Consider the following 56,162-nt stretch of genomic DNA (forward strand, 5'->3'; position numbering starts at 1 on the left):
CGGCCTGCGCCGCACGATCACCGAGCAGCGCGACCGCGTGGCCCGTGCCCTACGCAACCGCGAGGTCGACGCCAACTAGGTGCCTAGTTCTTGCGGAGATTCAGTTCAATGCGCGGGCGCACCTGGATCTCCGTGAGCTGGGTCGTGGGCCCAGCCTCCACGACGGTGCGGATGGCGCGCGCCACCTCTACGGGTGCAATAACCTCGTTCGGGTTGTAGTCCTGCAGGCCCTCCAGCATCGGGGTATCGGTGGGGCCTGGCGCCACGGAGGAGACGCGGATGCCGGGCTCGGAGATACGCAGGGCATCGGCAAGCGCATACAGCGCGTGCTTCGTTGCTGCATAGACCACGTTATCGCCGTAGCTCTTGCGCCCCGCCCCCGAGTTGATGAAGACGGCGGTGCCCTCTGCCTTGCGCAGCTGCGGCAAGAGCGCGCGGGTGACCTCCGCCGGCGCGTGGACGTTGAGGTCCATGTGTGCGCGCCAATCTTGCGGGGTAGCCTCTTCCACCGAGAACTTCTTGGCGCGCGCCGTGCCGTGCACGAGGACATCGACCCGCTCTAGCTCGGGCAGCTGCATGCCCTCGTCTAAGCCGGCGACCAAGTCGCTGGCAACCGGCGTGATATTCGCGGCCTCTGGCAGCTCATCGGCGCTGCGGCCCAGCGCATATACGTGGTAGTCACGGGCGAGGTCCTTGATGATCTCGCGCCCCATGCCACCGGTGGCACCGGTAACGACGGCGATTTTCTCTGGCACATTCGTGGTATCAGTCATGCCACCCCATCATAGGCAAAATGCTGCATCCCCGACGCGACACCGCAGTGTCCTCTACCTACCGATAACGCTCCGGAACATTGGCCTGGCCCAAGGTGAGCATAAGGCGATTAGCCCAGTTGAAAAAGGAGGATGCATAAATGATATCCACGATGGACTGATCGTCGAATCCGGAATCGCGCAGCTCAGCGCAGAGTTTAGCGTCAAAGCTTATCGGCGATGACGTCAGCGCCAGAGCAGCGCGGCGAATAAGATCCCATTCTAGAGAACCGAGATCCGCCGTGATGCCCTCTGCAAGTAGGCGATCCACGATTTCCCTCTCCCCGCCTTCTTTCACGCACCGCGCCTGGTGCACGGATGCGCAGTAAACGCACCCATTGAAACGCGAAACAACGGTAGCGGCTAGTTCCCTATCCGCGCGTGATAGTCCTCCCTCAGTGTTGTAGAAAATATCCAAGTCCGTCAGGGTACGCGCCTTCAGGGCGGCGGGATCTCGGGCGAGAACGCGGAAGTACTCGGAGTCAATGCGCTCGGGCTTAATGAGCGCATCCATATGCGCCGGGGTGAAGTCCTCTTTGGGAAGTGGCGCCACCCACGGCAGCCAACCGAGTGAGTGATTAACAAAATGATCTGGGATAACCCCGTCGGGCTGAAGAGTATTCTCGGTCGCCTCCCAGTCAGGCTGGACTCCGCCGGTAGCACGGCGCGCTTCCGAGACAGTGGGAACCTGCCCCGAAAGCACGCTCAACCCGTGAGCTACGCGGAGTTGAAATGCGAGGAAAGAAACGAGCTGGGAAAGGCTCACGATATCGGTGGCAGACCACCCAGCGGCATCGAGATGACCAAGTGCCTGCGGGGACGCGTCCTTGGGGTGGAAAGTCAAGAGATGCGCCCATTCACATGCAGCGGATAAGCGCTTCCCTAATGCTCCTTCGGAGTCTTGGGCTTCCCCAGCAGCGTTTTCGCCGAAGACGAGAAAATCCGCGTCTTGGTACGGCCCTGTCGATGCCCCGCGTCGGGCCGCGGCGCGAACTGCGGCTACAAGGGGCTCGCTTGCTTCATCGCTGAGTAGGTCGAAATAGAATTCCGCCGCGGGCGCATGAGTGATGGCCGCGGTAAAGGCAGCAATCGCGTAGCGTTCGGCATAAGAAAAGGTGCCAGGGTCTTCCGGTTCGAGCAACGCAGTAAAACTTAACTGGGCATTGTCTTGGGCTTGCGGGCGTGCTGTGCGCAGGCGCTGTACTTCTTGGGAAGCACCGGAGAGTTCGTTGATAATATCTACCATCGGTGTCACCTTTCTATCGATATGATTAAAGCGAATGGAGGGGCTTAGTTGGACTTGGACTACAGCCCTAAGTTTAGGTCGCCCGCGCGGTAGCGTGAGCCGGGAATGGCCGCGATAAGTTCACGGGTATAGGCCGTTTCCGGATGCGCAAAGACCTCTGCGGTGCGGCCCGATTCCACCTGCTGCCCATGGGACAAGACAGATACCGTATCCGAAATCTGATTGACCACGGCCAAATCGTGCGAAATAAAGATATACGTCAAATCTAGTTCTTGTTGCAGTTCATCCAGCAGACGAAGGATCTGCGCTTGCACGGTAACGTCAAGCGCCGAGACGGCCTCATCGAGCACTACCAGCTCCGGCTCGACGATCATCGCACGGGCGATAGCTACGCGTTGTCGCTGCCCGCCGGATAGTTCCTTCGGCTTGCGGCCTGCCATCGCCGAATCAAGAGCAACCAAATCCAAGAACTTCTGTGCCTTTTTATTAGCATCGCGCCGCGAAGCTCGCGTGAAGTTCCGGACCGGCTCAGCGATCGTTTCCCCAATACTCAGACGCGGATCGAGCGAACTAAATGGGTTTTGGTACACCAGTTGAATCTTTTGCCGCAGTTCCCGCAGGCGCTTTCCCTTCACATCCGTCAATTCCTCACCCGAGAGCCGAATGGTTCCTTCGGTGGGCCGAGAAAAAAGGGAAATGGCACGACCGGTGGTGGTTTTACCTGAACCTGACTCGCCTACAAGGGCGTGGGTAGTGCCTCGCGCAACCGTAAAACTTATATCGCGCACGGCATTAAAATCCCCGAACCGTTTGCTCACCCCTTCCACTTCCAATAAAGGCGTGGCCCCTTCGGTTGCGGTGCGGCGAGTAAGGGTGGGAGTGGACAATGAGGGGGCATCGGCAAGCAGGCGCTTTGAGTACTCATGCTGGGGCGCGGTTAACACATTGGCGGCCACTCCAGACTCGCGCACATGGCCCTTTTCCATCACCACGATGGAGTTAGCGCGATCCCCGGCCACGGCAAGATCGTGGGTAATAAACAATATGCCCATAGTTAGTTCATCGCGCATATCATCTAGCAAATCCAGAATGATCTTCTGCACGGTGACATCGAGCGCCGAGGTGGGCTCGTCTGCAATGATAAGTTCCGGTTCCAATGCTACGGCCGCGGCAATCAACGCGCGCTGCTTCATGCCTCCGGAAAGTTCATGGGGGTACTGGCCGTAGCGGCGCTCAGGATCATCAATGCCGACGCGTTCCAAGAGCTCCGCCGCGCGCTGCCGGCGAGAGTGCTTAGAGCCCTGCGAACGCACGGCCATGCCTTCTTCCACCGCGGCACCGATGGTTTTTAGGGGATTCAGGGAATTATTGGGATCCTGCGGGATCAAAGCGATGCGTCGACCACGCAATTCACGCCATTGTTTCTGCGAATATTGCGTGACATCGCGGCCATCGAAAGAAATAGAACCGGATACGATGGAGGCATTTTCCGGCAACAGACCGATGGCTGCCATTGCGGAGGTGGACTTACCGGAACCAGATTCACCGACAATGGCGGTCATTTCACCAGCGTTTACTTCAAGGTTAATGCCGCTAGCGGCCTGAAACTCGCCTTTGTCTGTGCGATAGGTAATGGACAGATCTTTTACGCTTAGAAGAGACATTAGGCAGCCTTTCGCAGTGTCTGGCTTAAGTGATTAGCCGCAAGTACAACGGCGACGATGACGGCGCCGGGGGCTAGGGTTAGCCAGCCGGCAGTGGCGATATAGTCACGCGATTCCGAAATCAATAGTCCCCATTCCGGCGTAGGTGGCGGAGTGCCATAACCCAAAAATCCCAGGGTGGCCAACTGCAAAATGGCCAGGCCAAATTGCAATGCAGCGACAGCAAAAACTGCGGTCAAGGAGTTAGGCAAAATATGGCGAGTAAGCACTTGAAAAGGCGTGCCACCCGAGCCATAGGCCGCCTCCACAAAGTCTGATTCGGCAACGCTTAATACCTGCGAGCGGGCCAAGCGGGCAAAAGTGGCAACAGAAGTAATACCGACAGCAATCGCGGCGTTAAAGGTGCCATGCCCCAAGACAATGATGACAGATAGTGATAGCAGCAGGCCCGGAATGGATAGGAGCACATCCACAACGCGCATAATGACCGCATCCACCCAGCCTTTCTGTACGCCGGCGATAATGCCAAGCACCGTGCCTACGGTAAGACCGAAGAGCACCGCGATGAGGGCACCGAGCAAGGATTGGCGTGCGCCGTAGATGACGCGAGTATAGAGATCGCGTCCTACGGCATCCGTCCCAAACCAGTGCTGCGAGCTGGGAGCTAATAATGCCTGTGTATCACCGCCCTGGTTAGGATCTTGGGAGGCAAAAAGGTGCGGGAATAGCGCGCATACCACGGCGAAAGCCAATACCACCACGGAAATTACGGAGCCGGGAGAGGTCAGGAGTTTCTTCGTCTTCAGATTCATGCTTGAGCCTTCTTTTCATCCGCTTTACGGGCCGCGTGTTGCACCCCGACGTGGTGAGTGGCATGCGACGTTGCGACGGAAGTGGCACTACCCTTATCCCGGTCACGCAGGCGAACGTCGAGAACTGGGTAAAGCAAGTCCACTACAAGGTTGATGAGGACAAATATGGCAGCCGCCAGTACCACAATGGCGAGTAGCACCGAGGTATCGCGGTTTGCTACGGCATCCACGGTCAGCGCACCGATACCGTGGCGCGCGAAGACGGCCTCCGTCACCACAGAACCGCCCACTAGCTCGCCGAAGGTTAGACCAGCCATGGTAAGCGCCGGCAGGATGGCGTTGCGCAGGACGTTGCGCCACAACAGCCAGGCTTCGCTGGCCCCCTTTGCGCGTACTACCTGTACAAAGGACATATCCATCACCTCATCGATAGAGCGCATGAGCACTTGGGCCAACGGCGCGGAGACGAAAAGCCCCAAGGTAATAACCGGTAAGACAAGTCCCTGCGCTGTAGAAGCACCGATGACTGGAACCCACCCCAGCGCGAAGGAAAATACTTGGATCAAGATGATGCCCACCCAAAACGTTGGGGCCGAAACCAGTACGGAAGGCAGGCCACGAAAGAAACCGCGCAACCACACGAGCGGACCAAAGGTAGCGGCAATGGCGATGACAAAGGCCAGAACCACCCCAAATAGGAAGGCAAGCAGCGCGAGGGCGAGGGTAGACGGCAGGGCATCAGCAAGCATGTCTGCCACTGGCGTACCAGTGGCCACGGAAAAGCCGAAGTCACCGGTGATAAACCCGCCTAGAGCATTCATATAACGGTTAACTAGCGGCTCATCGGCCCCATACACCTCTCGAATGGTGGCTAGCTGCTCAGGTGTAAGCCCCAAGTTGGGGTTGTCGTAGCGAGAGGCAACGGCATCTCCAGGAAGTGCTGTAAGCAGGATAAATGCCACCGTAAACGTGGCCCAGATGACCACAATGGCTTGGCCTATTCGCAGCACAATCGATGTTGGACTCATGTTTTATTCCTGCCCTTCTTCCTCGTTTATCTCGACCGCATAAAAGGAAGGACGACCGATGGCTTCGGTGGTAAAGCCCTCCACATAGGGCTGGAAGCCATAAACTTGTGGTTCCTCAAAGAGCGGCAGAATATAGGCCTGCTCCGAAAGGTAATCCTGCATCCGGCCGCTCATTTCGAGGCGTTCTTTTTCGCTCTTTAAGGAGAAATACTCCTCCACCATGTCCTGCAGCTTGGGGTCACCGAAGGAATCGGTTGCTTCGTCATAATTGAGGAAGGAGTTGCGACCTTTGCCATTGATCCAGGTGGCCAAGGTATCCACGTTGGCGCGCCCAACCATGGAATGGCGCACCTGTACGGAATCCTGGTCCTTCATGGCTTTATCCTGTGCAGTCCGGTCTCCCGGATAGAGGTTTGCTTCAACCCCGATGTTTTTCAGCATCTCTTGGACCTTGGTAAACATCTCACGCGAACGAGGCTGCGGAACGGATTCATTAAACGTCAGAGAAAGCCGCTCGCCATCTTTCACGCGAATGCCATCCTCGCCTGGAATCCAGCCGGCTTCATCGAGTAGGCGTCGGGATTTATCCGGGTCAAAGGCATAATTTTCGGATTGATCCTTAAAGCCTACGGCGGTGCGAGCGAGGATGGACGAACCCTTCGAATAAGAATCCGAATACAAAGTGCTCAGGATATTATCACGATCGATGGCGTGAATCAGTGCTTGGCGTACGCGCTTATCAGCAAGCAGCGGGTGCCGGAAGTGGAAGTGGTAGCTATTATTCACACCCCGGGTTGGGGCAGCCAGGACCTGAAGGTTCTTATCTTTCAAGTGCTTCTCATCGGGGGCTTCGATCTGACGGGCGATATCGGATTGATGAGCCACGAGGGACCCCACGCGCACGGAATCTTCGGCCGCCAGCACCACATTGATGCCCTCAATTTCCGCAGGGCCTGGTGGTCTTTCCGGGCGGGAGGCGCCCAGTCATAGTCCTTGCGCGCCTTTAGCACCAGCTTGGTGCCCATATCCTCTTCCTCAATAACAAAGGGCCCCGAACCAGAAATATCGGTTGCGTGGCCAGGTGAAAAGCCCGTGTCATCCAAGTCCAAGGTGTCATTAGACAACAGGGCCTGGTTCATTACGGACGTGGATTGCGGGAAACCTGGGGACGGCTCGCTGAAGTAAAACTTCACCGTGTAGTCATCAATGACCTCGGATTTCACGTAATTAGGAAGCTGCTCCGACGGGGTCAGCATGCGGGAATCATCACCCCTGGCATACAGGTCATAATTCTTTTTCACGTTTGCTGCATCCAGCATGGAACCATCGGAATAGGTCACGCCTTTGCGAATGTGGAACGTAAATTCCGTGTCATCCGCATTGGTATCAGGCAGGTCCTCCGCAATCCATGGGTGAAGCTCCAAGGTTTCTGGGTCCTGCCAGAGGAGGCGGTCCGCGATGTTATTGAGCACGCCGCCGTTGGGATAATAGCCGCCCGCCGGTGGATAGAGGTTATTGAACATATTCGGCTCGGCATAGGTCACCATGCCATTTTCGGCCGCGTGGGTAGTATTCGCGCACGAACTTAGCGTTAGAACGAGCGCGGTACTAGCAACCACCGCGGCGAGAGGCTTTAAAAGCCGATGTAGAGACTTCATAAGGGAGGTCAATTCCTTAAAGGTTGAAGTTGGACCAGCCAATTAGAACACACCGTCGCCACAAACACAAGACCGCATGGTCTACCCTCTATCCAGCACTCATTGTGGTTTACTAATTTTACGACAGACATCTTGGTCTATTCATCTAAAACAAGGGAGTCCAATAAAACTGTCCAGGAGGGCGGTGTGGCACGATAGGAGTTATGGCTACTCCTGCAATCGCGATCGTCGGCATGGGCCCGCGTGGCATCTCCATCTTGGAACGCCTCACCGCCCGCATGGATGATTCCAGCTCCCCCGTCACCGTTCACCTCATCGACGAGGCCCAGCACGGCGCCGGCCGCGTCTGGGAAACTGACCAAACCAAGACCCTGTGCATGAATACGCGCGCGGGCGCCGTCACGCTTTTTACCGAGCCCGGCGCGACGGTGAACGCCCCGGTGCTCGAGGGGCCGACGCAATACGAGTGGATCCAGCTGCTGCGCGGCGAGGGTAATAAGGTAGCTCCTGCCAAGCGCGAGCTTTTTGCCCAGCACCCTCCGGCCCCGCATGTTGCCACTGAGTACCGCGCGGAGCTGGCCGCTACCCGCCCGGAGTCCAACCCCACGCGCGCTTTATACGGCGAGTACCTGCGCTGGGCCTATGACGTGGTGGTAGCCCGCTTGCCCGAGAGTATTTCTACGGTGAGCCACCACCACCGCGTGGAGACCATCACCACGGATGGCTCAGCCGATATCCTGCACCTAGACGATGGCTCGCAGGTGCACGCCGATGCCACGGTCCTAGCCTATGGCTGGATGGCGCCGCGCTTTAATGATGAGGAGCAGCGCTTGGCGGAATCCGGGCTGCGCTGGATCGCACCGGGCAACCCCGTGGAACAAGACTATGGCGCCATTCCCGCCGGTGAAGACGTGTTGGTGCGGGGGCTGGGCATGGGCTTTTATGACATCATGGCGCTAACCACCATCGAACGCGGTGGCAAATTCGTCGAGGATGCCACCACTCGCTCTGGCCTGCGCTACGAAGCGAGCGGGAAGGAACCACACTTCATCGTCGCCTCCGGCCGCGGTTATCCCTTCCACCCCAAGTCCGAGTACAACGAGCTGCCGCCCACGATGCCGCGGCGGCGGTTGCATGGGGTCATCGGGAAGCTCCAGGGCGCCGAGGACATCGACTTTGACGCCCAGGTTTGGCCCGCCATCGCACGCGATAGCTACGAGGCGTATATAACCGCGCTGGAACGGGTGGATCCGGCGGCGCTGCTTCGCCCGCGGGAAGAGATCCTCGCGGTCATCGATGCCACCGCGCCGGATGACCTCGGCGCCGCCCTTGCTCCACTGGTCACCCAGCCGTGGGATATGACCGAGCTGTTGTACCAAGTTGCTGGTTTTACCGGCGATATTTCGGCGCTCACCGTCCACATTGCGGATTCCCTGGCGGACGACATCCAGGAGGCTGCAGCCGGCCACGATTCACCCATGAAGGCCGCGCTGTGGTCGCTGTCCCAGTCGCGCAAGCCCGCCTCCATACTCGGCGCGGAAGGCCGCTATACCCGCGAGTCCCGCACGGGGCGCTACGCGCAGTTCATGTCCTTTGGGCAGATGGTGGGCTCGGGCCCTCCGCTTTTCCGCGTGCGCCAATTGCTTGCGCTTGTCGATGCCCACCTGGTCCACTTCCTCGGCGATCACCCCACCCTCGCGATCGAGTCAGACCATTTCACCCTGACTTCTGGCCCGCGTTCGGCATCGGCGCCCACGCTTGTCGATGCCTTTATGCACAAGCCCGATATCCGCGTAGCCGGCGATCCGCTCACCCGCGGATTGGCCGAGAATGGGCGGGTGCGCCCGTTTGCCGATCACGGGCAGGACACCGGTTCCCCCGAAACCGATGGTGCAACTCGGCGCACCGTACATCCTGACGGCGGCCTAGATGAACACCTGCATATCGTGGGGATTCCCACCTATGCGCAGTGGCCGGATACAACAATTTCCCCCATGCCGGGAACGGATCCGCTCATGCTGCAGGAAACCGATAAGACCGCTGGTTCCCTCTTAAAGGTTGCCGGCGGCCAGTAAGTTCGCGGTTGCGCTGTGAGCGCGATTTAGAGAGCGTCGAGCGCCTGCTGTAGATCTGCCAGCAGGTCATCGATGTCCTCGATGCCGATGGAGATGCGCACCATGTCTTCCGGCGGCACCAGTTCCGATCCTTCGGCCGAAACGTGGGTCATGTTCTGCGGGTGCTCGATAAGCGATTCCACCCCACCCAGCGATTCCGCCAGGCAGATAAGGCGCGTATTCAAACAAATCTGCTTGGCGTGCTCTGGGTCATGGAAGCGCACGGACATCATGCCGCCGAACCCGCGCATCTGCTGCGCCGCCAGTTCGTGGCCAGGGTGCTCTGCCAATCCCGGGTAGCGCACCTGTTTGACCTCTGGGCGGGCCTGTAAGAATTCCGCCACCTTTTGCGCATTGGCGCAGTGGCGGTCCATGCGCACGCCGAGGGTCTTAATACCACGCGCGGTCAGGTAGGCATCGAAGGGCGAGGCGACCGCGCCCACGTTGCCCTGGAAGTACAGCAGCTGCTCATCCACCTCGGGGTCATTGGTAACTACGGCGCCACCGAGGACATCGGAATGCCCACCCAAGTACTTCGTAGTGGAGTGCAGAACGTGGTCCGCGCCGAGTGCGAGCGGGTTCTGCAGGTACGGCGTGGCGAAGGTATTATCCACCAGCACCTGCGCATTGCCCTTGACCTTGGCCACCGCCGCAATATCGGTGATATTCAGCGCCGGATTGGTCGGGGTTTCCAGCCAGATGAGCTTGGTATTGTCCTTTACCGCAGCGGCGACGGCATCGACATCGCAGGTATTGATAATGGACATCTCCACGCCCCACTCCGTGAAATCATTAAGCAGGCGGTAGGAACCGCCGTAGGAGTCATTGCCCAAGATGACGTGGTCACCGGGGCGCACCAAGATGCGCACCATCGTATCGGCGGCTGCCATACCAGTGGCAAAGACGCGCGCGTAATCCGCGCCCTCCAGCGCGGCCAAGGTCTTTTCGAGGGAGCGAACCGTCGGGTTGGCCACGCGCCCGTATTCGAAGCCGCCGCGCAGCTGCGCGAGGCCATCCTGGGCGAACGTAGTCGAGGCGTAGATCGGCACGTTGATGGATCCCATGTGCGGATCCGGGTGATATCCAGCGTGAATGGATCGGGATGAAAATCCTTTTGCCAAGTTATGCGCGCTGTGTTCAGTCATGCCTCCCAATCGTAGACTAAGCGGTTCATCCACACCGGCCATTCGGCAATTTATATTCGGTTCCACGCGCGCTGCGAATTCTGCGCTGTCAGTGAGATTTCAGGATTCTTCTCTAGAATGGGTGCGGTTAGCTTGTGTCCACGATCAAGAAAGAATGATGAGTACGAACTTATTTACCATGGCTCAGGGCGCTGCAGAGAAAAAAGACGATGCAGTCGAGTCCGTATCGAGCTTCTGGAACGACGAGAACGTTCAGCTTTGGCTTATCGAACGGCCTATTCGCATCGGCCTCATTATCATTTTGGCCTTCATTGCGCACTGGGCGCTGCGCCACCTCATCAACCGGCTGGCGAAAAACAGCATTAAGGCTTCCACCCTCAAAAAGCCCAGCCGCAGCCGCAGCAGGTCTGGACAGGACGGTCAACCGGATGACACCCTGCGAGAAACCAGGGAGGCGCGCCGCGCCTCGCGCATTAAGACCCTCGCCGGCGTAGGGCGCTCGGCGGTCGCCATCGTGGTCTGGGTTTCTGCCGGCATTGCCATCCTGGACGAGTTGGAAGTCAACGTCGCCCCGCTGATCGCCTCAGCCGGTGTTATCGGTGTCGCCCTCGGCTTCGGTGCACAGGAACTGGTCCGAGACTTCCTCTCCGGTATTTTCATGCTCATTGAGGATCAATACGGCATTGGCGATGTCATTGACCTGGGCAACGGCGTCTTCGGTGACGTCGAGTCCATTTCCCTGCGCATTACCACCGTCCGCGATATCGACGGTGCCCTGTGGTACGTCCGCAACGGCGAAATCCTGCAGGTGGCTAACCACTCCGATGAGTACTCCGTTGCCCGCATCCAAATCCCTGTCGGGCTATCCAATGACCCAGAGGTTGCCGGCGAGGTCATCGACAAGGCCGTCAAGGATGCCGTCAAGGACGAAAAGATCCGCAAGATGGTGCTCAGCACCCCGCGCATCGACGGCATGTCCAAGTTCGAGCCGGACTATGTCTCCTTCCGCGTGTCCACCAAGACGCTGCCGGGCCGCCAGTGGGACGTCCAGCGCTTTGTCCAGTCCCGCGTCCTCAATGTCATGCACGCAGAGGGCATTACCACCCCGTATCCACACGGCATCGGCATTGCCAATCCGCACAAGGGAGACGATGCCTAAATGAATTCCGTCTATGAAGCCATCGGTGGCACCCCTACCTTTGAACGCCTCGTACATGGCTTTTATGACCAAGTCAAAGAAGACGACGTAATTGGCCCCATGTACCCGGATCAGGATTGGGAAGGCGCGGAACAGCGCCTTACCTGGTTCCTGATTCAGTACTGGGGCGGTCCCCAACACTTCTCCGAAAACCGCGGCCACCCGCGCCTGCGCATGCGGCACGCAACCTTCCCCATCGATATGGAAGCCCACGATCGCTGGCTCGAGCTGATGGGAAAATCCCTCGATAGCATCGAGGAAGACACCATCCCGCCGGCATATCGCACCATGATTTGGGACCACATGCAGCGCGTCGCCGCCATGCTCATCAATAGAGCTCCTTAACTTTTCAACTTTTTGTAGCGCTGCCTGTGCAAGGCGTTACAAGCTGCACGAAGAGGCCCGCGCACTTCCACATTAGGTAAGTGCGCGGGCCTCTTTTACTGTGCGCTAGCGCCGGGTTAGTACTGCCGGATGCTTAGTCTTTCCAGTCGAAAGCCTGGCGTACCGGCTCAGATACCAGCTTGCCCCCGCGGGTCATCACGCCGGAGCGAAAACCTGGGAAGCGCTCGATCGCGGCATCCAGGTTGTCGTTGGCCACCGCGCGGACATACGGCAGCGTCGCCGAGGCCAAGGCGCGGGCCGAAGTATTGGCCACCGCACCGGGCATATTGGCCACGCAGTAGAAGAGGGTGTCGTGCACCTTGAAGGTCGGTTCGTCATGGGAGGTCTTGCGCGAGTTCTCGAAGCAGCCGCCCTGGTCGATGGCGACATCGACAAGCACCGCACCCTCCTTCATCTTCTTCACGGTCTCCTCGCGCACCAGCTTCGGTGCCGCAGCGCCTGGAATCAGGACGGCGCCAATGACGAGATCGGCCTCCTCCAGCTCCTTATCCAGAGTGGATGGGTCAGAGATCAGGGTACGCACGCCGCCGGCGTACTGGTCATCAAAGCGCTGCAGGACGTGTGGATCCACGTCCAGGACCGAGACTTCTGCGCGCAGACCGTGCGCCATGGCCACGGCGGACGCACCTACCTGGCCGCCGCCGATGACCACCACGCGCGCAGGCTGGGTGCCCGGGATGCCAGAAACCAAGAGGCCGCGGCCGCCCTGGGTGGACAAAAGGTGGTGCGAGCCCTCGATGACGGCCAAGCGCCCGGCAACCTGGGACATGGGGGTCAAAAGCGGCAGGGTGCCGCGGCGGTCCGTAACGGTTTCATAGGCAATCGAGGTCGTCTTCGATTCCGTCAGCGCCTCCATCAGCGGGCGATCCGCTGCCAAGTGCAGGTAAGTAAAGACGGTGAGATCCGAGCGCAGGTACTGGTACTCGGACTCGAGCGGCTCCTTTACCTTCAGCAGTAGCTCGGCCTTCGCCCACGTCTCGTCCGCAGAATCGACGATGGTGGCCCCTGCCTCTACGTACTCCTCATCGGGGAAGGACGCGCCTACGCCTGCGCCCGATTCGATGAAAAGCTCGTGCCCATCAGTAACCAAGGTCCGCACCTCGGTTGGGGTGAGGGCAACGCGGCTTTCATTATTCATGATTTCTTTGGGTACAGAAATGCGCACGGAGGTTCTCCTTCATGTGTTGGTTACAGAGGCGAAAATTTACTTCTCGCTGTCAGGTTAACGCAGAATGAGAAGGAGAATATAAGTTTGTGCGTATTTCACGAACGGGGGTGGCAGCTAAGATCCCGCTTTCCCAGATACCGCAGTGTATAGGGTTAAAAAGGCGCACAGCGGGAATTCCCACCACCCCCGACTATTGGGTTATAGGTATTACAACCTGTTTGTTTTAGGCGGTGAGATCCCAGATTCGGGGAGTAATTACAGCACGGATAGCCGCGTGGAACGGTAAATGCTGCCGAACGGTGCATCAAGGCGCACCCACCGGCCAAGGCTCGATACTCGCAGGTGTCGCGGAATATCCATGGAGGCAGAAAACCCCGGGATTAGGCCCAGGTTGGTGCAGGCGAAGATCATCCGCATCGGAATTTCCACCGTTTGGCCGTTGCCCTCAACCGTGACCACGGTCTGATTAAGCAAGCTAGGTGGCGGGCCCATGGGCCCAGAAAACTCCCGGGCCAGCTTCTGCCCTTGGTCCGAGAGTTCGCGAACTACCGTCACCGGCAGGGTATCCACCACGCTGAAGCCGGTCGCCGGGGGCAATGCGCCCGGCCACGACGCATCGCGGGATGGGCCGAGTTCCATAACGCCGGTGCCATCGTTTTTCGCGAGCTGTTGCTCCAGCGTCTCGGCGGACACCACTGCCCCATCGCGAGAGACTATCCCCTGAACGCGACGGGAGGCGACGACCTCGAAGGGGGTGGTGACGAAGGCGTCAACGACGTCATCGGCAAGCTGGCGCAGACGCACCGACGCATTCGCGTCTACCCCAACTGCGCGCGCAAGAAGGGCCCGTAAGCCAGGTCCTCCGCTGCGAACTTCAAGCGACTCGGTGACCATGGCTAACGGGCCCTACCTTTCTTCATGTGCCTAACGCGCCACTTAGGAGGCGCTCATCTGCAGAATATCCTTTTCCTCATCCGTCAGCGGGCGCGGGGTGTGCTTCTTCTTATCAATGACAACCTGCACACAGTTCACCGTGGCCGCTACCTCCCCAGCAGCGGTCTTGACCTGCTGGGACGTGGTAAAGGATGACGAACCAATCTGGGAAACGGAGGTTTCCACGATGACGTGGGCATTGCCCTCAAAGGGAATCGGCCGCATATAGTCCACGTCGAGATGACGCACCAAGGCCATGAAATCGATGCCCTTGGCATAGATATTCTCCTTGGCAAAGGCCAAGCGCGCCTCCTGGGCAACCTCAATATAATTGGCGTTCATCATGTGGCCGTACATATCGAAATCGCCCCAACGGGTGGGCACTTGGTGGGTATGCGCGTTATCGGTCGCCATCATTCTCCTCAGGGATTATCGGGTGAGCTTGCGGTGAGTTACGCGAGAAGGACGGGCGGCGTCTTCTCCCAGACGCTCCACCTTGTTCTTCTCATAGTCACCAAAGTTACCCTCAAACCAGAACCATTGCCCCTCGGCAACGTTGCCTTCCCACGCCAGAATGTGGGTACAGGTGCGGTCCAAGAACCAGCGGTCGTGGGAAATAACAACGGCACAGCCAGGGAACTTCTCCAAGGCGTTTTCTAGCGAACCCAGGGTTTCGACGTCCAAGTCGTTGGTTGGCTCGTCAAGAAGGATAAGGTTGCCGCCCTCTTTCAAGGTCAGCGCCAAGTTCAGGCGGTTGCGCTCACCACCGGAGAGCACCTTCGACGGCTTTTGCTGATCCGGGCCCTTGAATCCGAACGCGGACAGGTATGCGCGCGATGGCATCTCGTTTTGGCCAACGTGAATATAATCCAGCCCGCCGGAGACGACCTCCCACACGGTAGCTTCTGGGTCGATATTCTCGCGGTTCTGGTCCACGTAGGACAGCTTGACGGTCTCGCCGACCTCAACGGAGCCATCATCCGGCTCTTCCAAACCAACGATGGTCTTAAACAGCGTGGTCTTACCCACACCGTTCGGACCAATGACGCCGACGATGCCGTTGCGCGGCAGGGTGAAAGACAAGTCCTTGATCAGGGTGCGATCGTCGAAGCCCTTGACTAGGTTCTTTGCCTCGACGACTTTGTTGCCCAAGCGCGGCGGCGTTGGAATCTGGATTTCCTCGAAGTCCAGCTTCTTGTACTTCTCCGCCTCGGCAGCCATCTCTTCGTAGCGCTCCAAACGCGCCTTGTTCTTGGCCTGGCGAGCCTTGGCACCGGAGCGCACCCATTCCAGCTCGTCCTTCAAGCGCTTGCGCAGCTTGGCGTCCTTCTTGCCTGCTACCTGGAGGCGCTCTTGCTTCTTGTCCAGGTAGGTGGAGTAGTTACCCTCGTACGGGTACAGCTTGCCGCGGTCCACCTCGCAGATCCAACCCGCGACGTGGTCCAGGAAGTAGCGGTCGTGGGTGACGGCTAGGACGGCACCTGGGTAATCTGCCAAGTGCTTTTCCAGCCACTCCACGGACTCGGCGTCCAAGTGGTTGGTGGGCTCGTCCAAAAGCAGCAGGTCCGGCTCCGTCAACAGGAGTTTGGCCAAGGCCACGCGGCGGCGCTCACCACCGGAGAGGTTGGTCACCGGGGCATCGGAAGGCGGGCAGCGCAATGCCTCCATCGCCTGCTCGATCTTAGAATCAACCTCCCATGCATCGGCTGCATCCAAGTCTTCTTGCAGCTTGCCCATTTCTGCCATGAGCTCATCGCTGTAATTGGTCGCCATTTCTTCGGCGATTTCCTCGAAGCGCTGCTTCTTTTCGAAAATATCGCCGAGGCCCTCCTCGACGTTGCCGCGCACGGTCTTTTCTTCATTCAGCGGCGGCTCCTGCTGCAGGATGCCCACGGTAGCGCCCGGGTCGAGGAATGCCTCACCATTGGAGGGCTGATCCAAGCCGGCCATGATCTTCAGAATGGAGGACTTACCGGCACCATTGGGGCCGACCACACCAATCTTGGCGCCCGGGTAGAACGCCATCGTGACATCATCAAGGATGACCTTATCGCCAATTGCCTTGCGCACGTTTTTCATCGTGTAGATGAATTCGCCCACTTTTACCCCTTTGCAAAAATTTGGGAGACGTATTGATCTACACAAACACTACATCAGAATGCGTGCCTAGGTGCCTCGGGTCGGGCGAACCCGAGGCGGATGGCTGGCGCTATGCATGCACGGTTTCGGCGGTCTCCTCCTCTTGCGTTGTCACTTCCTCGCCCTCTGGGGCTGCCACACTATTTCCCGCTTGGATGCGGTCTGCAGCGGTATCGGCGGAGGTATCGCCCGGCGCGGAGTTATCCACGTCTGGCTCTACCTCATTATCGCCAAGCTCCGGGATGGCGATGTTTTCCTGGTTATACTGCGGTGCCAAGCGTTTTGCGCCGATGACGTGGCGGTTCAGATCTAGGCCCACATACTGTGCCTTGATAAAGGTGCGGTAATGATCCTTGCCCTCATCATCGCGCCACTGATCGGAGACAATCGAACCGCAGACGAGCAGCGGCATGCCCTTGGCCAAGGATTTCTTGACGTTGATGGCAAATTGGTTCCACATTTCCACGTCAATAAAGAGGTGGTCTACATCGCGCCATTGCTGCTGGCCGCGCTGGTTTTCCGCGTCGGTGCCGGTATCGGCGGGGCGGTCAGGAACGCGCCGTGAGGATGCGATGCGCAGTTTGGTTTTATATGCGCCGGTCGAGGTCTTGGTCAAGATCGGGTCTTGGGTAAGGCGGCCGGTGAGCATCACTGGGTATTGAGACATGGTGCTGAGATTCCTTTACTGGGTTGTGAGTTCGCGAGTGGTATGTCCCTCGCTCGCCTTCACATCCTGCTGCCGCAGCGCAACCCACACCATGCTGTAACCACCGGCACTGTGGATAACTCGTTGTCCCCTTCAACAAAGTGGGGCCAAGATGGTCACCTTCGGGTGGGTTATCCACAAGTGGGCGACTATTTAGTGCCCGCGGAACCCGCTTTCATCGCCGTGGCTCATATCCTCCAGCATCGCGTTATAGCGGGCGAGCTCAGCGTCATCGTCCGCCTCCGCCTGCACGTCGTGGCGCCGCGCGGTCGCGCGGTCATCGCGAAGCCAATCCAAGAAGAGCTTGCCAAAGACAATGACCAAGGGGAATTGGCCAAAGCCCCAGGCGATGCCCCCGCCAACGCGCTGATCCTGCAGCAGGTCATGTTCCCAAGGCAGCTCGAGGTATTGATAGAAGTCGAGGCCAAGCACCGTTTGCAGCTGCATCAGGTACACGCCGGCGAAGAGGTGGAAGGGCATCGACAAGAAAAGCATGCCAAGCCGGAAGGGCGTGGAATGGCGCTTGGGCAGGGGATCTGGGCCAATGACCTCCCAGAAATAGAAGTAGCCGGAAATGAGGAACACGTAGTTCATGATGAGGTGGCCGGCGTGCTCCGAAATGGCGAATTCGTACAGGCTCGGGAAAAGATAGAGCACGTAGAGGAAAAAGAGGTATTGCGCCAAGTTCACGAAGGGATTGGTAATGATCCGCACGAACTTGGATTGGGTCAGCGCCAAGGCATAATCGTGCGGGCTGGGCTGGCCCTTCGAGCCTGGCTCGTAGGCCTCCATGACCAAGGTGACGGGCGCGCCTAGCACCATGAGCAGCGGGATGGTCATGGACAAAATCATGTGCACCAGCATGTGGATGGAATACATGGCAGGCATGTACAGGCCGAGGCCCGTGGACATGACGAGCGTCAGCCCTAAGGAGCCGACCATAAACCACGCTGTGCGCCCCTTGTCCCAACTCAACCCACGCTTGTGCACGCGGTAGACCAAGTAGCCATACGCCGCGGCCAACAGCAGGCCAATCGTGCCAAACATGATGTCAAAGCGGAACATCGTCCAGATATTGAATACCGTGGGCGCCTCATGCAGGTTATAACCCATAAGAATCTGCATGGAGCTCAAATTCGGGTCACGCGGTGGCGGTGGCACGGTGCGCCCCAGAGTGATGGCTACGCCAATCGTGCCCGCCATGACTGCGAGCTCCACGATGGCGATGCGGATAAAGAGCCGCGGGTTTTTATCCAGCTGCGGAATGGTGAGTTCGCGGTGGATAAGCCCCATAATGCCCAGCAGGATGGTGAGCACGAACTTGGTGATCAAAATGATGCCGTAGGGCGATTGCGGCAGGTCCGAAATGTCCATCCGGATGAGCGTGTTGATGAGGCCGGATACCGCCAGCACGACGATGGCCATGAACGCGATGGTGGAATAGCGCTTGACCGCAAAGGCGAGGTTCGGGCCCAAGCGCCGCCCGTGCGCGATAAGCGCCATCAAGCCACCTACCCACAGCATCACAAATACCAGGTGCCACAGCAGCGAGTTCGTGCCGTAATCGTGATCGCCGCCGGTCGCTGAGTGGCCCTCAAGGCCGATGGGGACTACTTGCAGGATCGACAGCAAAAGCAGGACCGGCTGCATGGCCCAGGTGCGGCTAAGGCTGCCAATAATTCCCACGGTAAGGGCGATGAGCACCGCAATCCCCCACACGATAGTGGAAGAAATTTCCGTAAAGGCCATTTTCAGAATGGTCAGGTTAAAGACCTTAAAAAACGGCGTGCCGGTCAGGTCCGACATGATCATCGGGATTTCTACCAGCCCCACGGCCGCAACGCCGAAGGCCGACCACGTACCGGTGCGGGCGGCGATATGGCCGTCGACCGATAACGGTGCCCCGATGAGGGAATCGTTCTCCCCGCGCGGGGCGATAAGAAACGACGAGGCCAAAAAGGACCCCACAGAAAGCGCCATCAATAGCCACGCCAGTCCACGAAACAGCGGCAGGCCAAAGGTGGTAATCCGCCCGGGGTCCGGAATGCCCAAGGCAGCCAAGGAATCCGCCAATAAGAACAAGGAAATGAATCCGGCGAGCAAGCCAGCAAAAAGCATTGCTGCAATAAAAATACCCCAGGAAGGACGGGGTTTTTGCGTTCCAGACTGCGTGCCTTTGACCAGCTTATTGACCATAGCTCGCATTCTATAGGGCCACCCTAATACAAAGCGAACGCATATTTTCTCCCTAGATGTGCCATGATAGAACCTATGGACACCCGTCAACTTCTTTATTTCCGTGCCGTTGTAGACAATGGGTCCTTCACCCATGCCGCCGCAGCCCTCGAAATGACACAGCCCTCCCTGAGCCTTTCCATCCGCAAATTGGAAAAGGAACTCAATACCCAGTTGCTGTCCCGGGGGCGTTCGGGCGTAACCACCACGGAGGCGGGTGATTATGTCTATGACACCGCCCTCAAGGTCGATGCCCTGCTTGCCGATGCCCAGCGCCACATCAGCGAAATCACCGGCGATAACGCCAATACCGTCTCCCTGACGTCGTGCCCCATTTTGAACTGGGAATTTACCCCTTCCATCCTCTCCGAGCTCACCGAAATCCACCCCTCAGCTCGCATTAGCCTGGATGATTCCACCGCGGCTACCGCCATCAAGCGGCTCTTAGAGGGCCAGGTGGACCTCGCGCTCTTGCCGACGTCCGACCCCAAAGCCTTCATTCGCCGCTACTCTCCCGAGCTGACTATCCACGACGTCGCCGAGTTCGACTACTCCCTCGCGGTACCAGAGGCCATGGCGGATCTTCCTTCCCCCGTCTCCCTGCAGGACTTGCGCGAGGAAACCTGGCTGGTGCCTCCCCACTGCCGCGAGCTTCCCGGCATGGCGGAGCTTTACGATGAACTGTGGGAGAACCACCCCTCCTACAAACCGAATCACATTCAAGACGTGGCATCGCTGCACGCTGCCATTCCGATGATTTCCAGTGGCTTTGGCATCAGCTTCATGCCGCGGTGCGCCCCCGCGCTGCACCCGCAGGGTATCGCTTCGCTAGCGGTCAAAGAGGAACTTCCGAGCTTCCACGCCATCGTTGCGTACCGCTCCGACCGCGAATTGACCCCAGCCGCCCAAGAATTGGTCGGAATTCTGCGCGCGCACAATTCCGTCCGCCCCCTGGCTTAGAAATCACCGTGGCCGTGGGCTAATATGAGTGTGCTGTCCAGCCCCCATAGCTCAGCGGATTAGAGCAGTGGGTTTCTACCCCATGTGTCGCGGGTTCGAGTCCTGCTGGGGGCACCGTGTGAAGTCTCGAGACATCGTTCCTTTAAGCTACGATGCCTCGAGACTTTTTCACAGCGTGCCGGCTTTTTGTCTACGCTAGGGTCTTTAGCAACTGGCTCCTTCGAAAGGCTCGACAATGTCACTTCCGGCACCATCTCGTACCTCCTACGCCCTGGTTACGGGCGCTAGTCAGGGCATCGGCAAGGCGATGGCCCACGATTTCGCGGCGATGGGCTATAACGTCATCCTCGTTGCCCGGCGCGGCGAAATCCTGAAAGACATCGCCACAGAACTTGAGCGCCGCCACCACATTGAGGCCATTGCCTTGCCCGCGGATTTGGCCACTGATGAGGGGGTCGAGGCGGTCATTGATGCCATCTCCTCCAAGGAAGTCTCCATCCTGGTCAATTCCGCCGGCATCGCCAGCTTCGGGCCCTTCATGGACCAGGACTGGGGCTACGAGACCTCCCAGTTCGCCTTAAACGGCACCGCCGTGCACCGCCTGACCCGTGCCGCGCTGGAACACATGCTCCCGCGGCGCGCGGGCGCCATTTGCAATGTAGGCTCAACGGCCGGCAATATCCCCATCCCCAATAACGCGACCTACGTCTTTACCAAGGCCGGGGTGAATGCGTTTACGGAGGCGCTGCACTATGAGCTCAAGGGCTCTGGGATCAGCTGCACCCTGCTAGCTCCTGGGCCGGTGCGCGAGGCCACCATCGCCGAGGAAGACCAGACCATCGTGGATAAGGTCGTGCCCGATGCGCTGTGGACCACCTACGAGTCCTGCTCCCAAGAGACCATCGCGGCCATGCAAAAAGGCCAACGCCGCGTGGTCCCTGGCCCCTTATCAAAGGCGATGAACGTGGTCAGCAAGGTGTTGCCAACCCCAGTCATCGCGCCGCTTATCGGGCGTTTTTATTCCCAGATGGGTTAACTTTCAGCATTCTTGCCGGCTGCTTGGCTCCCGGCTGCTTGTGCCGCCGCGCGGGCGTTTTTGCGGTCCACCCAGAAGTCCGCATTCTTGATGCCCACCGCTTCTGGGTCGAATTCCGGATCCTTGCCCGCCTTCTTTTGCTTCTCGTAGTCCTTCAGGACCTTAAGCGCCGGAACCTGCAGGAAGAGGATGGCGATGATATTTAGCCATGCGGTGGTACCCACGCCGATATCGCCCAGTGCCCAGGCAGAACCCGGCGTCGTGGTGGCACCCACGATGACCGAAACGATGATGAGGATGCGCAGCGCCCACACCAGGCCGCGGCGAATCGGGCGAGACTTAACCCAACGGTTGAAGTAGGTCAGGTTGACCTCGGACATGTAGTAGTACGCCAGCACGGTGGTAAAGGCGAAGAAGGCAATGGACACGGCGATAAACGTCGGGCCCCAACCGGCAAAGACGCTATCGAGGCCGGATTGGACGAAGCCGGGGCCGACCGCGACGTCGTCGGGAAGCGAACCTTGGTAGACAACCTCGCCATCCTCGGATTCGCCACGGAAGACCGTGTACATATCCGTGGAGATGATCATAAACGCCGTTGCGGAGCAGACGAAGAGGGTGTCGATGTACACGGCGAAGGACTGCACGAAGCCCTGCTTAGCCGGGTGGGAGACTTCCGCGGCGGCAGCGGACTGCGGGCCGGTACCCTGGCCGGCCTCGTTGGAGTAAATACCGCGCTTAACGCCCCACATGATGGCCACACCCAGCATGCCGGAGAACCCAGCCTCGAGGTTGAACGCAGACTTAAAGATAAGGCCGAAGACCTCTGGAATCTGCGAGTAGTTGATGAGCATCACCACGATGGAAATGCCGATGTAAATCACGGCCATAAACGGCACGACAAGGGTGGCGAAGTTAGCGATGCGCTTGACTCCACCGATAATGATGATGGCCAAAATGCCGGCCAGGACAACCGCTGCCCAGGTGGAGTTAACACCCCACGCGGTATCGGCAGCCGCGGCAACCGCATTGGCCTGGATGCCCGGCAGGAAGTAGCTGGTGGCCAAAATCATGGCGATCGCAAAGAGGATGCCATAGACCATCATGAACGGCGCGGCCTTGGTGTGCTTATACGCTTTTTCGATGTAGTAAGCCGGGCCACCGCGGTACTCGCCGGTGTCCTGGTCTTTTTCTTTATAAATCTGCGCCAGGGTGCACTCGATGAAGGAGGTGGACGAGCCCAAAAGCGCCACAGCCCACATCCAGAACACCGCACCAGGGCCACCGAAGGCGATGGCCGTGGACACGCCGGCGATATTACCCACGCCCACGCGGCCGGATAGCGAGACCATCAACGATTGAAAGGAAGAAACACCGTCGTCGGATTTTTCACCCTTGGAAATTTGCCGCAGCATATCCGGTAGGCAGCGGACCTGCAGGCCCCGCGTTACCACGGTGAAATAAACACCCGCACCCAAGCACAAAAACACGAGGGCGGGCGACCAAATTATGGAATTGAGGGCATCGAGAAAGTTTGCCATCGAGAAACTCCTTAGTCATTCGCACCTCCCTTGTGAAGCACGATATAGAAAGTATGCCGTAAATCACTTCCCAGTGTCGGTAAAACGATAGGTAAATTTTTCTTTTCACTTTGTGGGGTGCAGATCGGCCCGCGCGGAGGGCCCCGTCAGTCGGGGTTAGAATGGAACGCATGTCTTCTCCCGAAATCGCCGCAAAATATGATCGCCTCGTGTGGATCGACCTGGAAATGACCGGCCTCGACCCGGAACGCCACGTCATCGTCGAGGTGGCCGCAGTCATCACGGACGGCAACCTCAACATCCTTGGCAAGGGCATCGATCTCGTCGTCCACGCCACCGAAGAGGAACTATCCCAGATGGATTCCTTCGTCACCGAAATGCACGCAAACTCCGGCCTCGATAAGGAAATCCGCCAGTCCACCACGACCATCCACGAGGCCGAGGACGCGGTACTGGCGCTCATCAACGAGCACTGCGAGCACCCGGCTCCCCTAGCCGGCAATTCCATCGCCACCGACCGCACCTTCATCCGCACCTATATGCCGCGGCTAGATGAGGCGCTGCACTACCGCATGATCGATGTCTCAACCATCAAGGAGCTCGCCCGGCGCTGGCACCCGCGGGCCTACTACAACCAGCCCGATAAGGGCATGGCACACCGCGCGCTGCAGGACATCATCGAGTCCATCCGCGAGCTCGATTTCTATCGCCGCAGCGTCTTTCGCACCGATGAGGGCCCAACTTCTACCGAAGCCGAGGAGCTCAAGGCCGAAACCACCGCCGATTACCAGGCGTTTTTGTAATTTACGCGGCGTGAGTTAACCTATATCTCGTTGCTTTCGCGCAACGATGGTGGCTGTAGTTCAGCTGGTAGAGCACCAGGTTGTGATCCTGGTTGTCGCGGGTTCGAGTCCCGTCAGCCACCCCAATCTCCCGAGCCCCGCGCTCGGGATTTTTTATATCTCCACCACCATTTCCTCCGAGCGGGCCCTCCCCGCGAGATCCGGCATGTCTCCGGTAATCAGGAACTCATCGACGCCCAGCTGCTTGCCGATGCCCCTTAGTTCCTCCCCCACTTCCCCCACCGTCCCCCAGACGTCGTGGCCCAGGGACTCGTCGATGCGGCGCTGTTGCTGGCTCGTTAGCCCCTCCAGATCCAATTCGCGGGCTGGGCGCAGCGGCGCGAATTCCCCGGTGGACTGGGCCATGACCTTTGCATAGGACTCCGGCAGCAAAAGGTCCCGCGCTTGGTCCGCGGTATCGGCCACGGCGATATTGAGGGAGGAGATGATAGGTGGGGCATCGGCAAGCGCATGCTCGCGGTAGAGCCGCGCCGCCTTTTCCTGCATTTCTACGGGCCCGCCCAGGATGACACCCAATCCCAGCCGCGCGGCCACCCTGACCGACCGGAAGCCGGCGAGGATATAGATGGGCGTGCCCGCATACTCGGGCCGCACCGTCACCGCCGCCTCTCCGCGCAGGTAGCGCAACAGGGCCTCGACCTCGTTCTCGAACTGCGGCTTGAGCTCCAGCGGATCGCCCTGGCGCAGCGCCTTACGCACCGGCTCCGTAAAGCCCACCGAGGAGCCCAACCCAATATCGATCCTGCCGGGGTACAGCGCCTCCAAGAGGTTAATCTGTTCCGCGACTAGAAACGGCGGGTGGTTGAGCAGCATAATGCCTGCGGTGCCCACGCGAATGCGCTGCGTGCGCGCCGCCACGTGCGAAGCCAACATGCCTGGCTGGCCCGCGGGGATGCCCGGCACCCCGTGGTGCTCGGCGAGGAAAAACCTGTGAAAACCCAGCCGCTCCACATGCTGCGCATGCTCGGCTACCCCATCGAGTCTGCCTGCCGCCCCGCGGTCCAAAATAGAAAAGCGCATGGCCACCACTGTAGCCATGCGCCTAAAAATGTTGCGGATTATTGATTAGCGTCCGCGTTGCCCTTGGACCATTCCTCCCAGGACATATTCCAATCGCCCAAGCCGTCCAAGGGGTTAAGCGTCCCACCATAAGTATTGATTACGTGGACGATATCACCGCGCTTGACGGTGTTCTGGAACCACTGCGCGGCCTCTGGCGTCACGTTGATGCAGCCGTGGGAGGTATTGGAATTACCCTGAGCCCACACGGACCACGGTGCGGAGTGCACGTAGATACCGGAATAAGACATCTGGGTAGCCCAGTCCACCTCGGTGCTGTAGCCGCCCGCATCGTGCGCAAGCCCGAAGGTCTCAGAATCCATCAGCAGCGACTGGTGCTGATCGCCAATGACATAACGCCCATTCGGGGTGTCATATTGATAATCGCGACCGAGCGATACCGGAATGGTGCGCAAGAGCTCCTTGTTCTTATAGACCTTCATGGTCTTGGTGGCATTATCCACCAGCGTCACGGTGCGATCCCCGATGGTGAAATCCGTCCCGGTATTTTCCCCGCCGTAGATGCCGCCACCGAGGTCCTTGCCGTACTGATCGACCTTAACCTCAACCTTGGTGCCCGGCTCCCAATACTCCTTGGGGCGCCAGCGCACCTCTTGGTTATTCACCCAGTAGAACGCGCCTTCCACCTCTGGGTTGGTCTTAACCGTAATCGTGTCCTCTGCCGCCTTGCGGTCGGTGATATAGGTGCCGAAATTGACGCCGATAACCTGGCCCACACCCACCTCAGAGCCGGGGATAGGCGTCATCGCCACCTGGGCGACGCCCGCCGCCTGGGAGGTGGAAAAGCTCAGGTTCTTCTTATTGCCATCCTTGTCAGTGGCCACGATGGAATAAGTGTGGTTATAGCCAAGATCCTCCGCCGTAGTCCACTTCTTACCGTCCTCAGAAAGCTTTTCTTCAACTTCCACGCCCAGCTCATTGGTCATGGTCACGCTCTTGAGCTCGGTGGTGGATTCCACGGTGACAGGCTTGGATGGATCGACATCCTCTGCCCCATCCTTCACGGAGGCGGAAAGCTTGGACTTTTCTTTCTGCTCAGATTGCTCAGCTGAGCTCGAGGTAGATTCCTGGTCCCCCGAGCGGTTTTCAGCGGCGGAATTAACGGAGCACGAGGCTACTACCAGGGAAATGCACGCAATGCTCGCAGCAGCAATGCGGCGGGGTTTAGGGAGGGAAATAATCACTAAGTAGACCTTAGAAATACAGTAGTTCTTTCAAGACCAATCCAGACTATCGCCTTGCCACCCCAAATACCAGAAACAAGCGCACCATTATCCAAACTGTTATATTCCCCCAGAAATGTACTATGAGCTGGCGATTTTACAGTTTTTCAACCGGAGTGCTAAAGTTTCTACTCGTTGCACAGAGAGCCACACGGCAGGACGTCAACACTGCGCCATTAGCTCAATTGGCAGAGCAACTGACTCTTAATCAGTGGGTTCGGGGTTCGATTCCCTGATGGCGCACAACAGCAAAATCGCGAGGCAAGTACCTCGCGATTTTTTCGTTTTCAAAGCTAGCAGTTCAAGGCTAGCAAAAAGGCCGAGCATCTCGCTCGGCCTTTGCTTATTTCACGCGTTGGGGCGCGACGACGGGAACACCGCGGTGCTCCACGATGTCCGCCTCTACCCCATAAACACTTTCCACCAGTTCGCGCGTGAGCACGTCTCCAGGCGTGCCCTGGGCGCGGATACGGCCGGATTTGAGTACCACCAGCTGGTCACACATGCGCGCGGCCAGGTTGATGTCATGGATGGCCACCAGCCCCAGGCTGCCTTCGCGCCTAGCCTTCTCGCGCACCTCCTCGAGGACGAAGAACTGGCGATGCAGGTCGAGCGCGGACGTCGGCTCATCCAAGAGCATCAGGCCGGGATTTCCCACCAGCATCTGCGCCACGGCGACGAGCTGACGCTGGCCGCCAGATAGCTCGTTGAGGTAGCGCGAGGCAATGGCGTCCAGCCCCATCGCGTGCAGCACCTCGCCGGTGCGGGTAATAGGGTCCTCGCACGCTTCCCGACGCGCCGCGATCAGCACCGTTTCAAACGCCCGCAGCGCCGCGGTGCTGGGCAAATCCTGCGGGACGTAGCCAATCAGCTGGCGGCGGCGCTTGCCCCGCGGGCTTTCTCCTTCCACCAGGAAATCCACCTCGCCCTTGTACCCGCGGTGCACGCCGGCAAGGGACTTGATCAGCGTGGTTTTACCGGACGCGTTGGGACCTAAGAGGCCGACCAGTTGACCGCCTTGCAGCGTATCCACGTCTACCGCTTCGAGCACGGTGTGCTTGCCGTAGGCTGCGCTTATACCGCGCAGGGTAAGTTCTACGTCCACAGCGCCCTCCTTCGAGTCATCACGATGGCGATAAAGAACGGCACGCCCAAAAGCGAGGTCACGATGCCAATCGGAATGGCCAGACCCGGCTTAATCATCAGGCTTGCCGCGTGCGCCGCACACATCACGGCCGCGCCGGCGGCCATGGAGGCGGGCACGAAATAGCGCTGGTCCTCGCCCACCAGCATACGAGCGATGTGCGGGCCCACGAGGCCGATAAAGCCGATGATGCCGGCGAAGGCCACCGTCGTTGCCGCCACGAGGGAGACCACGATGAGCACCACCACGCGTAGCCGCGCGGTATTAATGCCCATGGCGGCAGCGCGGGCATCGCCAAGCCGCAAGGCCGTAAGCCGCCACGACAGCGCCCACAAAATGGGCAGGGCGACCAGCAGCACGCCCGCGAGCACGCCATTGGCGGCCCAGTTGGCACGGGTGAGCGAACCCATGGACCAAAAGACGATCTGCTGGAGCGCCTCGGCCGAAGACTGGTACTGGATAAGCGCGAGCATGGCCTGGAAGAAAAAGACCAAACCAATGCCCAGCAGCACCATGGTCTCCGCTTTCGCACCCCGGATAATGGCCGCCACGACGATGATCGCCGTCGCCACCGCCGCAGACAACCACGCCACCAGCGCCAGGTTGAACTGCGGCTGGGTTAGCAGCTGCCACTTGAGCACGATGGAACTAGCGCCGCCGAAGGCCGCCGCGGCGGAAATACCGAGGGTAAACGGCTCCGCCAGCGGGTTATTCAAGATGGTCTGCATCTCCGCGCCGGCCAGCGAGAGGCTGACGCCGATGAGCAGGGCCATAACGGCCATCGGCAAGCGCAGCTTCCACAGCACCGTATGCGTCTGGTCATCCAGGCTCGAGGGATTCACGATGCCCCTGATGACCTCGCCGGGGCTGATGTCGATGGCGCCGACGAAGTTGCTGACCACAAACGCCACCGCCGCAATGAGGCACAGGCCCGCGACGATGCTGATGCGCTGCCAGGTGAGCTTCTTGTGTTGCTGCGTCAGGGCAGCTACCTCCGCGCTCACCATTAATTCGTGCTAAAGAAGGTTCCCTCGCCAGCAACCGGCGAGTACTTTTCTTGCGCTTGCATCCACTGCTTGTCGATGTCCATATCCTCATACGCCTCCGGGTTCATCCATTCCGCGATCTGCAGCAGCGCCAGGTAGTTGAACGGCGAGTTGTAGAACTGGTGCCACATGCTGTGCAGCTTGTGGTCCTTGACCGCGCGCAGGTTCTCAAATCCCGGCTGTGTGCTCGGCAGCTTGGTAACGCTCGCCTCCGCCTCATCTTCACCAATGCCATAGCCCACTGCGGCGTAGCCGACGGGGTTGCCCTCATCGTCCTTCATCTCGGACCAATCGCCGCCGGTGGCAATCACCATGTCTGGGTCAGTCTCGAGGACCTTTTCTGGGGTCAGGGCACCGGATTCGCCCGGGATGATGCCATCGGCTACGTTATCGCCACCGGCGACGTTGACCAGCTGCGAGATATTGGAATCATTCCACGAACCACAGCAGTCCGAGACACCGGCCGCGCGCCAAACGAAGGTTTTGGGCTTGTCCTTTACCTTGTCCGCACGCTCCTTGACCAGGTCCACGGTTTCTTGCCACTCTTTGTTGAATTCCTTGGCGCGCTCTTCTTGGCCGAAGATCTCACCGAAAATATCCATGGACTTGGTGGTATTCTCCAGCGGCTTGGCGCGGAAATCGGTCACGGCGTACTTGAGGCCCGCCTGATCCATCTTGTCGGTCAGTCCGGCTTCCTGCGAGGCGTCGTACTGATCCTTGGACAAAACGATGAGGTCCGGGTCCAGGCTCACCAGGTTTTCCACCGTGACATCGCCCTTGGTGAACCCGCCGATTTCCGGCAGTTCATTGACCTTGGGCAGCTTTTCTTCCAAGACGTTGTAGTAGTCCGGCACGTTCTTCTTCAGGTCGGATCCGATGCCCACGACCTTATCCAGCGGATCCTCGGTATTGAGGATGCCGGTGGCGAAGATGGAGCGGCCCTCGCCCAACAGGACGCGCTCGGGGGCCTTGTCGAGTTCTACGTCGCGGCCCGCGAGGTCGGTGAAGGACAGGGCAGCATCGTCGCTGCCACCGCCGTTGTTGGTAGTTTCTTCGGCGGTGCTGCAGCCTACGAGTGCGGTGGCGGAGGCCGCCACCACGGCCATTACCTTGGGAAATCTATTTGCCATTTTAAGTCCTTGGTCGGTCGGAATCCTCGAACTGAGGATAAGTGCGAACTTATCCTAACCTACCCAAGTAAGGTGACCCAAACCTAAACTGCGTCCTCGGCGATTGCATAATCTTCCGGCTCGCCCTTGGGCACCTCAGTGCCGTCCGCCATGGTGCGGTCCTCCAATTCGCCGTCCGGATCCACGATGGCGATATCGAAGCCAGCCTCGCGGATGCGCCGGAGGCCTTCCTTCAGCATGCGCCGGCCCATCCGGTTGGATCCGGTGATATGGGATAGCTCCAGCACCACCGTGCCCTCACCAAATTCGCATTCGGTGAGCTGATGCAAGATGGTCTCCGCCGCGTTGAAGTTGATAAGCCCCTGCAGGAAGATCACCGTGAGATCGTCCTCGGTCTCCATCCTGCGAACCGGGTGCACGCCGTAGCGCTCATCCGTGGACATCAAGTGCAGCCCCATATCCTTCGAGAGCAAGGTCAAGGCATCCACCCCGCGGACGGAATTGCCCTCCTTATTTAGCCGCGGCGAAAACGTCGCTACCCCCAATTGTCCAGGCAGGGTACCCAGCAGGCCGCCCGAAACGCCGGATTTCGCCGGGATACCAACCTCGGCCATCCAGCGCCCAGCGCCGTCGTACATGCCCGCAGAGCTCATGACAGAAAGCGTCAAGCGGCAGACATCGGCATCCAAGATCTTCTCCCCCGTCACCGGCTGCGTGCCACCATTGGCCAGGGTGGCAGACATCACGGCAAGGTCGCGCACCGTGACCTTAATCGAGCACTGCTCCACGTAGGTCGAGACCGCATCGTGGGCCTCATCCTGAATGATGTCGTAATTGCGCAGCATGTGCGCCAAAGACAGGTTCCTATCGGAGACCTGCAGCTCGGAATCGCGCACCTTTTCATCGAGTTTCAGCTCGCGGCCAGCCAGCCGTGAAAAGTAGGTGCGCAGCTGTTCCACGCGCTCGGCAGGATCCGAATCCACGCCATTAATCAGCTGCGTTACCGCAATCGCGCCCGCGTTAATCATCGGATTCACCGGCCGGTGATCATCGCGGTTGAGCGAAAGCTCATTGAAGGCCTCGCCGGACGGTTCCATGCCAACGATCTCGCGCACCGCATCCAAGCCCAGTTCCTGCAACGCTAAGGCGTATGCAAAAGGCTTCGACACGGACTGCAGGGTGAATTCCACCTCTGCATCGCCGGCGGAATACACATGCCCCGTCGTGGTACAGATGGCCACGCCCAGGTAGTCCGGTTCCGCCTTCGCGAGCTCGGGAATATAGTCCGCCACCGCGCCGCTGCGATTTCCTCGCACCCGAGTCAAAATTTCCTGCAAATAAAAAGGAATTGGAGTTTTCATCGCGACCTAGCATACGAAAAAAGCCCCCACGGCGCGCGTGGGGGTAAGGCGGGGAAAATTAGTGGCGCTCAGACAGCAGGCGCTGCAATTCCTTCAGGTCGCTCTTGCGGCGACGCGAGCGGAACACGGAAAAGGCAATCAGCCCAACGACGGCAGCGCCGACGCCACCGAGTACCAGCTGCACGTTGCGGTCCTGCAACTTTTCGGTGGCGGCATCCTTGGCGTCATCGACGAGGTTTTGCGGCTTGCTGCGATCTGCAATTTCATCCAGGGTGCTAGCCAGCTGGCGCCGGGTGCGTTCGATATCGCGTTGAATATCTTCAATATTGCGTGCCACGGAATTCTCCTCTTAGCTTAAGTTTCGCTCTTAACGAGCTTATCTTACCGTGCAGGGCCTCCACCGCGCAGGCCGGGGAGCACGTAAAGTGGGGTCCATGACTGAAACTCGTTTGAACGTAGGAGATACCGCCCCCGCTTTTTCGCTTGCCGATGCCACCGGCAGCACCGTTTCCCTTTCCGATTACGCAGGCCAGCGCGTGCTGGTGTACTTCTACCCGCGCGCCAATACGCCTGGCTGCACCAAGGAAGCCTGCGATTTTCGCGATTCCCTAGAAGAGCTCAATGAGCTCAATATCGCGGTGGTAGGCATCTCCCCCGATAAGCCCGAGGCGCTGGCGAAGTTCCGCGATGACCACGATCTCAACTTCCCGTTGCTTTCTGATCCAGATAAGTCCGTCATGACCGCATACGGCGCCTTTGGGGAAAAGAAGAACTACGGCAAGGTGGTCCAGGGCGTTATTCGTTCCACCTTCCTCGTAGAGCCGGATGGCACCATCGGGCAGACCCACTACAACGTGAAAGCCACCGGGCACGTCGCGCGCGTGATGAAGGGCCTCGAGTAAGCCGGTGGAGGAGATCCTCGTCCCGCGGCGCCGGCCAGCGCAGGCGCGTAGCCGGGAGCGTTTTGAGCGCATTGTGCAGGCGGCGCGCGCCGTGCTTGTCGATGTCGGCTTTGAATCCTTCACCTTCGATGAAGTCGCCCACCGCGCCGAGGTGCCCATCGGCACGCTGTATCAGTTCTTTGCCAATAAATACGTGCTCATTTGCGAGCTCGACCGGCAAGATACCGCTACCAGCCTGGCCGAAATCGAGCGTTTTTCGCGCCTCGTGCCAGCCCCGCAGTGGCCGGATGTCTTGGATGAATTCATCGACCACCTCGCGCGGATGTGGCGCGAGGACCCCTCCCGGCGCGCCGTTTGGCACGCCATCCAGTCCACCCCGGCGACGCGGGCCACGGCGGCCGATACGGAGCTGCAGCTCTTGGAGCCGCTTGCCGAGATCCTCCGCCCCCTTGCCACCGAGCACAGCGATGCGCAACGCATTGAGCTGGCGCGCTTCCTTATCCACACCGTGGTCTCGCTGCTTAATTACGCCATTTCGGGTGATCCAGACAAGTTCGATTCCGTGGTCATGGAGCTAAAGCGCATGCTGATTTCGTACCTCTTTGCGGTGGCCGCGGGATAAGTTTGTAGACGTTTATACAAGTTATCCACAGGCGGGCGCTGGGCGCGATTGGCGCCGCGGTAGCGCGCGCCTAGATTTGCAGGCATGAACGCACTGCAGGCCTATGCCACCCAGATTTCCTCGGCGATGGATATCCTCGCCGAGGCCCACGGTATGCCTGAAAGCGCCCTCGTTGAGCTCGGCCTACCGGATGTCGAGGCCCGCGAGCTGCTCTGCCTGGCGGAGGTTTATTTCGGCACCACTTCCTTTAGCCGCAAGCAGCGCCTTGCCGCCGCGGGCGCGCGCCACCACGATTTGGTGACGCTGAAACTCATCGAGAAGTACGCCACCCGCGCGGCTACCAAGCGCGCCGCGTGGAACCTGCGCGTAGAGCTGTGCCGGCAACACGGACCAGCCTCCGAGATTGCCCGGCTCGCTAAAAAGCGCCTGCGCGAATGGCGCCCGCGCCGGCGGCCGCCGCGCGAGGGCGTACAACTCCTGCGCCGCCCGGATGGCCCGTGGACGATGCGCATTACTGCGCCCTCGTCCTTCCTCGCGGATCTCGATTCCGCCCTCGACCCCGATAACCCACTCGCATCCTTCCGCGAACTCCTCCGCGGCGAGGGCGCTGCCACGGTACAGACCACGACGAACGTGATTATCCCGCTCAACGCACTGGATCAAATACTGGAAGGCGATGGCGACGAGGTCACGCTTCGGCTCACCAACGGCTCGACCATTACCGGCGCGCAGCTCGTCGAGCGCACCTTTAGCGAACACGGGCTAGCCACGCTTATCCACCCAGTGAAGGGCCCGGTCAACCTGTATCGGACCTCGCGGTTCGCCTCGGAAAAACAGCGGCTGATGGCCGCCGCCGAAAACCCCACCTGCCCGTGGCCGCCGTGCAATCACCCGGCGGATAAGTCTCAAATCCACCACCTGCAGGCGTGGAAGCACGGCGGGATGACCAACGCGGACAACCTCACCGTGTGCTGCCCGTACCACAACGGGGTGAACCAAGACGATCCGAACGCCCCTCCCCTGCGCGGCCGCCTTGCCCGGGTAAACGGCAAGGTCCGCTGGATCCGCTAGCGCTGCCTCATCGAGGTAGCGCTACTCGGCGTGCGCAAGCAACTCCGCACACACATCACCGGGAAAGAGCTCTCGGGTCATCCGGGCGAAGTCCTCCCGGCCCAGCGCACCCGCGCCCTCTGGCACACTGCCCCACAACCGGCAACCCGTGACCGCCGGAAGCTCGTCCACGTTCAGCCGCGTCGCCAGATCCGGCCTCGCGGGCAAACTGCCGCCGATAAGCCCCATCACGTTAATCCTGCGCCGCTGCGCCTCGCGGACGGTGAGCTCGGCAGCGTTGAGGCTGCCAAGACCGAGGGAGGTGACAATGAGGAGGTTGGTGGCGACATCGGCAAGCGTGTAGTCGTCTGCCAAACGCACCAGCAGGCCGCCGGCACCTTCCACCAGCACCACCCGGCCTGGTGCGTCCAACCCTGCGATCCAGTCCCAGAGTTCCTCTTTGCTCGGCGGAGTCATGCGGGCCCGGCGCGCCGAAAGGTTCGGTGCCAGCGGCTCGGGAAAACGCACCATCTCCGTGACCTCGACCCCGGCCAGGGCCCGCACCGTCGCCGCATCGCCGCTATTGCCCGGCTCGCCGGTCTGCAGGGGCTTGGCATAGACGACCTCGCGCCCACTCTGGGCAAGGGCGCTGGCGAGCACCGCCGTGGCCACCGTCTTTCCCACGTCGGTATTGGTGCCGGTGACAAAGATAATCATCGCTTTCCTCCTCCTACCGCAGCGCGCACACCGCGGCAAATCTGCGCGACCTCGTCTTCGGTACTGATAAAAGGCGGCATGGTGTAGATAAGGCGGCCGAACGGGCGCAGCCACACGCCTTGGTCCACCGCCGCGTCCGTAGCACCTGACATATCGACGTCGCGCTCCATCTCCACCACGCCGATAGCCCCCAGCACCCGCACGTCCGCCACGCCCGGCTCGTCCTCTAGCCCGGAAAGCCCGGCGCGCAGCTGCTTCTCGATGCCCGCAACCTGCCCCCGCCACCTTCCCTCCAGGATCATGGAGGTCGCCTCGGCAGATACCGCGCAGGCCAGCGGGTTGGCCATAAAGGTCGGGCCATGCATCAGCGCGCGTGGGTGCATACCCTCGGCAACCCGGGCGGTGGCGAGCGTGGCGGCCATCGTCATGAAACCGCCGGTCATCGCCTTACCCACGCACATGATATCCGGCACCACTCCCGCCGCCTGGGTGGTAAAGAGGTCCCCGGTGCGCCCAAAACCCGTGGCTATTTCATCCGCGATCAGCACGATTCCGTGGCGGTCGCAGATTTCGCGCGCCCCGCGCACCAGCTCGTGGTCGTGGAAGCGCATGCCGCCGGCGCCTTGGACGACGGGCTCGATGATCAAGGCTGCGACTTCGTTCGTAATGCAGCCTTCCAGCTCGCGTAGGTAATCCGCGCGCGCCTTCTCGCTCGCCCCGCGCGTGGGCGGTGCTGGGGCGAAAACCTGCTGCGCCAGGGTGCCGGTCCACATCGAGTGCATGCCGCCATCGGGATCGCACACGCTCATCGCGGCAAAGGTATCGCCGTGATAACCCGAGCGCCAGGTCAGCATCTTGGTGCGCTCCGGGTGGCCGATCCCCTGCTGGTATTGCAGAGCCATCTTGATGGCGACCTCTACCGAGACCGATCCCGAATCCGCATAAAAGACCTGCGCGAAGTCGTGGCGCGTGAGCTCCATGAGATTGGACGTTAGCCGCGCTGCCGGCTCGTGCGTGAGCCCGCCGAACATCACGTGGCTCATGCGGTCGATCTGTTCCTTAGCGGCGGCGGTAAGCCGCGGGTGGCTGTGGCCGTGGGCGGCGGCCCACCAGGAGGACATGGCGTCGATGAGCTGGGTGCCATCGGCAAGCGTGAGGTGGACACCTGCGGCCGACTCGACGACGCGCGTGGGCGCGCCGGGCTCGGCATAGGGGTGCCAGATGTGGTGGGCATCGATTGTCGCTATGTCGCTAGTAGAAATATTCACCAAATTAGATCTAGCACACACTTTCAGCCGCTATAGTGCTTTTCATGAAAGTTCTTGAACAGCGTTCAATTCGCCGCGTACCCCTAGTTTTGCCGGCAGTTGCGGGCATCGAAATGTGGGAGCGCTTCAGTTTTTATGGCATGCAAGCCATCCTCGCGTACTACCTCTACTCCACCTCTGATGGGCTCGGCATGGAGCAAACGCAAGCCACCGCGCTCGTCGGCGCGTACGGCAGTCTGCTTTACCTCTTTACGTTTGTGGGCGGCTGGGTCAGCGACCGCCTCTTGGGTGCCGAGCGCACCCTGCTTACCGGTGCTGGGCTGTTGGTGTGCGGACACTTTTCCCTTTCGCTAATTCCCGGCACCGCAGGGCTCATCATCGGGCTCTTGCCGCTCGCGCTTGGCTCGGGGCTGCTCAAGACCGCCGCGATAACGATTCTGGGCGCCGCTTTCCCCGCCGAGGCCGGCGCGCGCGACGGGGTCTTTCAGATTTTCTACCTCGGCATCAATATCGGCGCGCTTTTTGGCCCCATGCTCACGGGCTGGCTGGCGGAGGAATACGGCTACCACGCCGGATTCTTCGCCGCAGCGGTGCTCATGTGCTGCGGCTGCGCCACCTACGGCGCACTGCGGAAAAAGATAGACGCGCCAACTCGTCCGCCTCATCCCACCCAGGCCCCAGGCAAGGCGGGCTTGGTCGCGCTGGCGGCGCTACTGGCCGGCGTGCTGATCATTATCACCGTTTCTCCGGCAACGCTGACGATGCTGCTTCTTATCGCCACGGTAGCGGCCGCGGCGGGGCTTTTTGCCAGTATGCTGCGATCCTCGCGGGTCACCGCGGATGAACGGCGCCGCATCCTGGATTTCATTCCGCTTTTCGCCTGCTCAACGGCCTACTGGACCCTGCAACCGCAAATCTACGGCGTGCTTGCGGTCTATTCGGATCAGCGCCTCAACCGATCCATCGGCGGATTCGAGATCCCGCGGGCGTGGACGCAATCGCTCAACCCGCTATTCATCCTCCTGCTCTCGCTACCCTTGGCCGCGGGCATGACGCGCTGGGCCAACTCGCGGCGCGCGCGCATGGGCTGCGGCATCATCTTCGCCGGTGCGGGCATGTTCCTTCTGTTGCCCCTTTGTGGGAGGCGGGGAAAATTCCACGCCGTTCCTGGTATTAGCGGGCACCATCTTTTTGATGTCGCTCGGCGAGCTCTTCATCGGCCCAGTGGGCATGGCCGCATCCGCCGCGCACGCGCCGCGGGCATATGCCACCCGCTTTTCCGCGCTGTACTTCCTCACCATGGCCATCGGCACCTCGTTGGCCGGTTCGATGTCGCAGCTGTACGATACCACCTCGGCATCTGCCGAAACGACCTACCTCATCATCATGGGCGGCGTCCCCATCATCCTGGGGCTGGTCCTCCTCCTGCGGCGCAGGTAAGCTCCTATCGCCCGGCGGACTCATCCAGGGCGCGGTCCGCCATGAGTACGTCGCGCATACCGCTGAATAGATCGCCCATTCCCTGCGGGTTGGACGGCATATAGAGCACGGAGGCTTGGCCGTTATCCGAGACATCGACCATCGCGTCGAGGTACTGCGACACCAGCATGAGGACCTCGGGAGATTCCTGCACACCGGCATCGCGCAGTAGCTCGTACTGCTGGGCGATGCCCTCTACAATCTCCTTGCGCTGCTCGGCAACACCCCTACCCTGCAGCTTCTTTGCCTCCGCGGCACCCTCGGCTTCTTTGACCACGCGGATCTTTTCCGCCTCCGCCTGGGCGATGGCCGCCTCGCGCTCGCGCTGCGCCGCGTTAATGGAGTTCATGGACTCGCGCACGCGGGAATCCGGGCGAATATCGGTTACCAGCGTATTGACGAAGTTCCAGCCGTATTCGGCCATATTATCCCGGAGAGAGGCCGCCACGTTCTGCGCGATGGTGTCCTTGGAGGAAAAAGACTCGTCCAAGCCCATATTCGCCACCGACGAGCGCACATTATCTTGCACATAGGCCACGATCTGTTGCTCGTGGTTGGAGAGCATATAAAAGGCCTCGCGCTCGCGGCCTTCTACCACCTCGTACTGCACCGCAACCGGGATTTGGACGAAGACATTATCCTTCGTCTTGGTTTCCACCATTACGTCCAGTTGGCGCACCTGCAGCGAAATCTTATCGCGCACGCGGTCGATCCAGGGCATCTTGAAGTGCAACCCCGCGTGGGCGACTGTCTGGAATTTACCCAACCGTTCCAAGATGGCCGCCTCGCGGGTACGCACGATGTAATAGCCATCAAATACGGTGGCGAGAATCAGCAAGATGATGATACCGATGATGATTAAGCTCAACATTTCCTCTCCCTAACTACGTATGTGAAATTAATTTTCGCACAGGCGGAAAGCGTTCGCTAGTGGTCATCGATAAGCGCAAAGAGCTTGCCCATCACCTCCGCGCCGTTCTCGCCGATGCCATTGTGCTGGTACTCATTCGTCACCCACGGCCGCAGATCGCCCAAGTGCGCGGCGGTGGACAAAGATTCCTCCAGGGGAACGAAAATATCGTCGAGGTAGATGGCGGCGGCGGTGGTGGGGGCATCGGCAAGCGCATAAGGCGCAGTAAATTCCCGCTCCGCCAAGCCGTGCGCGCCCTCCTTGAAGGCCTGCAGCGCCGGGTCCTCGTCGAACTGCCACGGGAAAATATGCTCGCCGGTCAGCCAAGTGCCGGACTCGGCAAACTCTGGGAACTCCTCCCGCACGCGATGCGCCGCCCACTGCGTCGCCGCCTGCCCGCCGCTGCCGGCATAAATGGACTCGTGGATCGCCGCATAAAGCGGGGCCTCCGCAAAGCTCACGCGCTCGCCGATGCCCCACAGGAAATCATCCCGCAGCACCTTCTCTCCCCGCACGGTACGGAAGGGCTCTTCCAGGAGGTAGGCCAGGCCGTCGAACCCGGTGCCCCGCCCCAAATCGGTGCCAATGGTGCGAAAGCGCAGCGAGGACAGCCGCTCGCCGGTGTGCAGGCGTTCATCGGAATTATCAAGGTGGGCGATGATTTCCTCGATGCGGCGCCGCACCCAGGGGAACTCGCGGTAGAAACGCTCCTGGCGGGCCTTGAGCTTGCTAAAAGTCGTGCGGTAGAGGTGATCCGCACCCTGCAGCGTGGGGATGCCGCCGGTGAAAAACGCGTGCTTGACGGACTCGGGAGCCTGAGACAGGTACGCAGTGATGCAAAAGCCGCCGAAGGACTGGCCGAACAGGGACCAAGTCTCCAACCCCAGGTGTTCGCGGAGGCGCTCGGCATCGCGCACGATACTGTCCTGGCGCAATAAGGCCAGGTGTTCGGCGCTGCGCTCTTCTGCGGGGCTCAGCCTATCGATGCGGTGCGATCGCCCCGTGCCGCGCTGATCGAGGAGGATGACGCGGTAGCGCTCGAGCGCCTTGCCGATAAGCCCCGTCGGTTTGACCGGCCGTGGGGCCGGAAAACCTGGGCCTCCCTGCAGGTACAGCAGCGCCGGCAAGTCCTCGCCGCCTGGCGGGATGATTTCGCGGGCATAGAGAGCAAAAGTTCCGCGCGGATTGTCATAATCCCACGGGACTTCCAGGGTGTGTTCAATAATATCGTGGCCGAAGCGGCGGTAGTGAGTCATGCCCACCCAGGTTAGTAAACCTCCAGGCCCTTCGCGCGGAACACGTCGCGGACTTTTTCCACGTCTTCCGGCTTCGGCGGCTTGGTATCTGCCAAGTGGTAGGTCATATCGAGCCCCTCCCACTTGTCCTTACCCATATTGTGGAAGGGCAGGACCTCGACGCGTTCTACATTGGACTTCCACCGCGCCACGATGGAGGCGACGTTTTCTACGTTCTCGGCCGAATCCGTCAGGCCCGGCACGACGACGAAGCGAATCCACACCGGCTTGCCTATCGCGTTGAGGCGGTCACCAAAATCGAGCGTGGGCTGCAGCTGGCGCCTCGTTACGCGCTGATAGGTTTCCTCATCGCCCGACTTCACGTCCAGCAGCACGAGGTCGATATTGTCTAGGTCTTCATCGCGCAGGCGCGAGCCTAAGAAGCCTGAGGTATCGATGGTGGTGTGGATGCCGGCGTCGTGGACCTCCTTAAGCACGCGGCGGGTAAACGCAATCTGGAAGAGGGGCTCACCACCGGAGATGGTCAGGCCACCACCGGAGGCCTGGAAGATGGGCTTGTAGCGCTTGATGCGTTTGACCACATCGTCTACCCGCTCCAAGGTGCCGGTCTTCATCTCCATGGTGTCCGGGTTATGGCAATACTGGCAGCGCAGGGGGCAGCCGGACATGAACATGGTCATGCGGGTGCCCGGGCCGTCGACGGCGGTTACCAGCTCCCAAGAGTGCACGAGGGCGATATCGCCGGTGCGGCGCGCCTCCATGAGCTCGGGGCGGGTAATCTCATCGAGTTCGTGGTCGGTTCCCAGGCCCGCGGCAACACCGCGAACGCGCTCGCCGGATTCCGGCGACAGGGTGACCACACCAGTAATGCCATCAGCCATGATTATGAACCCTGGTGGAAGGTGCGGGAAATGACGTCAAGTTGCTGCTCCTTTGTGAGCTTGACAAAGTTGACCGCGTAGCCAGAGACGCGAACGGTGAGGTTCGGGTACTTCTCTGGGTGCTCAACGGCATCTTCCAGCGTGGACTTGTCCAGCACGTTGATGTTGGCGTGGTACAGGCCAGAGTTCATCTTGTGCTCGTCGCGGCTGGCCTTCATGTCTGAAAGGCGTTCTGCATAGGTTGGGGTTGCCATGATGGTTCTCCTTGTCGTGATTCTTATTGTTCCATGATGAAGCCGGCATCCAGCACGCCCACCAAGTTGGTGATGCGCTCTTCTGGGGTGCGGCCCAATCCGGACGGGGTGATGGTATTGGTCAGCGAGATGCCGTCCAGGGCATCCTTGTAATCCAGCTTGCCCACCGACAGCATGGAGGCGACCATGCCGTGGTTATCCGCGCCGTTTTCGGGGTTAGCACCCGGGGAGAAGGGGGTGCCGGCCTTGTGGCCCGACGGGAAGGAGCCTGTTGCCTTGCCGTAGACCACGTTGGAGGTAATGGTCAGCACGGACTGGGTGGGGATGGCGTTGCGGTACATCGGGATGGCCTTAATCTTTTCCATCACGGTGTGCACGATGGTGGCGGCGATATCATCGGCGCGGTCATCGTCGTTGCCGTAGAACGGGAATTCGCCTTCGGTGATGTAATCCGTAATCAGGCCGGTCTCATCCCGGACCGGGGTGACCTTGGCGTACTTGATGGCGGATAGCGAATCGGCGACGATGGAAAGTCCCGCGATGCCGCAGCCCATGGAGCGGATGATATTGGAATCATGCAGCGCCATTTCCACGGCCTCGTAGGCGTACTTATCGTGCGAGTAATGGATGATGTTTAGTGCCTCGACGTAGGTGCCAACCACCCAGTCCAGCATCTCCTCGTACTTTTGCCAGACCTCGTCGAAGTCCAACGGGCCATCGCCTTGAATCGGCTCGTAGCCTTCGACGATTTGCTTGCCGGAGACCTCGTCCCGGCCGCCGTTCATGGCATAGAGCAGGGCCTTGGCGGCATTGACGCGGGCGCCGAAGAACTGCATCTGCTTGCCCACTTCCATCGGGGACACGCAGCAGGCAATCGCGGCGTCATCGCCCCACTCGTCGCGAATCTGGCGGTCAGACTCGTATTGGATGGAGGAGGTTTCGATGGAGATGTGCGCGCAGAATTCCTTGTAGCCTGCGGGAAGCTCCGGATCCCAGAAAATGGTGATATTCGGCTCCGGTGATGGCCCCAGGTTGATCAGGGTCTGCAGGAGGCGGAAGGAAGTCTTGGTGACCATGTGGCGGCCATCGCTGCCGAAGCCGGCATCGGACCAGGTGGCCCAGTACGGGTCGCCGGAGAAAATCTGGTCATAGTCGATGGTGCGCAGGAAGCGGACGATGCGCAGCTTCAGCACGAGCGCGTCGATGATTTCCTGTGCCTGCTCCTCGGTGATGATGCCAGCGGCTAGGTCGCGCTCGAAGTAGCAGTCGAAGAACGCAGACAGGCGGCCGATGGACATGGCGGCACCATCCTGGGACTTGATGGAGGCGAGGTAGCCAAAGTAGGTCCACTGCACGGCCTCGTGTGCGGTGCGCGCCGGCTCGGAGATGTCAAAACCGTAGGACTCGGCCATCGCCTTGAGCTTCTTCAGGGCCTTGATCTGCTCGGAGTGCTCCTCGCGGTAGCGGGCCCAGTGCTCGGAAAAGCCGGCATCGGCAATGGCATCGCGGGCCTCAATCTTTTCTTGGATGAGGAAGTCCACGCCGTACAGCGCCACGCGGCGGTAATCGCCGATGATGCGGCCGCGGCCATAGGCATCGGGCAGGCCGGTGATGATGTGTGATGAACGGGCGGCGCGGATGCGCGGGGTGTAGATATCGAAGACCGCATCGTTGTGGGTCTTGCGGTAGCGGGTGAAGATCTTCTCCACCTCGGGGTCTACCTCTTTGCCCGCCTCGCCGATGGCCTGCTTCACCATGCGCCAGCCGCCGAACGGCATCATGGCGCGCTTAAGCGGAGTATCGGTTTGTAGGCCGACGATGACGTCATCGTCTTCTGAGATGTAGCCGGCCGGGAAGGCATCGATATCGGTCGGGGTGTGCGTATCGACATCGTAAATGCGCTTTTCGCGCTCGACTGACAGGTAGTCCTTTTCCAGGGTGTCCCACACGCGCAGCGTCTTATCGGTAGGCCCAGCGAGGAAGCTGGAATCGCCGTTATAAGGCGTGTAGTTGCGCTGGATGAAATCGCGGACATTGATGCCCTCGGTCCAAGGGCCGGGCGCAAAACCTTCCCACCCTTGATACTGCTGGGGCTTAGTTGCGGTAGTCATAATTCCCTTCTTCTGGGTCAAATTTCCCGGGGCACATGCCGCCTTTTTCTTCCCGCAGCATCCAGCCCCGTCACCTCTTCATTGTCGGCTCGATTCGCGAAATTAACAACCGTAAACATTGCCGTGAGCACCAGTTATAAACCGGTCATCATACTTTGCTGGTAGCTCGATTCATATAAACCACCCGTACGTTTTTGTTCGGGGGCAATCCAGCCCCGATCGTGGCTTTGCTCACGTACACTTTGGCGCCGAACTGCGTCTACCTCTACTGTTAAGGCGGTCAGCTTCGCTTCCGTAACAAGGAGGACTTCGTGGCGTCCCAGCCCAAGCACCCCGTAGACATCGTTCCCCCCGCGCCGAAACTCGCCGCCCTTGGGCTGCAGCACGTCCTCGCGTTTTATGCCGGGGCGGTCATCGTCCCGCTGCTAATCGCCAGCTCGTTGAACCTGGATGCGGAAACGACCATCCACCTCATCAATGCCGACCTTTTAACCTGCGGTATTGCGACGATTATTCAGTCGATGGGCATCGGCAAGCATATTGGCGTGCGCCTGCCCATCGTGCAGGGCGTGACCACGACGGCGGTGTCGCCCATCATCGCGATTGGCCTGGGTGCCACCGATGGCGAGGGCGGGGTGGCTTCGCTGCCCACGATTTACGGCGCCATCATCGTCGCGGGCCTTTTTACCTTCTTCGCCGCGCCGGTCTTTGGCAAGGTGCTGCGCTTCTTCCCGCCGGTGGTTACCGGTTCGGTGCTGCTGGTGATGGGTACCTCGCTGCTGGCGGTATCTGCCAATGACTTTGTCAATTACGCCGAGGGTGTGCCGGCCACGCGCGATTTGCTCTACGGCTTTGGCACGCTCGCGGTCATCATTTTGGTGCAGCGTTTTTCCTCCGGCTTCGTGGGCACGTTGGCGGTGCTCATCGGCTTGGTGTTGGGCACGGGCGTGGCGCTCGCGCTTGGCGATGCCTCCTTTAGCGAAGTCTCCTCCTCCCCCGCCCTCGGCATTACCACGCCGTTTTATTTCGGCATGCCGCAATTCGACCTCGTGGCGATCTTCTCGCTGATTATCGTCATGATCATCACCATGGTGGAAACGACCGGCGATGTGTTTGCCACCGGTGAAATCGTCAAAAAGCGCATCCGCCGCGATGACGTGGTGCGCGCCATCCGCGCCGATGGTGTCTCCACCCTGGTAGGCGGCGTGATGAATTCCTTCCCCTATACCTGCTTTGCGCAAAACGTGGGCCTGGTGCGCTTGACCAATGTGAAATCGCGCTGGGTGGCCGTGGCGGCTGCGGGGTTCATGATTGTGCTGGGCCTTTTGCCGAAGGCCGGCGCGGTCGTTGCCGCGATTCCGTCGCCGGTGCTCGGCGGCGCATCGCTAGCACTTTTTGCCAACGTGGCGTGGGTGGGCCTGCAGACCATCGCAAAATCGGATCTCAGCGATGGCCGCAACTCCGTCATCGTCACCTCCGCGCTGGGCCTGGCCATGCTGGTGACCTTCAAACCGGAGGTAGCCAGTGCTTTCCCGGAGTGGGCACAGACCTTCGTTTCTTCTGGCATGTCCATCGGGGCGATTACCGCAATCGTGCTCAACTTGTTGTTCTTCCACACCGGCAGCGCGAGCGCGCAGGTCTCGCGCGCCGATGGCAAAGGCGTGAGCCTCAACGAACTTAATGAGGCATCGCGCGAGGAGTTCACCGCCGCGCTGCGCCCGCTATTCAATAATGAAACCTGGCCACTCGAGCTGGCCTGGCAGTCCCGGCCGTTTAGCGATGTCAACGAGCTGCGCGCCGCCATCCAGGTCGCCGTGCTGACCGCGGATGCGGACCGGCGCGATGCGCTCATCCACGACTACCCGGCCATGGACGAGCTGCTATTGGCCTCATCTGATGAGGCGGCGAATATTTCCGCCGATCGTGGCTCGTTGGGGCTTAGCGAGCTCGACGACGTGCAAACCGAGCGCATTACCGAGCTGTCTGCTGCCTACCGCGAGCGCTTTGGCATGCCGTTCGTTGCGTACCTCGATACCAATGACACGGTGAAGCGTGTGATCGACGCCGGCGTGCGGCGCCTCGCCAATTCCGATGCGCAGGAATACCGCATTGCGTTGAGCGAAATCGTCGAGATCGCCAATGACCGCTTCGATATCCTGCTTGCCGATGCCAACCCCGTTCGCTCCTCCTGGGACCGCAAGTTCACCGAAGTAGATTAGGATCCGCAAAAGCACCGCAGTTCTTCTAGCAAGTACTGCGGTGCTTTTCTTGTGCGCCCGGTGAGACTTGAACTCACACGTCATAAGACACTAGAACCTAAATCTAGCGCGTCTGCCAATTCCGCCACGGGCGCGAGCAACGTTGAATAGTGTACACGGCGCGCGGATAAACGAGAAACCAGGGGCATTCCGTATTGCGGCGGTAGATAGGTAGGCTGGGTGAAGTGAGTATGCACGAGGATCAGAAGAAACGGCGCGTGAAGGTGCGGTGGTGGCACATCGCCCTCGTCATATTTTTCGTGGTGCTATTCCTCTTCCTCGCCTATTGGCAGTGGACGCGCTTCCGCTCCGGCTCGGGCACCTTTCAAAACTTGGGCTACGCCTTTCAGTGGCCTCTTTTTGCGGTGTTCGTGGTCTATGCGTATCGCACGACCCTGCGCTATGAAAATGAGCGCCTCGCCGCAGAGAACGAAGTCCGCGAGATGGATTCGTTGGAGTCCTCAGAAAACGCCACTGAAAATGTCAGCGAAACCGCCGACGGAGAAATTGGTTCACCCGATGGTCCTGAAGTGAGGGGCGCGACAGCTAGCTCGGCGGAGAAAACTGCCATCGATGAGGATTTCTTGCCGCAGCGCCCGCAGCTGAATGTGGAAGAGTTTAACGCGTTGAATCAGCCACGGCGCCGCCGCGGTTCCCCCGCAGAGGGTCGCGACGAAGGCCCGACAGATAAAAGGAGAAACTAAATCATGACAAACCAGGTACACCCAGCCCGCAAGGCGCGCATCCGCGGCCCGCTGAAGTTCTTTTCCATCGCTGCCACGGTGACCGGTATCTTCCTGATCATCCTGGTCATCCGCATGTTTTTCCAGTACGTCTTGGGCGCGGAGATTCCGGAATGGGCGACCTACATCGCCATCGTGCACGGCATCGCGTACATGACCTACCTACTTTCCATCCTGATTCTGGGCCCCCGCGCGCTGTGGCCAGCCAGCAAGCTGATTACCACCGCGCTGGCCGGCGTGGTGCCTTTCCTCTCGTTCTGGATGGAGCACAAGCGACGCAAGGAAATCGAGGAGCAATTCCAGCTCAACGCTTAATTAGCCAGCTAGTTCCGCGATGAACGGGGCCAGCTGGGAAAGGGCGCGGCCGCGGTGCGAGACCGCGTTCTTTTCCGCAGGCGACATTTCCGCCGCGGAACGCGACTCGCCCTCTGGCTGGAAGAGTGGGTCATAACCGAAGCCGTTTTCCCCGCGCGGCTCGCGCAATAGCTGGCCTTCCCAGCGGCCCTCTGCCACGCGCTCTGTGCCTTCCGGAGTCACGAGGGCACACACGGAGACGAAGGCGGCGGCACGCCGCTCGTCCGGCACATCGGCCATCTGAGCCAAGACCAGGTCATTATTGGCCTGGTCATTGCCATGTTCGCCGGACCAGCGGGCCGAGAGCGCGCCGGGCATGCCGTTGAGCTCCTCGATGGCCAGCCCGGAATCATCCGCAATGGTCACCAGGCCCGTGGCGGCGGCGCCGGCGCGGGCCTTAATCAGCGCGTTATCGGCAAAGGTGCGGCCATCTTCGACGGGCTCGGGGTAGGGATCGACCTCGGAAAGCAGGCGTAAATCCACGCACTCAATGCCCGCCTCGGACAGGATGCGATCGAGCTCGGCCAGCTTCTTCGGGTTACCGGAGGCGACGAGAATTACCATCCCAGCGCCGCTTTCTGCGCCGCGATGAGCTCGCTGCAGCCCTTCTGGGCCACATCCAGCATGCCGTTGAGCTGGTCGCGGCCGAAGAGGCCGTGCTCACCGGTGCCCTGAATTTCTACGAAGTCGCCGGATTCTTGCATCACCACGTTGAGATCCACCTCGGCGCGGGAATCTTCCTCATAGGGCAAATCCAGGCAGATTTCGCCGTCGATAATACCCACGGAGACTGCGGCGATGGGATCGAGCAGCGGCTCGCCGGAGACGACGCCTTCGGACTTGAGGTGAGCGATGGCATCGGCAAGCGCAACGTACGCGCCCGTGATGGAGGCGGTGCGGGTGCCGCCATCGGCCTGCAGCACGTCGCAGTCGAGCTGGATGGTGTTTTCTCCCAGCTGCTCCAGGTCCACGGCGGCGCGCAGGGAGCGGCCGACCAGGCGGGAAATCTCGTGGGTGCGGCCCTTGACCTTGCCGCGCATGGACTCGCGCGGCATGCGGTCGTGGGTGGCGGACGGCAGCATGGCGTACTCGGCGGTCAGCCAGCCCTCGCCGGAATCGCGCTTGAAACGCGGCACCCCGAGTTCGACGGAGGCGGTGCACATCACGCGGGTATTGCCAAATTCCACCAAGACGGATCCAGCCGGGTTGGTGGTGAAATTGCGGGTAATGCGGACGCTGCGCATTTGGTCAAGCGCGCGCCCATCGGCACGAGTAAATTCAGTCATGCCCTCCAGCGTAACTTAGAACTGCATGCCCGCAGTACCCAGCACGATCTCGCCGTCGAATTCCTCCCGCGCCGCCGCCACGGTGGCCTCAGCATCGCCCCAGGGCTGGATATGGATTAACACCAGCGTGCGAACGCCCGCTTCCCGCGCCGCGCGCCCCGCCTCCGCGCCCGACATGTGCATGCCGGGTGCCATGCCCTCGGAGGAAGCACCCCAGGTGGCCTCGCAGAGGAAGAGATCGGCGCCCCGGGCGGCATCGACAAGCGCGGGCGTATAGGACGTATCGCCGGAATAGGTAATGGTCTTGCCGGTCTTGGTGTGCTCGATGCGCAGCGCATAGGCCTCTACCGGGTGATTGACGGGGAAGGGGGTGATAAAGACGTCATCGACAAGCTGGCGCTCCCCCGCCACCCACGGGCTAAACGCCAAGGTATCGGACATATCGTCGATCCCATTTACCTCGTCGGAGGACAGGCGGCCTAGGTGCGTCGGGGTGGCGGACGGGCCGAAGCAGAAATTGCGCGAGGCCGCCGGGGCGGTGGGATGGAAGCGGCGCCACACCATGAGGGAGGGAAAATCCGCGCAGTGATCCGCGTGCAGGTGGCTAAAGGCCACGTGGGCATCGCACGGATCCTGCAGTTGAGCTAGCTGGCCCAGCGTGCCCGAGCCCATATCCAGGATGATGGACGGTGCATTGTCGAAGGACACGACATAGCCGGAGGCAGGATTGTCTGCGGTGGGTACGCTACCGGAGCAGCCTAGGATGGTCAGCTTCATGGAACCAATAGTTCCATGAATCCGGCCCAAATGCTGGTACCGCGCGCAAAAGGGGGAGGATTAGCCGATCTGCGGGCCCAAAAAGCGCGTGGCCAGCTGGGCGAAGACCTCTGGATCACCGGTGGATTCGAAGGAATGGACCGGCTGGTTGCCCTCGGGGGCGAGCATGTCCGTTTCCGTGAGCAGGCGCATGACGTCCTTGGTGGTTTCCTCTGAGGAGGTCACCAGGGACACGTTTTCGCCCATGGCGAGCTGGATGATGCCGGTAAGCAGCGGGTAGTGCGTGCACCCCAGCACCAAGGTGTCCACTCCCTGCGCCTGCAGGGGCGCGAGGTAGCCCTCGGCGACGCCGAGGATCTGGCGGCCCGCGGTAATCCCGCGCTCGACAAAGGGAACGAAGTCCGGGCAGGCCGCGGCTACCGCCTCGACATTGGGGTTAACCGCGAAAAGGTCCTGGTACGCGCCGGATTTGATGGTGCCCTCAGTGCCGATGACGCCGATCTTGCCATTGCGCGTGGTGGACATGGCGCGGCGCACGGCCGGGTGGATGACCTCCACGATGGGGATATCGTAGCGCTCGCGGGCATCGTGCAGGAAGGCCGCAGTGGCGGTATTGCAGGCGATGACCAGCATCTTGCAGCCGCGCTCCACCAGCTCATCGGCAATATCCTGGGAAAAGGCCCGCACCTGCGAGATGGGCCGCGGCCCGTAGGGGCCGTGGGCGGTATCGCCCTTATAGATAACGGATTCTTGCGGCAGCTGCTCCATTACCGCGCGGGCCACGGTCAGCCCGCCGACGCCCGAGTCAAAGATGCCGATGGGAGACGACGCATTGGGCATTATTTCCTCCCTGCCTTTGCGGGGTTATCAGAAGTGATGAACATGCCGGCCGCTACACCGCCCAGGGCGCCGAAGAGGTGGCCTTGCCAGCTAATGCCCTCGGCGACAGGCAGCACGCCCCAAATCAATCCGGAATAAGAAAAGCCCAGGATAATACCCAAAAGGATCTGTAGCAGGGAGCGATTGAAGACGCCGCGCACCACGAGGTAGGCCAGCCAACCATAGACCAGCCCGGACGCGCCGATATGCGAGGTTCCGGCCCCGCCCAGGAACCACGTGCCGAGGCCCGCCACAACGGTGGTGATCAAGGTGACCTCCCACCACACCCGGCGCCCAGACAAGCCGATCAGGAAGCAAAACAGGGCGCCCGGCAACGAGTTGGACATCAAGTGCTCCAGGCTGCCGTGCAGCAGCGGCGCCGTGATAATGCCCCACAGGCCATCCACGTCGAGCGGGCGGATGCCGTAATTGGACAGCCCGCCGCCGAAGACGACGGCGTTAATCAGGTGAACCGACCACTCCACCGCGAGGAACCCCAGGGCCAAGGATAGGCCGGTGCTGACGCGGCCGCGGCCGCGGTTGGTCGTGCTAGTTGGCACCGGCTTATTACGCGAAGTTCCACCCATAGTCATAATGGGCAATATCTTAGCCGAGCAAGTCGCGATACGCGCGAAGCCCCAGGCCAGGGCGTGCGGCGGTGACCGCGGTGACGATGGCCTCCTCCACCACGTCGGAAGCCGCAGCGCACAGCTGGACCATATCCACCTCACCCGGTTCCTGCGCTGTGGACAAGGCGAAAATGGTATCGCCGTCCAGCGGCGAATGCGCGGGGCGAACGGCGCGCGCGATGCCGTCGTGCGCCGTCATGGCGAGGCGTTGGGCTTGGGCGGTGGTGACGGGGGCATCGGTAAGCACAGCGCCAATCGTCGTATTCAGCTTCGCTGCAGGGTGCGGCAGGTCGCGGTAGGTCTCCGCATTGACCGGCCTGCGGCCCGGCGCGCCGTAGAGGCGGCCTGTGTGCGGGTCGATGACCTCGCCCACGGGATTGGCCACCATTGCGGCGCTGACCTCGTAGTTTCCCACTTTGCGGGTGGCCAGGCCGAAGCCGCCGCGCAGCTTGCCCGCCGTGGCGCCGACGCCCGCGCCGACCGTGCCAACCGTCTCGTCGTGGCCGGCCATGGCCGCCCGCAGCGCCGCCGCGCCGTCTTCCGGTCCGGGCCGAGAGGGGCCCGCCAGCAGATCGAAAATCACCGCCGCAGGCACGATGGGCACGCGCGGGCCGGGCTTATCCTCGCCAAAGACGGGGAAACCCACCCCGTGCGCTTCCAATTCGCGCATGACGCCATCCGCAGCGGCCAGGCCAAAGGCGGACCCTCCCGCGAGCACGATGGCGTGGACGCGTTCAACGGTATTGTGCGGCTGCAAGAGATCGGTCTCGCGCGTGCCGGGCCCGCCGCCGCGGACATCCACGCTGGCTAGCGCACCCTTCGGCCCGCAGTACAGCACAGTGGCGCCGGTATCTTCGCCGGAAAAATGGCCGATGCTAATTCCGTCGATCATTAATCCATCAACACTTCCAGCAAGGAATCCTGGCAATAGGCCAGCCATTCCACCAAGGTATCGCGGTCCGTCATGAGGTTTTCGTCGGTCGCATCCCCCGCCGCGACGTATAAGCGCAGGTCATTGAGCCCCGCCACGAAGGCTTGGGCTTCCTGCTCCGAAATGGAGACCTCTACCCCGCCGGTGGGGCCGAGCGCATTGCCGATGACCTGCAGGTTCTGCAGCTTGGCCCGCGCGATGTCATTTTCGTGCAGCGAGCGCAAAAGGGAGGCATCGCCGTCGTATTCCTCATCGCCGGGCTTTTGGAAGTCTGGGAATAACCGCGCCAAAGAGGGATCCTCTGGGGCTTCGGTATGGCCGGTGGGCATGTCCAGCATTTCCGCCAGCTCGTCTTTCGGCGCAGACTGGGCGCGGCCGATGATCGCCTCAGAGACAGTGGCGGTGAGGTTGCCAATGACCTCGCGCTCCATGGGCTCGAATACCGCCGTGATTTTGGGCCCGCGCATGAGCGATTTCTTCTTTTTCCACGGTTGCATCTATCTACCCTGCCTGTTGCATCGTCGCCCACAGACCCGCGATCTGGAGCTTTTTTACATCCGCCTCGACCTTGTCCTTCTCGCCGCTGGACACGGCGGCTTTACCTTCTGTGTGGACCTGCATCATCAGCTCGTTGGCCCGCTTTTTGTCGTAGCCCAAAACGGTTTGGAATACGTAGGACACGTAGCTCATCAGGTTGACGGGATCGTCCCAAACGATGCACATCCACGGCAGGTTCTCACTCGCGGCCACATCAACTTCGATTCCTTCATCCAAGTCGGGCGTGGCCATAGGAGAGCTCATACGGACTTCGGGGTGTTGCGGCTTCATGCCTTATAGCCTAATCATTTTTCGCTGGCATTTTGGGCATAGGGTCGCCCCGCAGCTCACCAAGGTGGTGGCTAGGTATGCTGAAAGCTTCTCAAGCTGTGAGTAGTATCAGGCTCATGAATGACATAGCAAGCCCTATCGATCGCTCCACCGCCTTGCTCACGGATAAATACGAGCTCACCATGCTGCAAGCCGCGCTTCGCGATGGCTCCGCCCACCGCAACGTGACCTGCGAGGTCTTTTCTCGCCGCCTACCCAATGAGCGCCGCTACGGCGTCGTCGCCGGCATCGACCGCGTGCTGCGCGCGGTAGAGGACTTCCGCTTCTCCCCCGAACAGCTAGAACAGATGGATTTCCTGGATGAAGAAACCCGCCAGTACCTGCGCGATTGGCGCTTTTCCGGGCAGATCGATGGCTACCGCGAGGGCGAACTCTACTTTCCCAACTCACCCATTTTGACGGTGCGCGGCACCTTTGGTGAGTGCGTGGTGCTAGAAACCATCGTGCTGTCCATCTTGAATGCCGATTCCGCCGTCGCCTCTGCAGCATCCCGCATGGTCACCGCCGCCGATGGCCGCCCCATATTGGAGATGGGCAGCCGCCGCACCCACGAATACGCGGCAGTAACCGCCGCCCGCGCCGCGTACCTCGCCGGTTTTACCGCCACCTCCAACCTGGAGGCAGGCTTCCGCTACGGCATCCCGGTATCTGGCACCGCCGCCCACGCCTGGACCTTGGCGCACACCAACCCGGATGGCACGAGCAATGAGGAGGCGGCCTTCCGCGCGCAAATCGATACCCTGGGCATCGATACCACCCTGCTGGTGGATACCTATGACATCACCAAGGGCGTCGAAACCGCGGTCAAGGTCGGCGGCCCGGAGCTTGGCGGGGTGCGCATCGATTCCGGTGACTTAGGTGCGGTGACCCGCCGCGTGCGCAAGCAGCTCGATGAGCTGGGCAATCACAATACCAATATCGTTGTCTCGTCCGATTTGGATGAGTTTGCCATCGCGGGCTTGCGCGGTGATCCCGTCGATGTATACGGCGTGGGCACCTCCGTGGTCACCGGCTCTGGTGCCCCCACCGCGGGCATGGTCTACAAGGTCGTCGAGGTTGACGGCGTGCCGGTGGCCAAGCGCTCGTCATCCAAGCAATCGGTGGGCGGGGCCAAGCGCGCGCTGCGCACCTACCGGTCTTCCGGCGTGGCGGTCGAGGAAGTTGTCTACCCCTTTGCCGCGGACGCACCGGATACGGGCCAGCTCACCACCCGCGAGTTGACCATTCCTTTGATGCGCGATGGGCATATCGTAGAGGACCTGCCGGATTTAGAGGCCTCCCGCACCTACTTGGACGAGGCCCGCAAGACCCTGCCGTGGGAGGGACTTGCGCTTTCGCGCGATGACGCCGCCGTGCCCACGCGAATGGTGGGCTTTAAGGAGTAGGTCGCTAGACTGTGTGGGGTGAGTGACCCCGCAGATGAGCCCCTAAACCACGACACGGAAACGCTGCTAGGCGCGGCAGTGGACGCGCTCGGCGGCTCCCGCCGCGCGGGCCAGGTCCGCATGGCCAACGCGGTATCCAAGGCCTTAGAAAAGGAGCGCCACCTTGCCGTCCAGGCGGGCACGGGTACGGGTAAATCCTTGGCCTACCTGGTTCCGGCCATCCGGCATGCGATGAACTCGGGTTCCACCGTCGTCGTCTCCACGGCCACGCTGGCGCTGCAGCGCCAGTTGGTGGAGCGCGACCTCCCGCGGCTGACGGAGGCGCTAGCCGATGTCATGGAGCGCACCCCCACCTTCGCCATCATGAAGGGCCGCAATAATTACGTGTGCCTGAATAAGATCGCGGCCACCCCGGATGACCCGGAGGCTCTTATCGATGAATCCGATGTCTCCTACCGCGGCAAGGCCGTGCGCCGCATCCACGACTGGGCGCAGGAGACCGAGACCGGCGACCGGGACGATTTAGAGCCCGGCGTGCCGGATCTGGTGTGGCGGGCGGTATCGGTCACATCCAACGAATGCTTGGGCGCCGGGCGCTGCCCGCACGGTGCGGATTGCTTCGCCGAAGAGGCCCGCAGGGCGGCTGCCGATGTCGATATCATCGTCACCAACCACGCCATGCTCGCCATCGATGCCATCTCTGAGGCCAATATCCTGCCCGAACACGATGTGGCGATCATCGATGAGGCACACGAGCTCGATGGGCGCATTACCTCCGTGTCCACCGCGGAGATTACCTCCCGCGCTATTAAGATGGCAGCAAACCGGGCAAAGTCACTGAGCAATGCCGGAAACCTGGCGGAGTTGGCCGATGAATTCGATGATCTGCTGCGCGTCCAGGAGCCCGGCCGGTGGACGGATTTGGATGAGACCTCCCAGGCGCACTTGCGCGCGCTTGCCGATGAGTTCTTGCGCGTTAAATCCCTCATCTCCCGCGCCCCAGAAGGCGAGGCCAACGATGACCCCGAAAAGAACGCCGAGCGCCAAAACTTAAGCAATCACCTCACGGACTTGGCCGAAGCGATTGGACGAATCCTGGAAGTCTTTGCCACCGATGACCCCGCTGCGCAAGACGATGTGGTGTGGTTGGAAGGCACCGATACCCTCGCCGTCGCGCCGCTGTCTATCGCGCATATGCTGCGCGAGAACCTATTTGGGGAGCAAACGGTGGTGCTTACCTCGGCCACGTTGGCGCTGGGCGGACGGTTCGACGCCATGGCGGCACAATGGGGCCTGCCCTCTGGCACTTTTGACACGCTCGATGCAGGAACGCCCTTTGACCCGGCGAAATCCGGCATCTTGTATACCGCGAAGCACCTCCCGGCGCCGGGGCGGGATGGCCTGTCCTCCGAGACCTTGGAGGAAATTTACGAGCTCATCATGGCCGCCGGCGGGCGCACGCTGGGGCTATTTTCCTCGCGCCGGGCGGCAGAAGAGGCCGCGGAGGCCTTGGCGCCGCGTTTGCCGTTTGATCTTTATGTGCAGGGCGAAGATGCCATCGGCACACTGGTGGACAAGTTCTCCACGAAGGAAAACTCCTGCCTCTTTGGCACCTTGACCCTCTGGCAGGGCGTGGACGTGCCGGGGCCATCGTGTTCGCTGGTCCTCATTGACCGCATCCCCTTCCCGCGGCCCGATAACCCACTCTTGCAGGCCCGCTCCCAGGCGGCCGACGCCGCCGGGCGCTCCGGGTTCATGGAGGTCTCTGCCAATCACGCGGCGCTACTCATGGCGCAGGGATCCGGGCGGCTTTTGCGCCACGTGACGGACCGCGGGGTGGTCGCCGTGCTGGATAACCGGCTGGAATACAAACGCTATGGCGCATTCCTCAAGGCATCCATGCCACGGTTCTGGCAAACCACGAACCCGGAGACGGTGCGCGGGGCGCTTAAACGATTGGTCGCCGCAGCGCACACACGGTAGCCGAATCCGGGGCGATCTCGGTAAACCCGGCATCGATGATGACCACCGCGTCCTCCTGCGCGCAGGCGGTGCGAAATTCTTCTGCGTCCACCTCACGGACAGACAGCGGAAAACCTTCTGCCGCCCAGGCGGCGGCTTCCTCTTGGCTCATGGCTGCGGCGAGCATCATCGAGCCGTGGCCCACTTGGGCGGCGGCCTTGCCCGCGGTCATGGCGAGGCTGCGGTCGACGTAGATAATGGGGGCATCGGCAAGCGGAGGCCCCGGCTCATCCATCGGGAGGTCGGTGTGGCCGATCTGCAGCTTGCTAATCAGCGGATCCACCTCCCCCACCGCAGAGGGTGCAAAGGCACGCGCGCGGTCATCGACGGTCACACCAGGCAGCAGCTGCACATCGCGCCATGCCTTATTCCGCGCGCGGCGGGCAATCTTGCGGATGCGGTGGCCGTACCACTGCGCGAGCGCCGCGGCGAAGGCGCCGTCCTCGCCGGCGCGGTCATCTAGGCAGGCGGCCACCACGGCGCGGGCTGCCGCAGTAAGCACCTCGCTGCGCGCTGGAGGATCCTGCTTGGGGAGGTGGAGGGCTATCTGCATCGCTTGCACGGTGGACGGGTCCGCTGGGTCCTCGTGGGAATCGCGGGCCGTGCAGGCGGCGACGAGGCGCTGGTGGGCTATCTCAAACTTAGTCATCGGCAATCCCCAGCATCGGTAGGACGGCGTCGAGGCGGCGCGGGGTGATGCAAGCATCGGCGGTCTCGCGCAACGCTGGCTTCGCGTCAAAGGCAACACCCAACCCGGCAGCGGTGACCATGGCGATGTCATTAGCGCCATCACCCACCGCGACGGTGGACTCCATGCCGATTCCGGAATCGGCGGCGAATTCGCGCAAGAAATCCTCCTTCGCCTGGCGGTCGACCACCTGCCCAATCACCTTGCCGGTCAACTTCCCATCGCGGATTTCCAGGGTATTGGCCCGTACGTAGTCGAGCTGGAGGTCTGTGGCTAGGCCCTCGAGAACTTGAATAAAGCCGCCCGAGACCACGGCGGTGCGGTGGCCCAAGCGGTGGAGGGTACCGATCGCTTCCTTAGCGCCTGGCGTGAGCTCAATATCGCGGGCGACCTCATCGATAATCGAGGCGTCTAGGCCTTCAAGCACCGCGACGCGCTCGCGCAGGGACTCCTCGAAGTCCAATTCGCCGCGCATGGCGCGCTCGGTCACAGCGGCCACCTCTGCTTCCTTGCCCGCGTGCGCGGCGAGCATCTCGATGACCTCACCTTCAATCAGGGTCGAATCGCAGTCGAAGCACACCAAGCGCTGGCCGCGATTGCTTAGGCCCTCGAGGGAGATATCGATGCCGCGTTCAGCGGCTAACTCCCGCAGCGCCCGCTGCGCTGCGTCAGCATCTTCTAGTGCCACGGTAAGTTCCACGGCGAATAGGGAATCCAGCGCTATCCGGCGCATGCGGACCGTCTCCCCTCCCACTGCGTCCTGCACCGCGCTAATATCCTCCGCGGTAATCCCCGCACCAATGATGGCAACAGCATAGCTTGGCGCAATAGACACCTCATGCCCGAACGGCGCCATGACCGCACTCAATCGCTCCTCCAGGGCTGCGGTATCGCGGCTGGAAAGACCGCACTGTGCGGTGAGGGCAAGGTGATTGGATGGGGTGGCGAGGTGGACATCGGCAAGCGGGGCAGAAAAATCAGCCAGCGCGGTAAAGAAAGCGGCGGCTGCCCCGGGATCATCCGGTCCGAAGCTAGTAATGGTCGTGGTATCAACTTGAGTATTCACACCGGCCATTATCCCACACACGCCAAAGCCGCCCTCCTTACCTCTCAGAGGCTAGGGAAGGCGGCTGTAGTCAGGAGTTAAAGTGCGGACTTAGTGCTTGCCCACGTGAGCTTCTTCGCGCATGCGCTCAACCATGTGCGGATAGTGCAGCTCGAATGC

At 60.7% G+C, this 56,162-nt stretch carries 55 protein-coding genes, 4 tRNA genes and 1 pseudogene (2 of these 60 only partly in view); 19 read left to right on the top strand and 41 right to left on the bottom strand.

The annotated features are described in order from the left end of the window. Positions 1-79, top strand: partial view of an aminopeptidase N gene (gene pepN / locus ACLI1T_RS08995; protein WP_411702472.1) — the final stretch only. It extends 2,438 nt beyond the left edge of the window; 79 of the gene's 2,517 nt are visible here — the last part of the coding sequence; the start codon falls outside the window, past its left edge; the stop codon is at positions 77-79. 4 nt (positions 80-83) lie between these two features. On the opposite strand, the gene ACLI1T_RS09000 is transcribed toward pepN, so the two are convergent. Genes ACLI1T_RS09000 through ACLI1T_RS09030 form a run of 7 tightly spaced genes read right to left on the bottom strand, consistent with a single transcriptional unit; the run spans position 84 to position 7,220 of the window. Continuing rightward, a complete protein-coding gene (locus ACLI1T_RS09000) occupies positions 84-773 on the bottom strand; it encodes an SDR family oxidoreductase (protein WP_411702473.1) in 690 nt (229 codons plus the stop codon). Between the two features lie 58 nt (positions 774-831). Then, on the bottom strand, positions 832-2,058 hold the full coding sequence (locus tag ACLI1T_RS09005; RefSeq protein ID WP_411702474.1) for an alkylhydroperoxidase domain protein: 1,227 nt from the start codon (positions 2,056-2,058) through the stop codon (positions 832-834). Between the two features lie 59 nt (positions 2,059-2,117). Then, positions 2,118-3,722: a dipeptide ABC transporter ATP-binding protein gene (locus ACLI1T_RS09010; RefSeq protein WP_411702475.1), complete on the bottom strand. Its 1,605-nt coding sequence runs from the start codon at positions 3,720-3,722 to the stop codon at positions 2,118-2,120. Further along, a complete protein-coding gene (locus tag ACLI1T_RS09015) occupies positions 3,722-4,534 on the bottom strand; it encodes an ABC transporter permease (RefSeq protein ID WP_284852546.1) in 813 nt (270 codons plus the stop codon). Before ACLI1T_RS09015 ends, ACLI1T_RS09010 begins: the two co-directional genes overlap by 1 nt. Then, positions 4,531-5,562, bottom strand: coding sequence for an ABC transporter permease (locus ACLI1T_RS09020; protein ID WP_411702476.1), 1,032 nt, complete (start codon positions 5,560-5,562; stop codon positions 4,531-4,533). The genes ACLI1T_RS09015 and ACLI1T_RS09020 overlap by 4 nt, the downstream gene beginning before the upstream one ends. Before the next feature lie 3 nt (positions 5,563-5,565). Then, positions 5,566-6,489 (bottom strand): ABC transporter substrate-binding protein, encoded by a 924-nt coding sequence (locus ACLI1T_RS09025; RefSeq protein WP_411702477.1) that lies wholly within the window; start codon positions 6,487-6,489, stop codon positions 5,566-5,568. Then, positions 6,390-7,220 (bottom strand): ABC transporter substrate-binding protein, encoded by an 831-nt coding sequence (locus tag ACLI1T_RS09030; RefSeq protein WP_411702478.1) that lies wholly within the window; start codon positions 7,218-7,220, stop codon positions 6,390-6,392. The genes ACLI1T_RS09025 and ACLI1T_RS09030 overlap by 100 nt, the downstream gene beginning before the upstream one ends. 203 nt (positions 7,221-7,423) lie before the next feature. Here ACLI1T_RS09030 and ACLI1T_RS09035 point away from each other — a divergent pair, with 203 nt between their 5' ends. Further along, on the top strand, positions 7,424-9,295 hold the full coding sequence (locus ACLI1T_RS09035; RefSeq protein WP_411702479.1) for an FAD/NAD(P)-binding protein: 1,872 nt from the start codon (positions 7,424-7,426) through the stop codon (positions 9,293-9,295). A gap of 26 nt (positions 9,296-9,321) precedes the next feature. On the opposite strand, the gene ACLI1T_RS09040 is transcribed toward ACLI1T_RS09035, so the two are convergent. Further along, positions 9,322-10,479, bottom strand: coding sequence for a cystathionine gamma-synthase (locus tag ACLI1T_RS09040; RefSeq protein ID WP_034658136.1), 1,158 nt, complete (start codon positions 10,477-10,479; stop codon positions 9,322-9,324). Positions 10,480-10,633: 154 nt separating this feature from the next. Between ACLI1T_RS09040 and ACLI1T_RS09045 the strand changes: the two genes are divergently transcribed. Beyond that, positions 10,634-11,638, top strand: coding sequence for a mechanosensitive ion channel family protein (locus ACLI1T_RS09045; RefSeq protein ID WP_411702480.1), 1,005 nt, complete (start codon positions 10,634-10,636; stop codon positions 11,636-11,638). After that, on the top strand, positions 11,639-12,022 hold the full coding sequence (locus ACLI1T_RS09050; protein ID WP_005277863.1) for a globin: 384 nt from the start codon (positions 11,639-11,641) through the stop codon (positions 12,020-12,022). A gap of 133 nt (positions 12,023-12,155) precedes the next feature. Here the strand turns inward: ACLI1T_RS09050 and ald are convergent, their stop codons facing one another. From ald to ACLI1T_RS09080, 6 genes are all read right to left on the bottom strand, one after another. After that, on the bottom strand, positions 12,156-13,247 hold the full coding sequence (ald, locus tag ACLI1T_RS09055) for an alanine dehydrogenase (protein ID WP_411702481.1): 1,092 nt from the start codon (positions 13,245-13,247) through the stop codon (positions 12,156-12,158). A 258-nt stretch (positions 13,248-13,505) separates the two neighbouring features. Beyond that, the gene (locus tag ACLI1T_RS09060; RefSeq protein WP_349863258.1) at positions 13,506-14,144 is read right to left on the bottom strand and encodes a hypothetical protein; all 639 of its coding nucleotides are present in this window, start codon (positions 14,142-14,144) and stop codon (positions 13,506-13,508) included. A 42-nt stretch (positions 14,145-14,186) separates the two neighbouring features. Continuing rightward, on the bottom strand, positions 14,187-14,600 hold the full coding sequence (locus ACLI1T_RS09065) for an acyl-CoA thioesterase (protein ID WP_034659036.1): 414 nt from the start codon (positions 14,598-14,600) through the stop codon (positions 14,187-14,189). 12 nt (positions 14,601-14,612) lie between these two features. After that, on the bottom strand, positions 14,613-16,283 hold the full coding sequence (gene ettA / locus ACLI1T_RS09070; protein WP_005277855.1) for an energy-dependent translational throttle protein EttA: 1,671 nt from the start codon (positions 16,281-16,283) through the stop codon (positions 14,613-14,615). A gap of 109 nt (positions 16,284-16,392) precedes the next feature. Continuing rightward, entirely contained in the window at positions 16,393-16,989 is a 597-nt protein-coding gene (locus ACLI1T_RS09075; RefSeq protein WP_411702482.1) for a single-stranded DNA-binding protein, read from the bottom strand. A 192-nt stretch (positions 16,990-17,181) separates the two neighbouring features. Beyond that, positions 17,182-19,233 carry a cytochrome c oxidase assembly protein gene (locus tag ACLI1T_RS09080; RefSeq protein WP_411702483.1) on the bottom strand — a complete coding sequence of 684 codons (2,052 nt, stop codon included), beginning with the start codon at positions 19,231-19,233 and terminating at the stop codon, positions 17,182-17,184. 66 nt (positions 19,234-19,299) lie between these two features. Between ACLI1T_RS09080 and ACLI1T_RS09085 the strand changes: the two genes are divergently transcribed. The 3 genes from ACLI1T_RS09085 to cmrA all read left to right on the top strand — a co-directional run bounded on the left by ACLI1T_RS09085 (position 19,300) and on the right by cmrA (position 21,259). Next, positions 19,300-20,223: a LysR family transcriptional regulator gene (locus ACLI1T_RS09085; protein ID WP_411702484.1), complete on the top strand. Its 924-nt coding sequence runs from the start codon at positions 19,300-19,302 to the stop codon at positions 20,221-20,223. 40 nt (positions 20,224-20,263) lie between these two features. Next, positions 20,264-20,337: transfer RNA gene (locus ACLI1T_RS09090), tRNA-Arg, on the top strand. Positions 20,338-20,458: 121 nt separating this feature from the next. Further along, entirely contained in the window at positions 20,459-21,259 is an 801-nt protein-coding gene (gene cmrA, locus ACLI1T_RS09095) for a mycolate reductase (protein ID WP_349863553.1), read from the top strand. On the opposite strand, the gene ACLI1T_RS09100 is transcribed toward cmrA, so the two are convergent. After that, positions 21,256-22,800: an alanine/glycine:cation symporter family protein gene (locus ACLI1T_RS09100; RefSeq protein WP_349863556.1), complete on the bottom strand. Its 1,545-nt coding sequence runs from the start codon at positions 22,798-22,800 to the stop codon at positions 21,256-21,258. The genes cmrA and ACLI1T_RS09100 overlap by 4 nt on opposite strands. Positions 22,801-22,961: 161 nt before the next feature. Between ACLI1T_RS09100 and orn the strand changes: the two genes are divergently transcribed. Together orn and ACLI1T_RS09110 are read left to right on the top strand one after the other, a co-directional pair. Next, positions 22,962-23,603, top strand: a complete 642-nt coding sequence (orn, locus tag ACLI1T_RS09105; protein ID WP_411702485.1) for an oligoribonuclease — start codon at positions 22,962-22,964, stop codon at positions 23,601-23,603. 49 nt (positions 23,604-23,652) lie between these two features. Further along, positions 23,653-23,728 (top strand) — tRNA-His (locus tag ACLI1T_RS09110). 28 nt (positions 23,729-23,756) lie between these two features. Here ACLI1T_RS09110 and ACLI1T_RS09115 read toward each other — a convergent pair. Together ACLI1T_RS09115 and ACLI1T_RS09120 are read right to left on the bottom strand one after the other, a co-directional pair. Further along, a complete protein-coding gene (locus ACLI1T_RS09115; protein ID WP_411702486.1) occupies positions 23,757-24,701 on the bottom strand; it encodes an MsnO8 family LLM class oxidoreductase in 945 nt (314 codons plus the stop codon). Between the two features lie 20 nt (positions 24,702-24,721). After that, on the bottom strand, positions 24,722-25,927 hold the full coding sequence (locus ACLI1T_RS09120) for a L,D-transpeptidase (RefSeq protein ID WP_411702487.1): 1,206 nt from the start codon (positions 25,925-25,927) through the stop codon (positions 24,722-24,724). Between the two features lie 209 nt (positions 25,928-26,136). Here ACLI1T_RS09120 and ACLI1T_RS09125 point away from each other — a divergent pair. Continuing rightward, positions 26,137-26,209, top strand: a tRNA-Lys gene (locus ACLI1T_RS09125). Between the two features lie 100 nt (positions 26,210-26,309). Here ACLI1T_RS09125 and ACLI1T_RS09130 read toward each other — a convergent pair. The 5 genes from ACLI1T_RS09130 to ACLI1T_RS09150 form a co-directional block, all read right to left on the bottom strand. Then, positions 26,310-27,071 carry an ABC transporter ATP-binding protein gene (locus tag ACLI1T_RS09130; protein ID WP_284771617.1) on the bottom strand — a complete coding sequence of 254 codons (762 nt, stop codon included), beginning with the start codon at positions 27,069-27,071 and terminating at the stop codon, positions 26,310-26,312. Then, positions 27,062-28,117 carry a FecCD family ABC transporter permease gene (locus ACLI1T_RS09135; protein ID WP_239269886.1) on the bottom strand — a complete coding sequence of 352 codons (1,056 nt, stop codon included), beginning with the start codon at positions 28,115-28,117 and terminating at the stop codon, positions 27,062-27,064. Before ACLI1T_RS09135 ends, ACLI1T_RS09130 begins: the two co-directional genes overlap by 10 nt. Continuing rightward, positions 28,117-29,286 (bottom strand): ABC transporter substrate-binding protein, encoded by a 1,170-nt coding sequence (locus tag ACLI1T_RS09140; RefSeq protein ID WP_411702488.1) that lies wholly within the window; start codon positions 29,284-29,286, stop codon positions 28,117-28,119. Before ACLI1T_RS09140 ends, ACLI1T_RS09135 begins: the two co-directional genes overlap by 1 nt. Before the next feature lie 83 nt (positions 29,287-29,369). Then, positions 29,370-30,647 carry a glutaminase gene (locus ACLI1T_RS09145; RefSeq protein ID WP_411702489.1) on the bottom strand — a complete coding sequence of 426 codons (1,278 nt, stop codon included), beginning with the start codon at positions 30,645-30,647 and terminating at the stop codon, positions 29,370-29,372. Positions 30,648-30,705: 58 nt separating this feature from the next. Further along, positions 30,706-30,984 (bottom strand): DUF3618 domain-containing protein, encoded by a 279-nt coding sequence (locus ACLI1T_RS09150; RefSeq protein ID WP_239269889.1) that lies wholly within the window; start codon positions 30,982-30,984, stop codon positions 30,706-30,708. A gap of 97 nt (positions 30,985-31,081) precedes the next feature. Here ACLI1T_RS09150 and bcp point away from each other — a divergent pair, with 97 nt between their 5' ends. From bcp to ACLI1T_RS09165, 3 genes are all read left to right on the top strand, one after another. Next, positions 31,082-31,549, top strand: coding sequence for a thioredoxin-dependent thiol peroxidase (bcp, locus tag ACLI1T_RS09155; protein ID WP_411702490.1), 468 nt, complete (start codon positions 31,082-31,084; stop codon positions 31,547-31,549). 4 nt (positions 31,550-31,553) lie between these two features. After that, a complete protein-coding gene (locus ACLI1T_RS09160; protein ID WP_284641530.1) occupies positions 31,554-32,171 on the top strand; it encodes a TetR/AcrR family transcriptional regulator in 618 nt (205 codons plus the stop codon). An 84-nt stretch (positions 32,172-32,255) separates the two neighbouring features. Next, entirely contained in the window at positions 32,256-33,242 is a 987-nt protein-coding gene (locus tag ACLI1T_RS09165) for an HNH endonuclease signature motif containing protein (RefSeq protein ID WP_411702491.1), read from the top strand. Positions 33,243-33,263: 21 nt separating this feature from the next. On the opposite strand, the gene bioD is transcribed toward ACLI1T_RS09165, so the two are convergent. Together bioD and ACLI1T_RS09175 are read right to left on the bottom strand one after the other, a co-directional pair. Beyond that, entirely contained in the window at positions 33,264-33,938 is a 675-nt protein-coding gene (bioD, locus tag ACLI1T_RS09170; protein ID WP_411703311.1) for a dethiobiotin synthase, read from the bottom strand. After that, positions 33,935-35,209 (bottom strand): adenosylmethionine--8-amino-7-oxononanoate transaminase, encoded by a 1,275-nt coding sequence (locus ACLI1T_RS09175; RefSeq protein WP_349852811.1) that lies wholly within the window; start codon positions 35,207-35,209, stop codon positions 33,935-33,937. The genes bioD and ACLI1T_RS09175 overlap by 4 nt, the downstream gene beginning before the upstream one ends. Positions 35,210-35,250: 41 nt before the next feature. On the opposite strand from ACLI1T_RS09175, the pseudogene ACLI1T_RS09180 reads away from it, so the two are divergent. Further along, positions 35,251-36,646, top strand: a pseudogene (locus tag ACLI1T_RS09180) (peptide MFS transporter). 4 nt (positions 36,647-36,650) lie between these two features. Here the strand turns inward: ACLI1T_RS09180 and ACLI1T_RS09185 are convergent. Genes ACLI1T_RS09185 through pflB form a run of 5 tightly spaced genes read right to left on the bottom strand, consistent with a single transcriptional unit; the run spans position 36,651 to position 42,097 of the window. After that, complete coding sequence (locus ACLI1T_RS09185) at positions 36,651-37,556, bottom strand: SPFH domain-containing protein (RefSeq protein WP_284771626.1); 906 nt, start codon at positions 37,554-37,556, stop codon at positions 36,651-36,653. A gap of 56 nt (positions 37,557-37,612) precedes the next feature. Further along, positions 37,613-38,851, bottom strand: a complete 1,239-nt coding sequence (locus ACLI1T_RS09190; RefSeq protein WP_411702492.1) for an alpha/beta fold hydrolase — start codon at positions 38,849-38,851, stop codon at positions 37,613-37,615. A gap of 11 nt (positions 38,852-38,862) precedes the next feature. Further along, the gene (pflA, locus tag ACLI1T_RS09195) at positions 38,863-39,732 is read right to left on the bottom strand and encodes a pyruvate formate-lyase-activating protein (RefSeq protein WP_005277788.1); all 870 of its coding nucleotides are present in this window, start codon (positions 39,730-39,732) and stop codon (positions 38,863-38,865) included. 2 nt (positions 39,733-39,734) lie between these two features. After that, complete coding sequence (grcA2, locus tag ACLI1T_RS09200) at positions 39,735-39,986, bottom strand: autonomous glycyl radical cofactor GrcA2 (RefSeq protein ID WP_005284503.1); 252 nt, start codon at positions 39,984-39,986, stop codon at positions 39,735-39,737. A gap of 23 nt (positions 39,987-40,009) precedes the next feature. Continuing rightward, positions 40,010-42,097: a formate C-acetyltransferase gene (gene pflB / locus ACLI1T_RS09205; RefSeq protein WP_411702493.1), complete on the bottom strand. Its 2,088-nt coding sequence runs from the start codon at positions 42,095-42,097 to the stop codon at positions 40,010-40,012. Between the two features lie 311 nt (positions 42,098-42,408). Here pflB and ACLI1T_RS09210 point away from each other — a divergent pair, with 311 nt between their 5' ends. Beyond that, the gene (locus tag ACLI1T_RS09210) at positions 42,409-44,316 is read left to right on the top strand and encodes a solute carrier family 23 protein (protein WP_411702494.1); all 1,908 of its coding nucleotides are present in this window, start codon (positions 42,409-42,411) and stop codon (positions 44,314-44,316) included. A gap of 52 nt (positions 44,317-44,368) precedes the next feature. Here ACLI1T_RS09210 and ACLI1T_RS09215 read toward each other — a convergent pair. Continuing rightward, a tRNA-Leu gene (locus tag ACLI1T_RS09215) sits at positions 44,369-44,450 on the bottom strand. 96 nt (positions 44,451-44,546) lie between these two features. On the opposite strand from ACLI1T_RS09215, the gene ACLI1T_RS09220 reads away from it, so the two are divergent. Together ACLI1T_RS09220 and ACLI1T_RS09225 are read left to right on the top strand one after the other, a co-directional pair. Then, positions 44,547-45,059 (top strand): hypothetical protein, encoded by a 513-nt coding sequence (locus ACLI1T_RS09220; protein ID WP_411703312.1) that lies wholly within the window; start codon positions 44,547-44,549, stop codon positions 45,057-45,059. 3 nt (positions 45,060-45,062) lie between these two features. Continuing rightward, entirely contained in the window at positions 45,063-45,413 is a 351-nt protein-coding gene (locus ACLI1T_RS09225; RefSeq protein ID WP_349887447.1) for a DUF3817 domain-containing protein, read from the top strand. On the opposite strand, the gene rdgB is transcribed toward ACLI1T_RS09225, so the two are convergent. Genes rdgB through clpS form a run of 8 tightly spaced genes read right to left on the bottom strand, consistent with a single transcriptional unit; the run spans position 45,414 to position 50,755 of the window. Continuing rightward, complete coding sequence (gene rdgB, locus ACLI1T_RS09230; protein WP_411702495.1) at positions 45,414-46,016, bottom strand: RdgB/HAM1 family non-canonical purine NTP pyrophosphatase; 603 nt, start codon at positions 46,014-46,016, stop codon at positions 45,414-45,416. Beyond that, the gene (gene rph / locus ACLI1T_RS09235) at positions 46,010-46,738 is read right to left on the bottom strand and encodes a ribonuclease PH (RefSeq protein WP_411702496.1); all 729 of its coding nucleotides are present in this window, start codon (positions 46,736-46,738) and stop codon (positions 46,010-46,012) included. The genes rdgB and rph overlap by 7 nt, the downstream gene beginning before the upstream one ends. Before the next feature lie 15 nt (positions 46,739-46,753). Beyond that, the gene (locus ACLI1T_RS09240; RefSeq protein WP_278723590.1) at positions 46,754-47,515 is read right to left on the bottom strand and encodes an MBL fold metallo-hydrolase; all 762 of its coding nucleotides are present in this window, start codon (positions 47,513-47,515) and stop codon (positions 46,754-46,756) included. Positions 47,516-47,575: 60 nt separating this feature from the next. Then, a complete protein-coding gene (gene murI / locus ACLI1T_RS09245) occupies positions 47,576-48,355 on the bottom strand; it encodes a glutamate racemase (RefSeq protein ID WP_411702497.1) in 780 nt (259 codons plus the stop codon). Then, complete coding sequence (locus tag ACLI1T_RS09250) at positions 48,355-48,987, bottom strand: rhomboid family intramembrane serine protease (protein ID WP_411702498.1); 633 nt, start codon at positions 48,985-48,987, stop codon at positions 48,355-48,357. Before ACLI1T_RS09250 ends, murI begins: the two co-directional genes overlap by 1 nt. 13 nt (positions 48,988-49,000) lie before the next feature. Then, entirely contained in the window at positions 49,001-49,915 is a 915-nt protein-coding gene (locus ACLI1T_RS09255; RefSeq protein ID WP_411702499.1) for a P1 family peptidase, read from the bottom strand. Continuing rightward, positions 49,915-50,451, bottom strand: a complete 537-nt coding sequence (locus ACLI1T_RS09260; RefSeq protein ID WP_005277760.1) for a DUF2017 domain-containing protein — start codon at positions 50,449-50,451, stop codon at positions 49,915-49,917. The genes ACLI1T_RS09255 and ACLI1T_RS09260 overlap by 1 nt, the downstream gene beginning before the upstream one ends. 4 nt (positions 50,452-50,455) lie before the next feature. Then, complete coding sequence (gene clpS / locus ACLI1T_RS09265) at positions 50,456-50,755, bottom strand: ATP-dependent Clp protease adapter ClpS (protein WP_034654354.1); 300 nt, start codon at positions 50,753-50,755, stop codon at positions 50,456-50,458. Positions 50,756-50,898: 143 nt separating this feature from the next. Here clpS and ACLI1T_RS09270 point away from each other — a divergent pair, with 143 nt between their 5' ends. Together ACLI1T_RS09270 and ACLI1T_RS09275 are read left to right on the top strand one after the other, a co-directional pair. Beyond that, positions 50,899-52,227, top strand: coding sequence for a nicotinate phosphoribosyltransferase (locus ACLI1T_RS09270; RefSeq protein WP_411702500.1), 1,329 nt, complete (start codon positions 50,899-50,901; stop codon positions 52,225-52,227). Positions 52,228-52,245: 18 nt separating this feature from the next. Beyond that, positions 52,246-54,210 carry an ATP-dependent DNA helicase gene (locus tag ACLI1T_RS09275; protein ID WP_411702501.1) on the top strand — a complete coding sequence of 655 codons (1,965 nt, stop codon included), beginning with the start codon at positions 52,246-52,248 and terminating at the stop codon, positions 54,208-54,210. Here ACLI1T_RS09275 and ACLI1T_RS09280 read toward each other — a convergent pair. The 3 genes from ACLI1T_RS09280 to ctaD all read right to left on the bottom strand — a co-directional run. Continuing rightward, a complete protein-coding gene (locus ACLI1T_RS09280; RefSeq protein ID WP_411702502.1) occupies positions 54,176-54,898 on the bottom strand; it encodes a peptidyl-tRNA hydrolase in 723 nt (240 codons plus the stop codon). The two genes, ACLI1T_RS09275 and ACLI1T_RS09280, sit on opposite strands and share 35 nt — an antisense overlap. Next, positions 54,891-56,012, bottom strand: a complete 1,122-nt coding sequence (gene serB / locus ACLI1T_RS09285; RefSeq protein WP_411702503.1) for a phosphoserine phosphatase SerB — start codon at positions 56,010-56,012, stop codon at positions 54,891-54,893. Before serB ends, ACLI1T_RS09280 begins: the two co-directional genes overlap by 8 nt. Positions 56,013-56,093: 81 nt before the next feature. Continuing rightward, a protein-coding gene (ctaD, locus tag ACLI1T_RS09290) for a cytochrome c oxidase subunit I (RefSeq protein ID WP_237792544.1) crosses the window boundary here: on the bottom strand, positions 56,094-56,162 show its final stretch. Its footprint extends 1,626 nt past the window's final position; only the last 69 of its 1,695 coding nucleotides appear in the window; the start codon falls outside the window, past its right edge; it ends in the stop codon at positions 56,094-56,096.

The organism is Corynebacterium tuingiense (assembly GCF_046718165.1).
Classification (GTDB): domain Bacteria; phylum Actinomycetota; class Actinomycetes; order Mycobacteriales; family Mycobacteriaceae; genus Corynebacterium.

Coding starts and splice junctions, on each gene's coding strand:
- ACLI1T_RS09140 (WP_411702488.1), bottom strand. CDS start 29,286: ATGGCAAATAGATTTCCCAAGGTAATGGCCGTGGTGGCGGCCTCCGCC.
- ACLI1T_RS09115 (WP_411702486.1), bottom strand. CDS start 24,701: ATGGCTACAGTGGTGGCCATGCGCTTTTCTATTTTGGACCGCGGGGCG.
- bcp (WP_411702490.1), top strand. CDS start 31,082: ATGACTGAAACTCGTTTGAACGTAGGAGATACCGCCCCCGCTTTTTCG.
- ACLI1T_RS09135 (WP_239269886.1), bottom strand. CDS start 28,117: ATGGTGAGCGCGGAGGTAGCTGCCCTGACGCAGCAACACAAGAAGCTC.
- ACLI1T_RS09045 (WP_411702480.1), top strand. CDS start 10,634: ATGATGAGTACGAACTTATTTACCATGGCTCAGGGCGCTGCAGAGAAA.
- ACLI1T_RS09000 (WP_411702473.1), bottom strand. CDS start 773: ATGACTGATACCACGAATGTGCCAGAGAAAATCGCCGTCGTTACCGGT.
- orn (WP_411702485.1), top strand. CDS start 22,962: ATGGAACGCATGTCTTCTCCCGAAATCGCCGCAAAATATGATCGCCTC.
- grcA2 (WP_005284503.1), bottom strand. CDS start 39,986: ATGGCAACCCCAACCTATGCAGAACGCCTTTCAGACATGAAGGCCAGC.
- rdgB (WP_411702495.1), bottom strand. CDS start 46,016: ATGGTAATTCTCGTCGCCTCCGGTAACCCGAAGAAGCTGGCCGAGCTC.
- pflA (WP_005277788.1), bottom strand. CDS start 39,732: ATGGCTGATGGCATTACTGGTGTGGTCACCCTGTCGCCGGAATCCGGC.
- ACLI1T_RS09190 (WP_411702492.1), bottom strand. CDS start 38,851: ATGACTCACTACCGCCGCTTCGGCCACGATATTATTGAACACACCCTG.
- ACLI1T_RS09035 (WP_411702479.1), top strand. CDS start 7,424: ATGGCTACTCCTGCAATCGCGATCGTCGGCATGGGCCCGCGTGGCATC.
- ACLI1T_RS09020 (WP_411702476.1), bottom strand. CDS start 5,562: ATGAGTCCAACATCGATTGTGCTGCGAATAGGCCAAGCCATTGTGGTC.
- ACLI1T_RS09185 (WP_284771626.1), bottom strand. CDS start 37,556: ATGTTGAGCTTAATCATCATCGGTATCATCATCTTGCTGATTCTCGCC.
- ACLI1T_RS09145 (WP_411702489.1), bottom strand. CDS start 30,647: ATGAAAACTCCAATTCCTTTTTATTTGCAGGAAATTTTGACTCGGGTG.
- ACLI1T_RS09075 (WP_411702482.1), bottom strand. CDS start 16,989: ATGTCTCAATACCCAGTGATGCTCACCGGCCGCCTTACCCAAGACCCG.
- ACLI1T_RS09010 (WP_411702475.1), bottom strand. CDS start 3,722: ATGTCTCTTCTAAGCGTAAAAGATCTGTCCATTACCTATCGCACAGAC.
- ACLI1T_RS09260 (WP_005277760.1), bottom strand. CDS start 50,451: ATGCAACCGTGGAAAAAGAAGAAATCGCTCATGCGCGGGCCCAAAATC.
- ACLI1T_RS09065 (WP_034659036.1), bottom strand. CDS start 14,600: ATGATGGCGACCGATAACGCGCATACCCACCAAGTGCCCACCCGTTGG.
- ACLI1T_RS09165 (WP_411702491.1), top strand. CDS start 32,256: ATGAACGCACTGCAGGCCTATGCCACCCAGATTTCCTCGGCGATGGAT.
- ACLI1T_RS09080 (WP_411702483.1), bottom strand. CDS start 19,233: ATGCGAGCTATGGTCAATAAGCTGGTCAAAGGCACGCAGTCTGGAACG.
- ACLI1T_RS09255 (WP_411702499.1), bottom strand. CDS start 49,915: ATGATCGACGGAATTAGCATCGGCCATTTTTCCGGCGAAGATACCGGC.
- ACLI1T_RS09015 (WP_284852546.1), bottom strand. CDS start 4,534: ATGAATCTGAAGACGAAGAAACTCCTGACCTCTCCCGGCTCCGTAATT.
- bioD (WP_411703311.1), bottom strand. CDS start 33,938: ATGATTATCTTTGTCACCGGCACCAATACCGACGTGGGAAAGACGGTG.
- ACLI1T_RS09250 (WP_411702498.1), bottom strand. CDS start 48,987: ATGACTATGGGTGGAACTTCGCGTAATAAGCCGGTGCCAACTAGCACG.
- cmrA (WP_349863553.1), top strand. CDS start 20,459: ATGTCACTTCCGGCACCATCTCGTACCTCCTACGCCCTGGTTACGGGC.
- ACLI1T_RS09085 (WP_411702484.1), top strand. CDS start 19,300: ATGGACACCCGTCAACTTCTTTATTTCCGTGCCGTTGTAGACAATGGG.
- clpS (WP_034654354.1), bottom strand. CDS start 50,755: ATGAGCTCTCCTATGGCCACGCCCGACTTGGATGAAGGAATCGAAGTT.
- ACLI1T_RS09005 (WP_411702474.1), bottom strand. CDS start 2,058: ATGGTAGATATTATCAACGAACTCTCCGGTGCTTCCCAAGAAGTACAG.
- ACLI1T_RS09050 (WP_005277863.1), top strand. CDS start 11,639: ATGAATTCCGTCTATGAAGCCATCGGTGGCACCCCTACCTTTGAACGC.
- ACLI1T_RS09225 (WP_349887447.1), top strand. CDS start 45,063: ATGACAAACCAGGTACACCCAGCCCGCAAGGCGCGCATCCGCGGCCCG.
- ACLI1T_RS09220 (WP_411703312.1), top strand. CDS start 44,547: ATGCACGAGGATCAGAAGAAACGGCGCGTGAAGGTGCGGTGGTGGCAC.
- ACLI1T_RS09280 (WP_411702502.1), bottom strand. CDS start 54,898: ATGACTAAGTTTGAGATAGCCCACCAGCGCCTCGTCGCCGCCTGCACG.
- ACLI1T_RS09240 (WP_278723590.1), bottom strand. CDS start 47,515: ATGAAGCTGACCATCCTAGGCTGCTCCGGTAGCGTACCCACCGCAGAC.
- pflB (WP_411702493.1), bottom strand. CDS start 42,097: ATGACTACCGCAACTAAGCCCCAGCAGTATCAAGGGTGGGAAGGTTTT.
- ACLI1T_RS09060 (WP_349863258.1), bottom strand. CDS start 14,144: ATGGTCACCGAGTCGCTTGAAGTTCGCAGCGGAGGACCTGGCTTACGG.
- ACLI1T_RS09100 (WP_349863556.1), bottom strand. CDS start 22,800: ATGGCAAACTTTCTCGATGCCCTCAATTCCATAATTTGGTCGCCCGCC.
- ACLI1T_RS09040 (WP_034658136.1), bottom strand. CDS start 10,479: ATGACTGAACACAGCGCGCATAACTTGGCAAAAGGATTTTCATCCCGA.
- rph (WP_411702496.1), bottom strand. CDS start 46,738: ATGACTGAATTTACTCGTGCCGATGGGCGCGCGCTTGACCAAATGCGC.
- ACLI1T_RS09270 (WP_411702500.1), top strand. CDS start 50,899: ATGAATGACATAGCAAGCCCTATCGATCGCTCCACCGCCTTGCTCACG.
- murI (WP_411702497.1), bottom strand. CDS start 48,355: ATGCCCAATGCGTCGTCTCCCATCGGCATCTTTGACTCGGGCGTCGGC.
- serB (WP_411702503.1), bottom strand. CDS start 56,012: ATGGCCGGTGTGAATACTCAAGTTGATACCACGACCATTACTAGCTTC.
- ACLI1T_RS09030 (WP_411702478.1), bottom strand. CDS start 7,220: ATGAAGTCTCTACATCGGCTTTTAAAGCCTCTCGCCGCGGTGGTTGCT.